44 protein-coding genes are annotated in these 42,887 nt (G+C 70.2%); 25 read left to right on the top strand and 19 right to left on the bottom strand.

From position 1 onward, the window contains the following. Positions 1–274 precede the first annotated feature (274 nt). Positions 275–925, top strand: a complete 651-nt coding sequence (locus DI005_RS06550; protein ID WP_113641546.1) for a hypothetical protein — start codon at positions 275–277, stop codon at positions 923–925. A gap of 206 nt (positions 926–1,131) precedes the next feature. On the opposite strand, the gene DI005_RS06545 is transcribed toward DI005_RS06550, so the two are convergent. The 3 genes from DI005_RS06545 to DI005_RS06535 are packed head-to-tail and all read right to left on the bottom strand — an operon-like array spanning position 1,132 to position 1,949. Beyond that, complete coding sequence (locus DI005_RS06545; RefSeq protein ID WP_147263827.1) at positions 1,132–1,368, bottom strand: hypothetical protein; 237 nt, start codon at positions 1,366–1,368, stop codon at positions 1,132–1,134. A gap of 12 nt (positions 1,369–1,380) precedes the next feature. Beyond that, positions 1,381–1,641, bottom strand: coding sequence for a type II toxin-antitoxin system RelE/ParE family toxin (locus DI005_RS06540; RefSeq protein WP_113641544.1), 261 nt, complete (start codon positions 1,639–1,641; stop codon positions 1,381–1,383). After that, a complete protein-coding gene (locus tag DI005_RS06535; protein ID WP_113641543.1) occupies positions 1,638–1,949 on the bottom strand; it encodes a type II toxin-antitoxin system Phd/YefM family antitoxin in 312 nt (103 codons plus the stop codon). The genes DI005_RS06540 and DI005_RS06535 overlap by 4 nt, the downstream gene beginning before the upstream one ends. Positions 1,950–2,160: 211 nt before the next feature. On the opposite strand from DI005_RS06535, the gene DI005_RS06530 reads away from it, so the two are divergent. The 3 genes from DI005_RS06530 (at position 2,161) to DI005_RS06520 (ending at position 4,708) form a co-directional block, all read left to right on the top strand. Continuing rightward, positions 2,161–3,309, top strand: coding sequence for a tyrosine-type recombinase/integrase (locus DI005_RS06530; RefSeq protein ID WP_113641542.1), 1,149 nt, complete (start codon positions 2,161–2,163; stop codon positions 3,307–3,309). Further along, positions 3,306–3,719 carry a hypothetical protein gene (locus DI005_RS06525; RefSeq protein WP_113641541.1) on the top strand — a complete coding sequence of 138 codons (414 nt, stop codon included), beginning with the start codon at positions 3,306–3,308 and terminating at the stop codon, positions 3,717–3,719. Before DI005_RS06530 ends, DI005_RS06525 begins: the two co-directional genes overlap by 4 nt. 335 nt (positions 3,720–4,054) lie before the next feature. Next, positions 4,055–4,708 carry a hypothetical protein gene (locus DI005_RS06520; RefSeq protein ID WP_113641540.1) on the top strand — a complete coding sequence of 218 codons (654 nt, stop codon included), beginning with the start codon at positions 4,055–4,057 and terminating at the stop codon, positions 4,706–4,708. 307 nt (positions 4,709–5,015) lie between these two features. Here the strand turns inward: DI005_RS06520 and DI005_RS06515 are convergent, their stop codons facing one another. After that, positions 5,016–5,291 carry a hypothetical protein gene (locus DI005_RS06515; RefSeq protein WP_113641539.1) on the bottom strand — a complete coding sequence of 92 codons (276 nt, stop codon included), beginning with the start codon at positions 5,289–5,291 and terminating at the stop codon, positions 5,016–5,018. 464 nt (positions 5,292–5,755) lie between these two features. Here DI005_RS06515 and DI005_RS06510 point away from each other — a divergent pair, with 464 nt between their 5' ends. Beyond that, entirely contained in the window at positions 5,756–8,842 is a 3,087-nt protein-coding gene (locus tag DI005_RS06510) for a Tn3 family transposase (protein ID WP_113641538.1), read from the top strand. Positions 8,843–8,860: 18 nt separating this feature from the next. Here the strand turns inward: DI005_RS06510 and DI005_RS06505 are convergent, their stop codons facing one another. Beyond that, positions 8,861–9,481, bottom strand: coding sequence for a class I SAM-dependent methyltransferase (locus DI005_RS06505; protein WP_233520016.1), 621 nt, complete (start codon positions 9,479–9,481; stop codon positions 8,861–8,863). 44 nt (positions 9,482–9,525) lie between these two features. On the opposite strand from DI005_RS06505, the gene DI005_RS06500 reads away from it, so the two are divergent. Then, a complete protein-coding gene (locus DI005_RS06500) occupies positions 9,526–9,924 on the top strand; it encodes a helix-turn-helix transcriptional regulator (RefSeq protein WP_028847156.1) in 399 nt (132 codons plus the stop codon). Continuing rightward, a complete protein-coding gene (locus DI005_RS06495) occupies positions 9,921–11,891 on the top strand; it encodes a cation-translocating P-type ATPase (RefSeq protein WP_015786295.1) in 1,971 nt (656 codons plus the stop codon). Before DI005_RS06500 ends, DI005_RS06495 begins: the two co-directional genes overlap by 4 nt. Positions 11,892–11,932: 41 nt before the next feature. Here DI005_RS06495 and DI005_RS38860 read toward each other — a convergent pair whose 3' ends face one another. After that, positions 11,933–12,907, bottom strand: a complete 975-nt coding sequence (locus DI005_RS38860; protein WP_015786296.1) for a site-specific integrase — start codon at positions 12,905–12,907, stop codon at positions 11,933–11,935. Positions 12,908–13,178: 271 nt separating this feature from the next. Here DI005_RS38860 and DI005_RS06485 point away from each other — a divergent pair, with 271 nt between their 5' ends. The 6 genes from DI005_RS06485 to DI005_RS06460 all read left to right on the top strand — a co-directional run bounded on the left by DI005_RS06485 (position 13,179) and on the right by DI005_RS06460 (position 15,704). Then, complete coding sequence (locus DI005_RS06485) at positions 13,179–13,760, top strand: RNA polymerase sigma factor (RefSeq protein ID WP_113641537.1); 582 nt, start codon at positions 13,179–13,181, stop codon at positions 13,758–13,760. A gap of 2 nt (positions 13,761–13,762) precedes the next feature. Then, complete coding sequence (locus DI005_RS06480) at positions 13,763–13,975, top strand: hypothetical protein (protein WP_147263826.1); 213 nt, start codon at positions 13,763–13,765, stop codon at positions 13,973–13,975. Between the two features lie 32 nt (positions 13,976–14,007). Continuing rightward, positions 14,008–14,382 (top strand): hypothetical protein, encoded by a 375-nt coding sequence (locus DI005_RS06475; protein ID WP_113641535.1) that lies wholly within the window; start codon positions 14,008–14,010, stop codon positions 14,380–14,382. A 96-nt stretch (positions 14,383–14,478) separates the two neighbouring features. Beyond that, on the top strand, positions 14,479–14,703 hold the full coding sequence (locus tag DI005_RS06470; protein ID WP_113641534.1) for a hypothetical protein: 225 nt from the start codon (positions 14,479–14,481) through the stop codon (positions 14,701–14,703). A 54-nt stretch (positions 14,704–14,757) separates the two neighbouring features. Then, positions 14,758–15,396 carry a hypothetical protein gene (locus DI005_RS06465; protein ID WP_113641533.1) on the top strand — a complete coding sequence of 213 codons (639 nt, stop codon included), beginning with the start codon at positions 14,758–14,760 and terminating at the stop codon, positions 15,394–15,396. A gap of 116 nt (positions 15,397–15,512) precedes the next feature. Next, positions 15,513–15,704, top strand: a complete 192-nt coding sequence (locus DI005_RS06460; protein WP_113641532.1) for a hypothetical protein — start codon at positions 15,513–15,515, stop codon at positions 15,702–15,704. A 40-nt stretch (positions 15,705–15,744) separates the two neighbouring features. On the opposite strand, the gene DI005_RS06455 is transcribed toward DI005_RS06460, so the two are convergent. The 6 genes from DI005_RS06455 to DI005_RS06435 form a co-directional block, all read right to left on the bottom strand. Beyond that, the gene (locus DI005_RS06455; RefSeq protein ID WP_113641531.1) at positions 15,745–16,332 is read right to left on the bottom strand and encodes a recombinase family protein; all 588 of its coding nucleotides are present in this window, start codon (positions 16,330–16,332) and stop codon (positions 15,745–15,747) included. Beyond that, on the bottom strand, positions 16,332–17,363 hold the full coding sequence (locus DI005_RS06450; RefSeq protein WP_233520015.1) for a DNA adenine methylase: 1,032 nt from the start codon (positions 17,361–17,363) through the stop codon (positions 16,332–16,334). Before DI005_RS06450 ends, DI005_RS06455 begins: the two co-directional genes overlap by 1 nt. Beyond that, positions 17,360–18,172 (bottom strand): hypothetical protein, encoded by an 813-nt coding sequence (locus tag DI005_RS38465; protein ID WP_199542556.1) that lies wholly within the window; start codon positions 18,170–18,172, stop codon positions 17,360–17,362. The genes DI005_RS06450 and DI005_RS38465 overlap by 4 nt, the downstream gene beginning before the upstream one ends. Continuing rightward, positions 18,169–18,408, bottom strand: a complete 240-nt coding sequence (locus DI005_RS06445; RefSeq protein ID WP_113641529.1) for a hypothetical protein — start codon at positions 18,406–18,408, stop codon at positions 18,169–18,171. Before DI005_RS06445 ends, DI005_RS38465 begins: the two co-directional genes overlap by 4 nt. After that, a complete protein-coding gene (locus DI005_RS06440) occupies positions 18,405–18,758 on the bottom strand; it encodes a hypothetical protein (RefSeq protein ID WP_113641528.1) in 354 nt (117 codons plus the stop codon). Before DI005_RS06440 ends, DI005_RS06445 begins: the two co-directional genes overlap by 4 nt. 167 nt (positions 18,759–18,925) lie before the next feature. Next, positions 18,926–21,949: a Tn3 family transposase gene (locus tag DI005_RS06435; RefSeq protein ID WP_113641527.1), complete on the bottom strand. Its 3,024-nt coding sequence runs from the start codon at positions 21,947–21,949 to the stop codon at positions 18,926–18,928. An 88-nt stretch (positions 21,950–22,037) separates the two neighbouring features. Between DI005_RS06435 and DI005_RS06430 the strand changes: the two genes are divergently transcribed. Beyond that, positions 22,038–22,364: a class I SAM-dependent methyltransferase gene (locus DI005_RS06430; protein ID WP_369973561.1), complete on the top strand. Its 327-nt coding sequence runs from the start codon at positions 22,038–22,040 to the stop codon at positions 22,362–22,364. 21 nt (positions 22,365–22,385) lie between these two features. Here DI005_RS06430 and DI005_RS06425 read toward each other — a convergent pair whose 3' ends face one another. Next, positions 22,386–25,472: a Tn3 family transposase gene (locus tag DI005_RS06425; RefSeq protein WP_113641526.1), complete on the bottom strand. Its 3,087-nt coding sequence runs from the start codon at positions 25,470–25,472 to the stop codon at positions 22,386–22,388. Between the two features lie 138 nt (positions 25,473–25,610). On the opposite strand from DI005_RS06425, the gene DI005_RS06420 reads away from it, so the two are divergent. The 10 genes from DI005_RS06420 to DI005_RS06375 all read left to right on the top strand — a co-directional run bounded on the left by DI005_RS06420 (position 25,611) and on the right by DI005_RS06375 (position 38,626). Then, positions 25,611–26,297: a hypothetical protein gene (locus tag DI005_RS06420; protein ID WP_113641525.1), complete on the top strand. Its 687-nt coding sequence runs from the start codon at positions 25,611–25,613 to the stop codon at positions 26,295–26,297. Continuing rightward, complete coding sequence (locus DI005_RS06415) at positions 26,294–26,944, top strand: response regulator transcription factor (RefSeq protein WP_113641524.1); 651 nt, start codon at positions 26,294–26,296, stop codon at positions 26,942–26,944. The genes DI005_RS06420 and DI005_RS06415 overlap by 4 nt, the downstream gene beginning before the upstream one ends. A gap of 109 nt (positions 26,945–27,053) precedes the next feature. Continuing rightward, positions 27,054–28,997 (top strand): aconitate hydratase, encoded by a 1,944-nt coding sequence (locus tag DI005_RS06410; protein ID WP_113641523.1) that lies wholly within the window; start codon positions 27,054–27,056, stop codon positions 28,995–28,997. Between the two features lie 119 nt (positions 28,998–29,116). Then, positions 29,117–30,616 carry a helix-turn-helix domain-containing protein gene (locus DI005_RS06405; protein WP_113641522.1) on the top strand — a complete coding sequence of 500 codons (1,500 nt, stop codon included), beginning with the start codon at positions 29,117–29,119 and terminating at the stop codon, positions 30,614–30,616. A gap of 112 nt (positions 30,617–30,728) precedes the next feature. Further along, positions 30,729–31,166: a hypothetical protein gene (locus tag DI005_RS06400; RefSeq protein ID WP_093354235.1), complete on the top strand. Its 438-nt coding sequence runs from the start codon at positions 30,729–30,731 to the stop codon at positions 31,164–31,166. Then, positions 31,163–32,728, top strand: a complete 1,566-nt coding sequence (locus DI005_RS06395) for a GMC family oxidoreductase (RefSeq protein ID WP_113641521.1) — start codon at positions 31,163–31,165, stop codon at positions 32,726–32,728. The genes DI005_RS06400 and DI005_RS06395 overlap by 4 nt, the downstream gene beginning before the upstream one ends. Positions 32,729–32,759: 31 nt before the next feature. After that, positions 32,760–33,314 (top strand): YbhB/YbcL family Raf kinase inhibitor-like protein, encoded by a 555-nt coding sequence (locus tag DI005_RS06390; RefSeq protein WP_093354225.1) that lies wholly within the window; start codon positions 32,760–32,762, stop codon positions 33,312–33,314. A 247-nt stretch (positions 33,315–33,561) separates the two neighbouring features. Continuing rightward, the gene (locus tag DI005_RS06385) at positions 33,562–36,519 is read left to right on the top strand and encodes a Tn3 family transposase (RefSeq protein ID WP_113641520.1); all 2,958 of its coding nucleotides are present in this window, start codon (positions 33,562–33,564) and stop codon (positions 36,517–36,519) included. A gap of 91 nt (positions 36,520–36,610) precedes the next feature. Further along, positions 36,611–37,525, top strand: coding sequence for a radical SAM protein (locus DI005_RS06380; RefSeq protein WP_199542554.1), 915 nt, complete (start codon positions 36,611–36,613; stop codon positions 37,523–37,525). 249 nt (positions 37,526–37,774) lie between these two features. Beyond that, positions 37,775–38,626 (top strand): aminoglycoside phosphotransferase, encoded by an 852-nt coding sequence (locus tag DI005_RS06375; protein WP_199542552.1) that lies wholly within the window; start codon positions 37,775–37,777, stop codon positions 38,624–38,626. Between the two features lie 25 nt (positions 38,627–38,651). On the opposite strand, the gene DI005_RS06370 is transcribed toward DI005_RS06375, so the two are convergent. Both DI005_RS06370 and DI005_RS06365 read right to left on the bottom strand, forming a co-directional pair. Further along, positions 38,652–39,431: an AAA family ATPase gene (locus DI005_RS06370; RefSeq protein WP_113641547.1), complete on the bottom strand. Its 780-nt coding sequence runs from the start codon at positions 39,429–39,431 to the stop codon at positions 38,652–38,654. Then, positions 39,428–40,438, bottom strand: a complete 1,011-nt coding sequence (locus DI005_RS06365; protein WP_113641519.1) for a recombinase family protein — start codon at positions 40,436–40,438, stop codon at positions 39,428–39,430. Before DI005_RS06365 ends, DI005_RS06370 begins: the two co-directional genes overlap by 4 nt. A 212-nt stretch (positions 40,439–40,650) precedes the next feature. Here DI005_RS06365 and DI005_RS37885 point away from each other — a divergent pair, with 212 nt between their 5' ends. Further along, entirely contained in the window at positions 40,651–40,848 is a 198-nt protein-coding gene (locus DI005_RS37885) for a hypothetical protein (RefSeq protein ID WP_147263825.1), read from the top strand. Between the two features lie 83 nt (positions 40,849–40,931). Here the strand turns inward: DI005_RS37885 and DI005_RS06360 are convergent, their stop codons facing one another. The 4 genes from DI005_RS06360 to DI005_RS06345 all read right to left on the bottom strand — a co-directional run. After that, positions 40,932–41,261 (bottom strand): hypothetical protein, encoded by a 330-nt coding sequence (locus DI005_RS06360; RefSeq protein WP_113641518.1) that lies wholly within the window; start codon positions 41,259–41,261, stop codon positions 40,932–40,934. Between the two features lie 14 nt (positions 41,262–41,275). Beyond that, on the bottom strand, positions 41,276–41,635 hold the full coding sequence (locus DI005_RS06355; RefSeq protein WP_113641517.1) for an Lsr2 family protein: 360 nt from the start codon (positions 41,633–41,635) through the stop codon (positions 41,276–41,278). A 112-nt stretch (positions 41,636–41,747) separates the two neighbouring features. Beyond that, complete coding sequence (locus DI005_RS06350; protein WP_147263824.1) at positions 41,748–42,008, bottom strand: DUF397 domain-containing protein; 261 nt, start codon at positions 42,006–42,008, stop codon at positions 41,748–41,750. Next, a partial coding sequence (locus DI005_RS06345; protein WP_147263823.1) for a helix-turn-helix transcriptional regulator occupies positions 42,005–42,887 on the bottom strand: 883 nt, incomplete at its 5' end. The genes DI005_RS06345 and DI005_RS06350, both read right to left, overlap by 4 nt.

The raw sequence follows: 42,887 nt of genomic DNA, 5'->3' as shown, positions 1-42,887 counted from the left end.
CCCTCCCACATCTAGTGCGAAGTTCGCAACAGGATACGGCTAGCGTAACGAGTTGCGGCTGGAGTGCTGATGGGGCTGAGCGAACCGGAGGTGTTGTTCCCCTGCGGACGCGCGAATGCGATGGGTCGGCGCGCAAATAGAAAGGCACCGCCCAGGGGGCGGTGCCTTTCGAGGTCGTAACCGCAGCGGTGTGGCCCACCCTCGAGGAGGGTCACCAGGGACCGTTCAGCGGTCTTCGCTGAATAGGATAGCCGACGTGTCTGGGGGCCATCAAATGAGCGCGGCGGTGCTGGGCGTGATGAGCCCTCCGCGCATGGCGAATTATCTCGCATGGTGTGGCGGAGACCGGTCGCGCGCACTGGAGCTGTACGGGTGGAACTCTCTGGCCAGCGCTGCGTATTGGGAGACTCTCGGGCACGCGGAGGTGGCCCTGCGCAACGCCCTCGCTGCCCGTCTCAAGGCTCGTCATCAAAGCCTGGGGCGCCGGGGCTCATGGCTCGACGACCCGCACCGCGAGCTCGCGCCACAAGCAGCCAAGGACATCGCGCAGGCTCGGCGGCGCGTCCAGCAGAAACGCAAACCCGCCAGCGATGGGCAAACGATCTCTGAGCTGTCCTTCGGGTTCTGGCGCTTCCTTCTGGCCAAGCAGTACAACACCACCCTTTGGCCCGACATCGCCTCCGGCTTCCCGAACGCGCCGAACCGTGCTCGAGTCACCGTCGAGCGGCCCGTCGTGCGCCTGCACGACTTCCGCAACCGGCTGGCGCACCACGAGCCCATCTGGAATAAGGAACTCGCGGCCCGGCAGCAGGACATCTACGACCTGCTGGCGTATCTCGACCCCCACCTGCACAGCTGGGTCACCAAGCGGTGCCGCATCTCGTCTGTGCTCGTGGCGTGTCCGGTTGCGCGACCGCACCCGTGACGACTCGTGGTGGGCCGTGTGGAAGCCGGGCGCCCCGGACCGGTGCGACCCCGTGCCGTGGCGCCTCGCGCGCGTGGTCAGGTCAGTCGGCAGACGCCGGCGAGGCCGGGGGCGGGCGTCGGTAAAGGCAGGATTCGCTGAGCACTAGGGGAAATGCTGCTCGATGACGTCGGTGATGTCCGGGCTGATTCCTTTCGGCTGTGGCGTCAGGAGTTGAGGCTGGCGTCGTAGGCGTCGAACACCGCCCAGGGGGCCAACCCCGCGAGCGGGCTGCACTCGTCGAGGTGGGCTTGATGCCACGCGAGGCTGATGCTCCCCAGCGTGTCGGCATCACGAAAGAACTTCCGCACCACCTGACGGTCGGCGTCAGACAGATCTCCCCAGTCGGGCACACGAGTGATGTGGCTGCGGGCAACATCGTTCGGGGGTCCGGTCTCGGGCATGGCCGGTAGCTCCTATCGGTAGATCTCGCGGCGGTGCCCGACGTCGATGACGGTCACGAGCAGCACCTGGTCGTGGATCTCGTAGACGATGCGGTAGTCCTTGGCGGCGCGGACGCGCCAGGCGTTGTCGGCGCCGGCGAGTTTCTTGCAGCCCGGTGGGCGGGGCTCGTCGGCGAGGGCTTCGATGGCGGCGAGGACGCGCCGCCGCACGGGCTTGTCGAGGCTGGTGACGACCTTGGCCGCGCGGCGGGCGATCTCCACCTTGTACGTCATGCGCGGCCCTCGGCTTCGGCGACGAGCCGGTCGAGGGAGATCACCTCGTCCTCTCCCTTCTCGATGCGCTCGTGGGCTTCGCGGGCGCGGGCGGACCAGTACTCGTCCTCGCGGCGTTCGGCGTCCTCGGCGACGTCGGCGGGTACGAGGGCGCCGACGCGCTTGCCGCCGCGCAGTAGGTAGATCGTTTCGCCGTCGTCGACGGCATCGAGCAGCTGGGACCACTTGTTACGGGCGTCCGAGACGTTGATCTCGTACGGCTGCTCGTGATTGCGCTGTCCGGGTAGTTCGTGTGCTTCTGCTGACATAAGAGCATCGTACAAGTCGTGCGACTATGCGCAAGAGGCCAACTCCGCTTGCCGCCACTCCCCTGGTCCCGATAAGTTCTCTTATAGGTACCGAATCGGCGGACGCGCGACGACGCCGATTCGCCAGGAATCCACACTGGGGGAACCGCAATTGGTTGACTCTTCACTGACCGTTCCGTACGAGTCAGCACCTACGAACAACACCGACCAGTTGCCCGCACCGGCTTGGTGGGACGAGCTGATCGACCTGACCGTCCGTTGGCTCGTCGGCGGCTACCGCTCCGACAACACCCGCACCACCTACGCCACGACCCTCGGCGTTCCGCGCGAACGCCAGATCTGGCGCACCGCCCAGCCGCGCCACCCGCGGCCGCCACTCGCGCACGCCTTCCTCGTCTGGGCGGCCCGCTACGACATCGACCCCATCGATGGCATGGACCTCGACATGATCCGCGCCTGGATCACCTACGCCCGCGCCCACGGCGACAGCCCCAAGACGCTCGGCACCCGCGTCGGCGCGGTGTGCTCCTGGTACCGCGAGCTCCGCAAGCGCGAGCGCACCAGCTTCAACCCTGGTGACCTGCTCGACCGGCAGGAGCGCTCGAACCTCGCCATCTCCAACCCCGCCCCGGCGTCGCCGACCGTGCCGCTCACGATGGCTCAGGTCCGCGCGTTGCGGGTCGCGGCTGAGCTGGACGCCGGCACCCTGCGGCTGCGAAACATCGCTGTCGTCGCGGTGCTCGCGGCGACCGGCATCCGCGCCGAGGAGCTGTGCGCGCTCACCCGCGCGGACGTGCACCGCAGCGGCCCGGACGGCAGACCCGCGCTCTGGATCGACGGCAAGGGAGCGAAGCGCAGGTGGGTCCGGCTACCGCGCGCCGAACTGGAGGCCATCGATGCCTACCTCGCGGCTCGTGACGCCGTCGACGTCGGCACCGAGCTCACCGTCGCCGGACAGGTCAGCAGCCGACAGCGCGGCAGTGAGCGGGTGTTCCTGTCCAGCGCGGGAGGCCCGCTCACGCCGCATGTGGTGACCCAGCTGCTTCAGTACCTGTGCCGGAGCCTGCGGCGCGACCGCTCGACCTCGTCCACGGTGCGCTCGGCGGCCGCGGAACTCCGGCCGCTGGTCGACACCATCCACCCCCACCAGTTCCGGCACTTCTACGCCGTCGAGGCCGTCCGGCACGGTGTTAGCGTCAAGCAGGTGCAGACCGACCTCGGCCACGCCACCCTGCACACCACCCAGCGCTACCTCGAATCGCTCGGCGCGCTGTCCAACTCCGGCGCGGTGGTCGTGTCGGACCTGATGCACGCCGGCGAGCACCTGACACTGCTCCCATCACCCAAGGAGGAGCCATGAGCCAGGGCTGGCGCGCCGAGCACAAGCGGCGCGAGGCGCTCGCCGACGCCGAGCACCGCAAGCTCGACGAGCGCTTCGCCGTCTCCCAGGCGGAAAACGTCGTCGCCGCGGCCCGCTCGGCCGAGCTGCTGGACCAGCAGAAGACGGCCCGCCGCCGCGTCTCCGCCGCGCGAGGCAGGCTGACCAAGGCGAAGAAGGACGGCGGCGCCGAGAAGATCCGGGCGGCGAGGCAGCAGCTGGAGCAGGCCGAACGCGACTTCGACCAGGCGTCCGACACGGCGATCCGCGAGACGCTGAAAATCAGCCAGGCACGAAACGCCGAGCTAGACGGCCACTTCCGGCAGATGAAGCGGGCGTGGAGCGCCAGTGACGCGGTGATCGAGAACCTGCGTGCCCCACGCGATGACTGACTGCCCGCTCCGGACCGGGATTCTGCCGTGTAACGCGTCGGAGCCAAGCTACGATTGAGAGTGCATGTTCCCCGCTTCTGCGGGGTTGACCCGCAGGCAACGCTCACGAACGGCGTTCGGTGGGTGTTTTCCCCGCTTCAGCGGGGCAGAAGACAGGCCCCGCTCCCAGCGACCCCCAATCTGGGAGCGGGGCCTGTTTCGTTAGGGCGTGCAGGTCAGCCGCGCCGTTCCCCTCCGACTCACCGTGCACGGATGCCCGCTGGTGGACGGCGAGCGCTCTACCGTGGTGGTTCTGTCCCTCTGTACCGCTAGAGGGCTAGCGTCGAGGAGCGCCCTTGATACCTGATCTTCCGGCCAATCCGCTGTCGGTCGAGCTGACGTTGCGCCATCGGCGGCTGTGGTGGCACACGGAGGACCAGGACGAGGACCCCGAGTGCTGGGATGTGTCCGCGGACGTCTGGCGGCTCGACGTCTGCCCGGACGACCAGCGGCACGTGGGTGACATCGCGTTCATGGCCGCCGACCTGTTCCGGGATAGGGATCTGCTGGAGGCCGCCGCGCTGGGGCAGTGGGTGCAGGACTTCCACGTCCAGGCGGTGTCACCGGAGGAGCAGCGCTTGCACCCGGAGCTGGCCGAGCGGATCGGGCCGGGGCCCGAGCGGTTCGTGATCGTCCAGCGGGTGGAGATCTCCGAGGACTGGCGGGGACACGGCATGGGTGCGGCGTTGCTGGCCGGCGCGCTGCGTTCGATGGCGCGTTCCGCCCGGCTGGCCGTGTGCCGTCCTGCGCCCTCGGACTTCGCCGACAAGGGCGGGGACGCGCTGGCCGCCGAGCTCGACACCGCGCGCGCGAACGCGGCGCTCGCCCGTATCGGTTTCTGGTGGTGGCGTGACGTGCAGGTTGTCGACCTCAGGGCCCGGGCTTTGCTCGACGCGCGCAAGGATCTGACGCGCTGGTGGCCCGAGGACGGCCCCGACGCGAGGGCGTGAGCATGGTTCGACCACAACGCCGGCGTGGCTTCAAAGGTCACATCGGGACATCAATGACGCGGACCCCGCAGCGCCGCTCGGGGAAGCGGGCGGAGTTCAACGACCAGGTGTGCCCACGCTGCTACTCGGTTCCGAAGCAACCGTGTCGTGCGGTCAAGTCGAAGCCAGGAGCCTCCGTGCTGAAGCTGGGCGGGATTCTGCCGGAGATGCACCCTGAACGCGTGCAGAGATCGGCGGCGTCGTAGTCGTAGTCGATGCCGAACAACGACATCGTCTGGTCGTTCTCGCGCAGCCCGCCAACCCCTTCTCAAGAAGCAGCGCGCTGCTTCCGGCCTAGCACCGACAGCGCGGCTGCGACGTCGCGATACGGGGCGCCGGAGCCGCCGGGACAGACGTGCATGCCGATCTCGTGCGCGACGCGGGGAAGATCACGCCCTCGGTCGCGGGTGATGGACACGGAGCCTTTCCCCGCCACGGTGTCGAGAAGGCCGATCACCTCGCCGGCGTTGACGCCGCACTCGACTGCGACCTGCATGATCCGCTCGGCGGCCTGCTGCGGGTCGGCGCTGCGCTCGACTGCCATCTCTGCCTGCTCTCCTCGCTCAGCCCTCCGATTCTGTCTCGGGACACCGACAAAACCCGGTGTCCAGCACGTTGACCTGCGGTGGTGTCCACCACTCAGCCCGGCGTGGGGCGTGCTCGCGCGTCAGACGTCGGGTCGCGCGTTGTCGGTCTCCGTGTTCACGCTGGCCTTCCTGCCTGCTCGAATGGCACATCGATTTCGTTTCGCGCCGAGCCCGCGTACATTCGGAAAGTGGCCCTGCTCCCGGTAACCCCCAGGCCGGTCGAGCGGGGCCGCTTTCGCGCCGCTGCGGACTGTTCCCGCTACGCGACCAGCCTGATGTCGGGGCGTGAGGAACATCGGAACGGAAACTGGCGCTAAGCCTCCAATGCCCCGATCCGCTCGTTGACGGCCTTGATCGTTTTGCTGAAGCTTCGCTGCGGTTCCGCCGCAGTGGGTGGATGTAGATCTGAAAGGCCAGTGAGTTGCCAGTTGAGTTCCTGTCCGATGAGCAGGCTGCGGCCTACGGCCGGTTGCCCGAGGTGTTGTCGCGGGCAGAGTTGGAGCGGTTCTTTTTCCTCGACGACGTCGACCGGGGCCTGGTGGAGGCCAAGCGGCGCGATTACAACAAGCTCGGGTTCGCGCTCCAGCTCGTGACGGTGCGCAACGTCGGGGCGTTCCTCGATGACCCGCTGGACGTGCCGGTCGAGCTGGTCGACTATCTCGCCGAGCAGCTCGGAATCGTGGACTCGTCGTGCGTGAAGTCCTACGGCGAGCGGGAGAAGACCCGCTTCGAGCACGTCTGGGAGCTGCGCCAGGCCGGTGGCTGGCACGAGTTTTCGGTGGTGGAGAACGAGCTCGGCGAGTGGATCGAGGCCCGCGCCTGGACCACCGGAGACGGGCCGAAGGCGCTGTTCGACGTCGCGGTCTCATGGCTGCGAGAGCGCAAGGTGCTGCTGCCAGGCGTGACCCGGCTGGTCCGGCTGGTCGCCGCCCGGCGAGAGGCGGCGAACCGGCGGTTGTGGGAGACGCTGTGTGATCTGCTTGACGACGAGCAGCGCGCCGCGCTGGATGGGTTGTTGGAGGTGCCGGAGGGGCACCGGAATTCGCGGTTGGACACGCTGCGGCGGCCGCCGGTGCGGGTGTCGGGTCCGGCGATGGTCGATGCCCTTCAGCGCGCGTCGGAGATCCTCGGGTTGGGGTTCGTCGAGGTGGACACTGAGGTGGTGCCGCCGCGCCGGTTGGCGGAGTTGTCGCGGTATGGGGTGCAGGGCAAGGCCAGTTTGCTGCGTCGTCACGGTGATTCCCGGCGGGCGGCGACGCTGTTGGCCACGGTGGTCTACCTGCAAACTCGGGCAGTCGATGACGCCCTGGATCTGCTGGATGTGCTGATCGCCTCGAAGCTGCTGGCGCGGGCGGAGCGGGAATCGGCCAAGGAGAAGCTGCGCACCCTGCCCAAGCTGGGCAAGGCGTCGGCGAAGCTTGCGGCCGCGCTGGGGGTGTTGCTGGAGGTGACCGGCGCGCACGATGGCCTGGCCGAGCAGGCCGCCGACGACGGCGACACCATCGAGCCGGTCAGTTTGGCGCAGGTGTGGGCCGAGATCGAGGCCGTGGTGCCCCGCGCCGAGCTGGCCGAGGCTCTGGTCGCGGTGGTGGAGCTCGCGGGGCCGCTGGACTCGGATGCGGATGAGGCGTGGCGGGCGGAGTTGGTGAAGCGGTTCGTCACGGTGCGGCCGTTCCTGCCGTTGTTGTGTGAGGTGATCCGCTTCGGCGCCGCGCCCGAAGGGCGTCAGGTGCTGGCGGCGTTGCGGGGTCTGCCTCGGTTGTGGGGCGGCGGCCGCAACAAGGTCGCCCGCTCCGAGATCGACGAGCAGCTGCTGATCGGCTCGTGGCGCAGGTTGGTGCTGCACGCCCCGGAGCTGGAGCCAGGGACGATCGATTGGCGGGCTTACACCTTCTGTGTGCTGGAGCAGTTCCACCGCTGTTTGCGGCGTCGGGACATCTTCGCGGTCAACTCCAGTAAGTGGGGCGACCCGCGCGCCAAGCTCCTCGCCGGCAGTGCGTGGACCACCGCGAAGCCGGTGGTGCTGTCCAGTCTCGGACTGCCACCCGACCCGAACGAGCACCTCGACGAGTGCGCCGAGCTGTTGGACGCCACCTTCCGCGAAGTCACAGCGGGACTGCCGGAGAACACCGCGGTGCGCTTCGACGAGGACGGCCGCCTGCACCTCTCAGCGCTGCCAGCGGAGGCGGAGCCGCCGAGCCTGGCCAACCTGCGGGCGCTGACCAACCGGATGCTGCCCCGCGTCGACCTTCCGGAGGTGTTGCTGGAGGTCTTCTCCTGGACCGGCGCCGACCAGGCGTTCACCTCGATCACCGGCGGCGAAGCCCGCCTGGCCGACCTGCACATCACCATCGCCGCGCTACTGGTGTCCGAGTCCTGCAACATCGGCTGGACTCCAGTGATCAAGCACAGCGTGCCGGCGTTGACGCGGGATCGTCTGGCGCACGTGGACGCGACCTACCTGCGGATGGACACCCTCAAAGCCGCCAACACCTTCCTGATCGAGCACCAGGCCCGCATCGGCCTTGCTCAGGTGTGGGGCGGCGGGCACGTGGCCAGTGTCGACGGGATGCGGTTCGTCGTGCCGGTGCAGACCATCAATGCCCGCCACAACCCGCACTACTGGGGCCAGAAACGGGGCGCGACCTGGCTGAACATGGTCAACGATCAGGCCGCCGGGCTCGCCGGGAAGGTCGTGGCGGGCACCCCACGCGACTCCCTGCACGTGCTGGACGTGCTGTATGACCGCGACGGCGGGCAGAAACCGCAGATGATCGTCACTGACACCGCCTCCTACTCCGACATCGTCTTCGGGCTGCTCACTCTCGCCGGGTACACCTACGCCCCGCAGTTGGCCGACCTGCCCGATCAGAAGCTGTGGCGCATCGACACCCGCGCCGACTACGGGCCCTTCACCACAGCGGCTCGCGGCCGCATTGATCTCGACCGGATCCGGCGGCACTGGGAGGACATCCTGCGCGTGGTCGCCTCGATCCACACCGGTGCCGTCCGCGCTCACGACGTGATCCGGATGCTGTCCCGCGACGGCCACCCCACCCCGTTGGGTGAGGCGATCGCGCACTACGGCCGGATCCACAAGACGCTGCACGTGCTGCGGATGGTCGACGACACCGGCTACCGCCGCGACATCAAAGCCCAGGCCAACCTCCAGGAAGGCCGCCACGCCTTGGCCCGGCGGATCTTCCACGGCCAGCGCGGCGAACTACGCCAGCGCTACTACGAAGGCATGGAAGACCAACTCGGCGCCCTGGGCCTCGTCCTCAACGCGATCGTGCTGTTCACCACCCGCTACCTGGATGCCGCCATCACCGAACTCCGTGCCGGCGGCTACGAAGTCCACGACGAAGACGCGGCCCGGCTCTCGCCGTTCGTACGCCACCACATCAACATGCTCGGCCGGTATTCGTTCCTGCTCCCCGCCGATCTGGCCCAGGGCCTGCGGCCGCTGCGTGATCCGTCCGAGCCCGACGAGGACAACGAACGGTGACACCCCGCTCGGGGTGGCTTAGGGCCGGTAGGTGGCCACCCCGAGCACGTACCGGCCGCGGCGGCGGGTCAGGTACTGCTGGTCGACGACGAGATGGTGGCGTGCCAGCTCGGAGAGGAATTCCTCGGCGGTGAAGCGGTTCTCGGCCGGGTGGTCGAACAGCAGCCGGTAGGTAGGGGTGGCCAGGGCCAGGGCGGTGACTTCGTCGAAGTAGAACCGCCCGCCCGGGGTGAGGACGCGGGCGATCTCGGCCAGGGCGTCGGGCCAATGGGGGATGTGGTGGATGATCGCGAAGTCGAACACCGCGTCGTAGCGGGAGAGGGGCTCGCCCAGCGTGGTGTGCAGGTCGGTGGCGCTGCCCTGGGCGAGGCGGACCCGCTGGCCGTAGCGGCGGGTCAGGCGCCGCCGGGCCCGGGTGATCATCGCGGGGTCCAGGTCGATCGCGTCGACGTGGCCGGCGCCGAAACGGTCCAGGATCAGCTGGGTGCCGTAGCCCGGCCCGCAGCCCAGCTCCAGCACCCGCGCCCCGGGTGGCAGCGGCCCGCCGAGCCGGCGCATCCACGGCACCTCGTAGTAGCGCTGCAACCACCGCCGGGGCGGGGAGTTGACCAGCGCGGTCTCGACCCGGTTCATCAACATCACAACACCTCGATTGCATCGTCCCATATTGCTATTATCGGGTTATGACGATGAATAGCATGGAGGGGTGCCTGGCGTCGAGCCCGCCGGGCGCGAACCTGGATCCGGCTGTGGCGTTGTTTCACAGCCTGTCGGACGCCACGCGGTTGGCGATCGTGCAGCGCCTGGCCGGCGGGGAGGCCCGGGTCGCCGATCTGATCGCCGAGCTGGGGCTGGCGCAGTCGACGGTGTCGGCGCACGTGGCGTGCCTGCGGGACTGCGGGCTGGTCGTGGGGCGCCCGCAGGGGCGGCAGGTGTTCTACAGCCTGGCCCGCCCGGAGCTGATGGACCTGCTGGCCTCGGCTGAGACGCTGCTGGCCGCGACCGGCAACGCGGTGGCGCTGTGCCCGACCTACGGCACCGACACCACCGGTGATACCGAGAACGGGGAGGTCGTGCGGTGAGCGACGCCTGCGGCTGCGGCAGCGACGAGCCCCGCACCGGCGAGGAAGAAGAGCGCGAGCCGGAACGGCTCTGGCAGGTCAGCGAACTGCGCTTCGCCGCGATCGCCGGGGTGCTGCTGCTGGCCGGATACGCGGTGGAGTGGGCCGGGGCGGGCTCCACACTGGCGCTGGCCCTGAAGGCGCTGGCCTTGGTCGCCGGGGCCTACACCTTCGTGCCCTCCACGCTGAAGCGACTGGCCCAGGGCAAGATCGGGGTCGGCACCCTGATGACCATCGCCGCGGTCGGCGCGGTGATCCTGGGTGAGGTCGGCGAGGCCGCGATGCTGGCCTTCCTCTACTCCATCAGCGAGGGCCTGGAGGAATACTCCCTGGCCCGCACCCGCCGCGGGCTGCGGGCGCTGCTGTCCCTGGTCCCCGAGGAAACCACGGTGCTGCGCAACGGCAGCGAGACCGTGGTGGCCCCGTCCGAGTTGCGGGTCGGGGACCGGATGCTGGTCAAGCCCGGGGAGCGCATCGCCACCGACGGCGTGATCCGCACCGGCCGCACCGCGCTGGACGTCTCCGCGATCACCGGCGAGTCCGTGCCGGTCGAAGCGGGCCCCGGCAGTGAGGTGTTCGCCGGGTCGATCAACGGCACCGGGGTGCTGGAGGTCGAGGTCACCACGACCTCCGAGGACAACTCACTAGCGCGGATCGTGCGGATCGTGGAGGCCGAGCAGTCCCGCAAGGGCGCCAGCCAGCGCCTGGCCGACCGCATCGCCAAACCCCTGGTGCCCGGCGTCATGATCGCCGCCGCGCTCATCGCCGGAATCGGCAGCCTCCTCGGCGACCCGACCACCTGGATCGAACGCGCCCTGGTCGTGCTCGTGGCCGCCTCACCCTGCGCGCTGGCGATCTCCATCCCCGTCACCGTCGTCGCCGCCATCGGTGCCGCGAGCAAGCACGGTGTGCTGGTCAAGGGCGGCGCCGCGCTGGAGGCCCTCGGCCGCGTGCGGGGGGTGGCGCTGGACAAGACCGGCACCCTGACCCGCAACCAGCCCGCCGTGGTCGACGTCGCCACCACCGACGGGACCCCGCGCGAGCGGGTGCTCGAGCTGGCCGCGGCGTTGGAGGCCCGCAGCGAACACCCCCTGGCCCGCGCGATCCTCGCCGCCGTCGACGGCGAGACGATCACCCCCGCGGCCGACGTGGAGGCGGTCACCGGCGCCGGGCTGACCGGCCAGCTCGACGGCCGCCCGGTGCGGCTGGGCCGCCCCGGCTGGCTGGAAGCCGGGCCGCTGGCCGCCGAGGTGCAGCGCATGCAGCAGGCCGGGTCCACCGCCGTGCTCGTCGAGGACGACGGCCGCGTGATCGGCGCGATCGCCGTGCGCGACGAACTGCGCCCCGAAGCCGCCGAGGTCATCACCCGGCTGTGCTCCGGCGGCTACCACGTCGCCATGCTCACCGGCGACAACCACGCCACCGCCACCGCCCTGGCCGCCGAAGCCGGTATCGACACCGTGCACGCCGAACTCCGCCCGGAGGACAAGGCCCGCATCATCAGCGAACTGGGCGACCGGCGATCGATGGCGATGGTCGGTGACGGTGTCAACGACGCCCCCGCCCTGGCCACCGCCGACCTGGGCATCGCCATGGGCGCCATGGGCACCGACGTCGCGATCGAAACCGCCGACGTCGCCCTCATGGGCGAAGACCTGCGGCACCTGCCCCACACCCTCGACCACGCCCGCCGCGCCCGACGGATCATGCTGCAAAACGTCGGACTCTCCCTCGGGTTGATCATCGCTTTGATGCCGCTGGCGCTGTTCGGCGTCCTCGGCCTGGCCGCGGTGGTGCTGGTGCACGAGGTGGCCGAGGTCGTGGTCATCGCCAACGGGGTGCGCGCCGGCCGCGCCAAGCCGCTGCCCACACTGCCCGGCGGCAAGCCTGTGGCGGAGCGGCCCGCGACAGTGGGGGCCTCGGCGTAACCCGCAGCGAAACCCCGACGGTAGGGGCGGCCCGGCGGCCCCTACCGTCGGCTGTCGCCGGGCGCCAACAGGCTGGTGATCTCGGCGAGCGCCTGGTCGGAGGGTTTGAAGTACCGGCGCAGGTTCTCCGGCTTCCTATGCCGGGACTTCGCCATCAGCAGCAACAGGCTCGCTCCGGCCTCGCCGAGGTGCGTCAACGCGGAGTGGCGGAGCTCGTGCAGGTCCCAGCCCGTTCCTGGTCCCTGGAGTGCGGTGTGGGCATCCAGCAGAGCACGGGCCTGCCCGTAGGACAGCCGGGCCAGCCCGCTGTCCGGACACACATCACGGGGGCTGAGGACCTTGCACGGGCCGGGGTGGCGGTGAGTGACAAACACCGGGCCCCGGCTGCGGCCCTTGAGCAGGCGCGGCAACAACCGGGCGGTGCCGGCATCCCAGTAGACGGTCTCTAACATGAAATCCGCGCGCCCCTGGCCCCGCCGACGGGCCCGGGCCGCACCCTTGGCCTTGACCGGGCAGCGGCGCCCGGCCAGGTCGAGATCCTCGATGTTGATGCCGAGGATCTCCTCGGCGCGCGCGGCGCTCTCGTAGAGCATCCGGTACAGCGTCTTCTCCCGCAGGCCCACCTCCCGGTGTGCGATCAGCCGGTCGATCGCCAGGCGAGACCGGACTGGGGTTTGCGAGTCCGGCACCGTCATCCGCTTGGTCCACCCCGGAACGCTCGGAGCATCGTGGCCACGTTCCCGGCACCAAGCCAACCACGACAACACCGCGGCGCGGCGGGCGTTCCACGTGTTGACCGCCGCGCCGCCCCACAGCAGTTCCAGCGCCTCACCGACCTCGTCATCGGCCACCGCCGCCAGCGGCCGGCGCTCGCCCAACCGGTCGGCGGTCTTGCCCACCCCGGCCCCGTAGGCACGGAACGTGTTCGGGTTGCCCAGCGAGTCGAGGAACAGCTCGGCCGCCCGACCGATGGTCAGCGCCGAGGGGTTCGTCGGCAGCGCGACGACGGTGGACACCCGCGTTCTCCCTTGCCGCAGATAACAGGGCCGCCTCACGCGCCGCCGCGGGGATGTTCCCGCAGGACATGATCAGCGATGCCGCAGATAATAGGCCGTTATCTGCGGCATGAGTTCACGAACCTGCCGAAGCCGGCGTCGCGTTGATCAGCGACCAGGGACGACGAGGGCTTAGCGCCAGTTTCCGTTCCGATGTTCCTCAAACCCCGGTCTGCCAGGCAGCGCAGCCCACGCCTTCACGTTCCACCCTCAGCACGACGAAGGGCACGTCATGACACCTGAACAGTGGCGGACGCTCGTCCTCGAAGCCCAGCACGGCGACCGTGCCGCGCTGGACAAGCTGGCCACCCAGCTCCAGCCGCAGATCGCGCGCTACTGCCAGCCACACGACCGGCTGCTGCGACGGGCCGCCGGCACCAGCGCCGAGGACCTGACCCAGGACGTGTGGGTGGGCGTGCTGGACGCACTCCCTCGCTACCGCCCCGTGCCGGGCCGGCCGTTCCTGGCCTGGGTCCATGCCATCGCGACCCGCCGGATCGCCGACGCCTTCCGCCAGAGCGCCCGGCGCCAGGCGCTGGTGTCCCTCGATGACCTGCCCGGTGAACCCGCGGCACTGTCCACTGGGGACCCCAGCCGGATCCTGGAGCATCGGGAACAGGTCAGCGTTGTGGCCACGGCGGTGCGAGCCCTGGCACCGCGCCGCCGGGACGCGCTGCTGCAGCACCTGCTCGGTGAACGCGACAGCCGCATCGCCGCCCGTTGGGGAGCGTCGGTGAGCGCGGTCCGGGTCGCCCGCCACAAGGCGATGACCCTGCTGCGCACGAGCGTCACCGACTGGGCCGGGGTGGGATGAAGATGCCCTGGCTGATCCCCATCGCGGCCGCCGGCTGGTTCCTCGCCGTGCTCGGCTTCGCACTGCTCCTGCACATCCAGGGCGCCGAGCGGCGCTCCCGTGTCCCGCGCAGCAGGGTGATTCCCCCACGGCAGCTAGCCCTGGAACAAGCCCAGTACCGAGGCGATCCGCTCGAAGAATGGCCCACCCAAGAGCTCCCCCCGATCACCGACTGAGCCGACAACCCCACTCTCAAGGAGGTCACCGCATGATGGCTCGCAAGCCAACCCGCCGGGGAATCCGCCGCCGCGCCACCCGCCACCGCCGCGGCGGCACCGTCTACCAGACCGACACCGTGCTCGACCGCGTCGCCGGCGACGTCCTGGATGACGTGCCCACCCGCGAGAGCGTGCCCAGCCAGCCGGATGCCCCAGAAGACGCCGTCCGGATGAGCAAGACCCCGAAGACCGACGCCGCCAAGGCCAAGTTCGAGCAGGCCGCCGACGACTTCAAAAAGCACGGCGGCACCGACCGCTTCAGCAAGGCATTCGAAGCCTCACGAGAGCTCGCCCGCGCCCAGCTCGCCGAAGGCACGACGCCCACCTTCCGTCGGCCGCCGACCTGGCCAACCGATCTGCGCTGACCAGCATCCGACCGACCCGTCGATGGGCGGGCCTCCCAGCACGGAGGCCCGCCCATCGCTGTGTGTGCCCCAGGACGCCCGACCGGAAGGAGTTCCTTGCTCGCCCACCTCGACCCCACCGCCCGCGTCGTCGTCATCCTCGCCGGCCTGCTGGCCCTCTACGTGCTGTCCGGGTTCATCTGGCCCTACACCGCCTGCCCGGCTTGCAACGGCGGCAAGCACCACTCGCCCACCGGCAAGAACTGGCGCAGCTGCGGGAAATGCGGCGGCTCCGGCAAGAAGGTCCGCCTGATCTCCCGCATCCTCGGCCGCGGCGACTGACCGTCCCGGCCCATCACCACCCCACCAACCAGCATCACGAGAACGGGTTTCTTCATGCGCACCAACGACTTCACCACCACCGGCAACATCGACGACGCGGCGGCCGCCACCCCGGCCCCGCCGACCGGGAAGCCGGGCTGGCCAGCCTGGGCGACGACGGCGCTGGACCAGTTGACCAAGACCCGCAAGCGGGTCTGGCGCTTCGTCACCACCGACCCGGACGGGGCCGCGACGCTGGTCGGCACCGCCCTCGGCGGCGTGCTGACCGCCGTACTCACGTTCAGCGCCCTAGCCAAGATCGTGCAGTGGCTGGTCCACGGGAACCCGGTCCACGACGTCGCCGAGCAGCTGCCCGCGCTGCGCATCGCCACCGACCCGATCGGGCACTGGCTGGCCACGCACACCGCCGGGCTGCCGCTGACCCTGCCGACCGCAGCCTGGATCTGGGGCCTGACCGGGTTCGTGCTGTTCTACGCCGCCTGCCACCGCCACCTCGGCGCACAGCTGCTGTGGCCGGCCTACGGCGCCGCCACCGCGGCGATGGCCTGGTTCGGCACCGACACCACCGCGCACCGGCCCGTGGCCGTCGGCCTGCTCGCCGCCGCCTGGAGCGTGCTGTCGCTGCTGGCCCTGCGCGGCCGCCGACGCGCCCGAGCCACCCAGCTCGCACAGCCGCTGATCAAGCGGCGCTGAGACGGATCCGGTCGTACTTCCAGCACCCGGCCCGCAGGCCAGGACGGTCCGGGTGCTGGCGGAGCCGACCGGCTCGAACCACCTGCATTCGCCACTTGCCTTGAAGGACAACACCCATGACCACACCCGCGACCGCGCACGCCGAGATCCGCTCGTTCGGCTACCTCCACAGCCCGCCCCCGCCGGCCACCATCACTGTCGACCTGCGCGAGTGTCTACGTGACCCGCACGTCGACCCCGCGCTGCGCGAATTCACTGGCCACGAAACGCCCGTGCGCTACGCCGTGCTCAACACGGGGTGCCGGTAAGGAAGCTGTCATCAGCCGCAAACGAGTAGATCGCCGCTGATCAGGGCGCTGCCTGCTGATCGTCGTGTTCGCCGAGGTTGCGGTAGAGGGTGGCGCGGGAGACGCCGAAGGCCGCTGCGACCTGGTCGACGGCCTGGCCGGCGTCGAGCGCGGCTCGGGCCGCGGCGAGCTGGTTGGTGTCGAGCTTGCGGGGTCGGCCGGGCAGCTTGCCCTTGGCCTGGGCGACCTCACGCGCGTGGGCAGCGCGTTCGCGCATGAACACCCGTTCCATGTGCGCGAACAGTGCCAGCAGCGCGACGGCGAGTTCGGCCATCGGCGAGTCGTCGGTGGTGTCGATCGGGATCGGGTCCTTCAGGGTCTTGATCCCGATGCCCTGCTCGCGCAGGTCGTGCACGACGTTGAGGCATTCGCGCAGGTTGCGGCCGAGCCGGTCCAGGTTCGTGGCGACGATCGTGTCCCCGGAGCGGGCGTAGCGCAGCAGCTCGGTGAAGCCGGCCCGGTCGAGGGTGGCGCCGGTCTTCTTGTCGGCGTAGATCCGCTCGTCGGGGATGCCGTGCTTGCCCAGCGCATCGAGCTGGCGTTCGAGGTCCTGATGTGTGGTCGAGACGCGGGCGTAGCCGAGTTCCATCACGCCACCGTCCCGGCCTGACCGGTGCCGCGGGCATGGCGGTGCGCTCGGACCCGGCACGCGGTGGAGCAGTAGGTGCGGCGCCGGCCGGTCGCGGGTTGGCGGATGACCCGGCCGCAGTCCGGTGCGGGACAACGGGTTTCGTTACATTCGGCGGCGCTTTTGGTGTCCTCGTTACGAAACTCGGTGAGGGTGAACAGGTCGGCCGTCGCGTCGGCTGTGTCGGCGGCCCGGAGTGGACGGTTGGACCACAGCACTTCGGTGCGGTGGTGCCAGGTTCCGCCCTGGCTGGTCGCCGCGGGAAGTTCGTGCCGGTACCAGTCGGCGTACAGGTCGCGGTCGTAGAGGTCGCTGGCGTAGCCGGACAGCACCACCGTGGCGGTGCAGGCGTGCAGGGCCTCGGCGAGCGCGCGGTGCTCGGTGTCGGTCTGCATCTCGTGGCGGTAGTTGTGCCCGTTGCGGGCCTCGGCGAGGTAGGGCGGGTCGACGTAGAGCAGGGTGCGGCGCCTGCTCCCGTAGGCGGCGATCACGTCCAGCGCGGGGCGGCATTCCAGCGACACTGAGGACAACCGGGTGGCCACGGCGTCCAGCCGCGCGACGTACCCGGCCAGCCGGCCGGGCATCGAGACGTTCGCGTGGTCGGCGGTGTCGAACCGCCAGCCGGTGTTGCGCAGCGTCCCGGTGCGCCCCTGGGTCAGGCACACCCACACCCGGCGAGCGCGTTCGACTTCGGGCAGATCGGCAGGGCGATGCCGGGCCAGGTCACGTTCAGCTCGCGAGTGCGGCGTGAACGTGCACGCCCGCGCCAACTCCTTCGGATGGTCGCGCAGTACGCGCCAGAACAGCATCAGGTCCCCGTCGAGATCGTTCACCGTCTCCAGCCGGGCCGGCTGCTTCGCGAGCAGCACCGCCAGGCTGCCGGCGAACGGCTCCACGTAGTGGCTGTGCTCGGGCAGCAGCGCCGCGATCCGCTCGGCCAACTTGCTCTTGCCGCCGTAGTAGACGAACGGCGGCCGCAGTCCAGCGGTCACCGCGTGCCGCCCTGGTTCTTCGCGCGGTTGGCGAGACGTTCGGCGGCGAGCCGGGCACCGGTCTCGGTCAGCGACCAGTTCTGTTCCGCGGCGGGACCAGGAGGTCCGTCCTTCTCGACCCATCCGGCTTCTTTCAGCCGCCACAGGGTGCGGGACGCTTTCCACCCGGTCCCGCTGTGCCGGGCGACCATCTCGCCGGTGATCTGCTCACCTGGCCGGTCCAACAGCACCGTCAAGACCGCGGCAACGTCGCGGGTGACGCGGAACGCCGACGGGCTGGGCTCCACATACAGTTCCCGGTCCGGCTGTTGCGGGTCGAACGTCGCGTTGTACGTGGTGCCGGACTCGGTGACCAGGGCCGTGATGCGTTCTCGTTCGGCCCGTAGCACCGGGTCGTTCCACGGCGCCCGGTCCAGGTCGGCCGCGTTGAGCCGCAGGTAGGTCGCGTCGACGCTGTTGAGCCGCCAGCGTGCCCATGCCAGCAGCGCGGCACGCCGGGCTTCCCATGCGGACTCGGCTGGTTCGAACTCGCCGTCGAACTCGGCGTCGGTGAGCCTGCGCACGACCTGCCGATCGTGTCCGTCCTCGCCGGGGCGGGTCTCGACCACCACCCACGGATGCCCGTAGTGCGGCAGCAGCATCGTCCATCCGTCCGGGACCGACGGCTTGATCCGGCGGCTGGTGCGCCGGACCGGGACCAGCCGGTGGATCCGGCAGAAGCCCTCCCACTCCGCCGTCGCCGCGTCCGCGCGGTCAGCCTCCGGCCATCGAGCGGCCGCCACGGTCCGCGGCTTCGTCCGGTACCTCACCGCGACCGCCTCTCCTCGGGCCAGCTCATTACCAGGTACCGGAGGTCGTCGTGGCGGTGGATCGCCGCGTCCGGGAACGTGCGCTCGAGGATGGCGGCGATGTCGGCCAGTGCCGTGCAGCGGTCGATCACGGTCTGCCGGTGGCTGTGCGTCACGCTGCTGGTGACGCGGGCGGTCAGCCCGGCCGAGCGCAGAGCCGACTTCACCGAGCTGGTGCAGGAGCGGGCGGTGATCACGAGCCCACCTCCTCGCCGCTCGGGCACGGCGTGCCGGCGGCGATGAACACGCGGGCCTCCGGCCAGATCCGGGCCGGGTGGTCGCACCGGATGCACCATGCCTGCTCGTCGGTCTCGTTCGCGACGAAGACGTGGCCGTCGGTGCGGGCCAGTTCGACCCGAAGGAACTCGTTGCCGGTGATCGTGGCGCTGAAGACGTCGTACATATCGAACGGTTCGCGGTTGACGGGCTTGGGGCAGTAGCCGTACTCCGCGGCGCGCATCTGGTCGTGCCAGCGGCTTGCCCGTTCCCGGTCGGCGTCCTGAGTGGCGGCGATTCGCGGATCGGTGACGGCGGCTTTGGTGATCATGCCTTCCTCGCTTCCCTCCGGGTTGTCTCATAAGTTTACCATGTGACCAGGTTTCGAGACGGAGTTTCGACGTTAGATTTTGAGACGGCGTGACCTGGGGTGATGTTGATGTCCGGAGTCGCCTGCACGGCGTCTCGTTACCTTGGTTTCGAGACCGGCCGCTGCCGCTACTCGTCGTCCGATTCGGGAGTGCCGGCCGGTTGCTCGGCCGGCCCGGCGCCGAGGGCCAGGCGGCGGCTGGTGTCGAGCTGGATGTCCCCGTACGGGTTCATGTTCGAGGTGAACAGCGGCGTCAGTCCGCGCCGGTCGGCGTCGCCGAGCATGTCGGCCCACTCCGGTTCGGCGAGAACGTCTTGGAGCATCAAGGTGTTCACGAAGCCGAGGCAGGACTGAAGGATGTGGAGGCAGAGCATCGACAGCTCTTGCTCCTCGCGGCGGTTGGACGCCAGCTCCCCGGACTTGCCGAAGTGGATGTAGTCGTTGACGCCGTTGTAGTTCTCCACCACGTTCAGCGCGGCGGTGGTCTCCCGCTGAAGGTCCCGGTCGCGCAGCCAGCGCGCCAGAAAGATGGTGCGTTGCGCGCGGCCCAGCTCCAGCATCGCCGCGTAGGCGGGGTGAGTGACGTCGCGGGTGAACCGGCGCAGGATCGCCTCGGTCGAGGCGGTGCCCAGCCGGATCGCCGTCGCATACTTGATCATCGGGTCGTACTGCTGGCCGATCAGGTCCCATCTAATCGGCCGGGTGAGGGCCGGGTCCAGCAGCGGGTAGGTCTCGGCTGTGCCCTTGTTCGGCAGGTACAGCTTCATCTGGTTGATCTGCTTGAACCGGGCGATCAGGTCGAAGCCGAGCAGCCGGGTGATGCCGAACCCGATGAACGAGGCTCCGTGCGAGTCCACGTGGTTGGCCTCGATGGTCATGTCGGTGCCGTGGCGCATCGCGCCCTCGACCATCGCGTGTACCTCCGACGCCGAGCAGGACAGCAGCTGGGAGTGCACCGCCATCGAGCCCTTCGCCTCGACCGTCCAGTAGATCAGCACCCCTCGCTTGCCGCGTCGGTAGCGCGAGTGCCACTCGGTGAAGATGTTCTGGTCGTACGCCTGGAAGTGCGTCGAATCCGACGCCACGGCGGTGGTGCCCTCGCCCCACAGCCACGCCTGGCGGGCGGCGAAGGTGGCGTTGGCGATCGCGCGGGCCACCTCCCGGCAGGCCGGGACGGTCATGTACCGGCGGCGTGTGTAGCGCAGGTCGTCCTCGGAATGGGCGTGGTCGCCGGCCGCGACCGCCCGCACTCCGGTATTGGTGCCGTAGGCATAGACGAGCAGGAGCAGTCTTTCGGCCAGCACCGCCGGGTCGATCTCGCCGCGAGTGCCCACCGGTGTGAACGCGGCCAGGCAGCCGGTGCGCAGCGCGGTCTCGGTGAGCATGTCCAGCAGCGGCACCACGCCCCACCGGGCACGCACCGCCTGCTTGAGCCGCCGCAGGTTGCGCGGCTCCGGCGCCGCGTCGTACGGAGACAGAACGATCGCGCCCTGCTTGCGATTCGCCTTGATATCCAACCAGTCCAGGCGCGGCAGCGCGTCGTGCAGCACTGCCAGCTCGGTGCGCATCTCCTCGCGGATCTCGTTGACGAAGGCGTCGGCATTGGTCGGTTTGCGCAGCGCCGCGTAGTTCTCGGCGCGTTTGGCCTCGAAGTCCGCCGGCAGGTCTTCGTCCGGGTTCCGCCACTTCTCGGCGCCGACCACCCAGATCTCCTTGCACCGCAACCGTTCCCGCAGCGTCTGGAACACACCGCACTCGTAGACGGTGCGCTGCGCCCGCTGCCGGCCGCGCTTGTCGGCCCGGTGCAGCAACTCGGCCAGGTCGGCGGGGATCACCCCGTCGACCGGCACGTGCTCACCGCGGGCGTAGTACTGGGTGGCGTGGGTGGTCTCCACCCGATACCGCTTGATCAGCTCCAGGGCGTCCAGCACCGGCCGGTGCATGGTGTTGTGCGAGCGGAACTCCAGCGCGTCGATCAGCTCGATCAGCCCGGCCCGGTAGTGGTTGGTGTAGGAGGCTTTGAACACCCGCTGCTTGTGCTGGCGAAACGCGTTGCCCTTGGTCCTGTACTCGGCCAGCAGATCCATCAGCGTGCCCACCCCACCGGCGGCCGGGAACACCACGTCCCGCACCACGCCGTCCGGGGCGCCCACGGCGGCCTCGGTGATCCGGAACAGGATGTTCTCCTTGCCCGACACCCGCTTGAGGTCGGCGACGAACTCATCCACCACCCGCCGCTCGGCGCGAGCATTGATCTTGTGCACGGTGGCGATCAGCAGGTCCACCAGGGTGTCAGTGATCTCGCGTTGTCGGCAGTGCAGCAGGGCCGCCAGCAAGGTCAGCTTGGTTTCCTCGGAATGGTCGTCCCGAAGATGACTCGGGGCCTCCACCGCCGCCCGGTCCCGCCACCCGGCCAGCACCTTCGGCGCGACGTCGGCGAACATGCTCGCCGACAAGCCGATCGCCCGGATCGCGGTCAGCTTGGCGATCTCCTCCCGCGTCGTATTCAGGCTGATGTTGCCGGGATCGGTCCTGATCTGCGCGAACAGCGCCCGCCCGTCCTCACCGGGTGTCTCCTCGCCGTCGTCCTCGTCGCGGGCCTCCGCCACCAGTGCGCTCATCCGCGCCGCCGCATCGGCGGGAATCCGGCCGGACACCCGCGCCACAAGAGTCTTCTCCGCCTGGCGCAGCCCGGAGCCGATGATCCGGCCGATCCTGCCCGCGGCGGGCGGCTCGATGCCCTCATCCCGGCAGTGCCTCAGCAGTTCCTCACGGACCCGCTCGACCCGCCGTTCCCGCTGGCAGACCTGCTCGGCCAGCCACACGGCCAGTTTCTCCGCGTCGTCCACCGTGCACTCGCGGAACCCGAGGAACTTGCGAACCTGAGCGCGGTGGTACTCCACCGTGCGCCCGTCCCACTCGTAGAACGCCAGCTCCGTCGCCGCAACGCCGACCTGCCGCGCGACGTAGTCCACCGCCTCATCGGGCAGCTCTCCCCGGCCACGGGGAAACCGGCCATGCCGGGTATAGAACTTCAGCAGCAGTGCGAAACCCAACCGCGTCGGCCCGCGTTTACCGGCGACCTGCCCTAACTCGTCGCCGATCAGCGTCCAGTGCTCGATCAGCTCGTCTTCATCGAACTTCCGCGCCACGCGCGGACGCTACTCCCACACCCCCGCCCTGACCAGGGACTCTCAGCTCGTTTGCGGCTGGTGACAGTTTCCTTACCGGCACCCCGACCTGCACGCCGGGCTGGGCGGCCCCGCCCACCGCTACGACGCGGTGTTCGACTTCGCGATCATCCACCACATCCCCAACTGGACCGACGCGCTCGCCGAGATCGCCCGCGTCCTCACCCCGGGCGGGCGGCTCTACTTCGACGAGGTCACGGCCCTGGCCCTGGCCACCCCCACCTACCGGCTGCTGTTCGACCACCCGGCCCAGAACCGCTTCACCGCCGAGGAATTCCTCGCCGAGCTGGCGCGCCACAACCTCGCCGTCGACCAGCAGTACCTGACCCGCCGCCAGGGCCGGTACGTGCTCGGGGTGGCCACCTACCGGCCCTAGCCAGCCACCCCGAGCACGGTGTCACCGTTCGTCGTCCTCGTCGGGCTCCCGCGGATCGCGCAACGGCCGCAGGCCCTGGGCCAGATCGGCTGGGAGCAGGAACGAATACCGGCCGAGCATGTTGATGTGGTGACGCACGAACGGTGACAGCCGGGCGGCGTCTTCGTCGCGGACCTCGTAGCCGCCAGCCCGGAGTTCGGTGATGGCGGCGTCGAGGTAGCGGGTGTTGAACAGCACGATCGCGTTGAGCACCAGGCCGAGGGCGCCGAGCTGGTCTTCCATGCCTTCGTAGTAGCGCTGCCGCAGTTCGCCGCGCTGGCCGTGGAAGATCCGCCGCGCCAGGGCGTGGCGGCCTTCCTGGAGGTTGGCCTGGGCTTTGATGTCGCGGCGGTAGCCGGTGTCGTCGACCATGCGCAGCACGTGCAGCGTCTTTTCGATTCGCCCGTAGTGGGCGATGGCTTCGCCGAGCGGGGTGGGGTGGCCGTCACGGGAGAGCATCCGGATCACGTCGTGCGCGCGGACTGCGCCGGTGTGGATGGAGGCGGTGACCCGCAGGATGTCTTCCCAGTTTCGCCGCACTTTGTCCAGGTCGATGCGGCCGCGGGCGGCGGTGGTGAACGGGCCGTAGTCGGCCTTGGTGTCGATGCGCCACAGCTTCTGATCCGGCAGGTCGGCCAGCTGCGGGGCGTAGGTGAACCCGGCGAGCGTGAGGAGACCAAAGACGATGTCGCTGTACGAGGCGGTATCAGTCACGATCATCTGCGGTTTCGTTCCGCCGTCGCGGTCGTAGAGCACATCCAGAACGTGCAGGGAATCGCGCGGGGTACCCGCTACGACCTTGCCGCCGAGCCCCGCGGCCTGATCGTTGATCATGTTCAGCCAGGTCGCGCCTCGGCGTTGGCCCCAGTAGTGCGGGTTGTGGCGGGCGTTGATCGTCTGCACCGGCACGACGAACCGCATCCCGTCCACACTGGCCACATGCCCGCCGCCCCAGATTCGGGCCAGGCCGATACGGGCCTGTTCCTCGATCAGGGCGGCGTTGGCGGCCTTGAGGGTGTCCATCCGCAGGTAGATGGCATCGACGTGCGCGAGCCGATCCCGGGTCAACGCCGCCATGCCATGTTTGATGACCGGGGTCCAGCCGATGTTGCACGCCTCGCTCACGAGCAGGGCCGCGATGGTGATGTGCAGGTCGGCCAGGCGGGCTTCGCCGCCGGTGATCGAGGTGAACGCATCCGCCGCGCCGGTCCAGGAAAACACCTCCAGCAGCACCTCGGGCAGATCCACCCGCGGCAGCATCCGGTTGGTCAGCACCCGCAGGTTCTCCAGGCTCGGCGGCTCCGCCTCCGCCGGGAGCGCCGCCAGGTGCAGCCGGCCGCCGTCGTCGAAGCGGACCGCGGTGTTGTCGGGCAACCCAGCGGTGACCTCACGAAACGTCGCGTCGAGCAGGTCGGCGCGCTCGTCCAGGCGGTCATCGGGATCCGGCGGCAGGCCGAGGCTGGCCAGCACCACCGGCTTGGCCGTGGCCCACGCCTTCCCCGCCAGCAGCTTGGCGCGCGGGTCGCCCCACTTGCTGGAGTTGACCGCGAAGATGTCCCGGCGACGCAGGCAGCGGTGGAACTGCTCCAACACGCAGAAGGTGTAGGCCCGCCAGTCCACCGTGCCCGGCTCCAGCTCCGGGGCGTGCAGCACCAGCCGTCGCCAGGAGCCGATCAACAGCTGATCGTCGATCTCGGAGCGGGCCACCTTGTTGCGGCCGCCGCCCCACAACTTCGGCAGACCCCGCAACGCGGCCAGCACCCGCTGGCCGTCCGGGGCGGCGTCGAAGAGGATCACCTCGCACAGCAGCGGCAGGAATGGCCGCACCGTGGCGAACCGCTTCACCAGCTCCGCCCGCCACGCCTCATCGGCGTCCGAGTCCGGCGGGCCGGCCAGCTCCACCACCGCAACCAGGGCCTCCGCCAGCTCCGAGCGAGGCACCACGGCCTCGATCTCGGCCCACACCTGCGCCAAACTCACCGACTCGGCCGTGTCCCCGTCGCTAGCGGCCTGCTCGACGAGATCGTCGTGAGCGCCTGTGATCTCCAGCAGCACCCCGAACGCCGCGGCGAGCTTCGCCGACGCCTTGCCGAGTTTGGGCAGGGTACGCAGCTTTTCCTTAGCCGACTCCCGCTCCGCCCGCGCCAGCAGTTTGGAGGAGATCAGCACATCCAGCAGGTCCAGAGCGTCGTCGACCGCCCGGGTTTGCAGGTAGACCACGGTGGCCAGCAGCGTCGCCAGTCGTCGGGAATCGCCGTGCCTGCGCAGCAGACTGGCCTTGCCCTGCACGCCATAGCGCGACAACTCCGCCAGCCGGCGCGGCGGCACCACCTCGGTATCGACCTCGGCGAACCCCAGCCCCAGAATCTCCGAGGCCCGCTGAAGCGCGTCAACCATCGCTGGACCCGACACCCGCGTCGGCGGTCGCCGCAGCTTGTCCAGCTGCGAATTCCGGTGCCCCTCCGGGACTTCCAGCAGCTCATCGAGTGCGGCGCGCTGCTCGTCGTCGAGCAGATCATGCAGCGTCTCCCACAACCGCTGACTCGCCGCCTCCCGGCACGAACCGACCAGCCGCGCCAGCCTGGTCACGCCCGGCAGCAGCACCTTCCGCTCACGCAGCCACCCCACCGCAGCATCGAACAGCGCCTTCGGCCCGTCACCGGTGGTCCACGCTCGGGCGTCCAGCCACTCACTTAACTCGCTGATGACCTCGGAGAAATCTCGCCAGCCTTCGGTGTTCTGGATTTCCCCGGCGTGGGTACGCGCGGTGCCGTCGCGCTCGCCATAGTCCTTCAGACACGACGGGTCGGAGATCTCCAACTGCTCGGCCAGATACTCGGCCACCTCCACCGGAACCTGACGCGGATCCGGCATGAACCGTCTGAGATAGCGGACGCTGGTCAGCTGGATCGCGAACCCGAGCCGGTTGTGCGCCCGGCGCTTGCCCCGCACCAGCTCCCGATCCGCGTCGTCCAGAAAGAAATACCGCTCCAACTCGCCCCGAGGCAGCGACTCGGGAAACGCTGCATATCCAGCAGCCTGCTCATCCGACAGGAACTCGACTGCCACAACAGTCCCTTCCAAGATCGACAACAAACGACCTCGGAAGACTCCAGCACTGCGTCACCGCAGGTCAACGCGGCGACTTGCAGGGAGAACGCTTAGCGCACGATCCGACACGGATGTTCCTCAAGCCCCGATCCCGCCGTGGCCGCGCTGGCCGTGCGGGTCGTTCGCGAAGGCCTGACGAACGCCGTCAAACACGCCGCCGCTGCGCCCGTCGAGGTGTCGACGGCGCCGCGGGAGGGCGGGCTCGACGTCGTCGTGCGGACCCGGGACGTACCCGGGCGGTCGTCCGCACCCGGTGGGGGACACGGCCTGAAGGCCTTGGCGGCCGACGTCGCCGACCTCGGCGGCACGCTCGAGCACGGCCGGGTCGCCGACGACCACCTGCTCGCCGTCCGGCTGCCGGCCTGCCCCGCGGACGCCGCCGGCCCGCCCACGGTCGAGTCGGCCCGCCGCACTGCGGTGGGCGCCGTGCGGCGCTCGCGCAGCACCGCCGTGCGCGGGATCGCGGCCGCGTTCGCGATCTCGGTGCTGCTCGTCGCCGGGTACCGGGTGGCCGACGCCGCCACGTCCGTGCTGCCCACCGCGACCGTCGACGCGCTGACCTCCGGTACCGCCCGCACCGCCGTCGAGCGGGATCTGCCGTTGCGCACTCGGACGGACGGCACCGGCATCTCTGGCCCACCCGGGGCGTGGTGTGAGTACTACTCCGTCTCCGCCGACCCGCTCTCCACCGACCTGCACCAGTTGTGCTGGTCCGGGGGCCGGCTGGTCGGCAAGGACCTGGTCGTCCGCTCCGGTACCGATCCGTGGACGATCGGCACATGACCCGCGTAGTGCTCGCCGACGACGAGGCCGTGGTCCGGGTCGGCGTGCGGGCGGTGCTCGCCAGCGATCCCGGCATCGAGGTCGTCGCGGAGGCCGCGGACGGTGCGGAGGCCGTCGACCTCGCCACCGCGCACCGGCCGGACGTGGCGGTCCTCGACGTCCGGATGCCCGGTACCGACGGTCTCGCGGCCGCCGCCGAGATCACCCGCCGCGGAATCGGCTGCGGGATCCTGGTGCTCACCACGTTCGCCGACGACGACTACCTCGTCCGCGCGCTGGCCGAAGGTGCCGGCGGCTTCGTGCTCAAGACCGGTGATCCGCGCGAGATCATCGACGGTGTGCGGGCCGTCGCCGCGGGCGGGGCCTATCTCTCCCCACGGATGGCACGGCGCGTGCTCGACCTCTACACGCGCCGGCACCGGCGTCCGACGGTCGACCGCGGTGCGGTCGCGACCCTGACCGAACGCGAGCGCACCGTGCTCGGACTCGTCGGTGCCGGGTTGTCCAACACCGAGATCGGTCGAGAGCTGCACCTGGTCGAGGGCACGGTGAAGGCCCACGTCAGCGCGGTGCTGGACCGGCTCGGCGTCCGGAACCGGGTGCAGGCGGCGATCGTCGCCTACGAACACGGCCTCCTCCCGGAGTAGTCCGGCGGTCGCCGTGCAACCACCGTGGAGCGAACTGCGCGACCGGCGTGCGTGACCCCGCCGGAAACGGGAACCCCGGTACCGAGAGCCGCCGTAGCAGGGAGGACCGATGCCCCGGACGCTGACCCGCCAGCTCATCGACGAGCACCTCGTCTCCGGCGACCCGGTGCCGGGCCGGGAGATCGGGCTGCGGATCGACCAGACCCTGACCCAGGACGCCACCGGCACGCTGGTGATGCAGGAGCTCGAGGCCCTCGGGCTGGACCGGGCCCGCACCGAGGTCAGCGTCCAGTACGTCGACCACAACCTGCTGCAGGCCGACGAGCGCAACGCCGAGGACCACGAGTTCCTCCGGACCGCGGCCCGCCGCTTCGGGCTCTGGTTCTCCAAGCCGGGCAACGGGGTCTCGCACCCCACGCACATGCAGCGCTTCGGCAGGCCCGGCACCACGATGGTCGGCTCCGACTCGCACACCTGCGCGGCGGGGTCGCTCGGCATGCTCGCGATCGGGGTCGGCGGCCTCGAGGTCGCCTTCGCGATCGCCGGCGAGCCGCTGCGGATCCGGATGCCGCAGGTCTGGGGCGTGCGGCTGACCGGTGAGCTGCCGCCGTGGGTGTCGGCCAAGGACGTGATCCTGGAGATGCTGCGCCGGCACGGCGTCTCCGGCGGACTCAACCGCGTGATCGAGTACCACGGGCCGGGCCTGGCCGGGCTGAGCGCGATGGACCGGCACGTGATCGCGAACATGGGCGCCGAGCTGGGTGCCACCACCAGCGTCTTCCCCGCCGACGAGCGCGTCGAGGAGTTCCTGCGCGCGGAGGGCCGCGCCGGGGACCACCGCCCGCTGGCTGCGGAGGAGGGCGCGGAGTACGACGTCACCGACGAGATCGACCTGTCCACGCTGGAGCCGTTGATCGCGAAGCCGTCGTCGCCGGACAACGTGGTGCCGGTCCGCGAGGTCGCCGGCGAGCCGGTCGGGCAGGTCGTCATCGGCTCCTCGGCCAACCCCGGCCTGCGCGACTTCGCGGTGGCCGCGCAGATGGTGCGCGGCCGGCAGACGAACGACGCGGTCAGCTTCGACGTCAACCCGTCGTCGCGGGAGATCTTCTCGGACCTGACGAGGATGGGCGCCACGTTCGACCTGATCGCCGCGGGCGCCCGCATCCACCAGGCGGGCTGCATGGGCTGCATCGGGATGGGGCAGGCACCGGCGAGCGGGCACAACTCGCTGCGGACGTTCCCGCGCAACTTCCCGGGCCGCTCCGGCACCCCGGAGGACGCGGTGTGGCTGTGCTCGCCGGAAACGGCCGCGGCCGCCGCCCTCACCGGCGTCGTCACCGACCCCCGCGACCTCGCCGAGAAGCTCGGTCTCGCCGACGCGGCCCCGGATCTGCCCGCCGAGGCGTCGGTCAACACCGACATGCTGGTCGCGCCCCCGCCGGTCGAGCAGGCCCGGCAGCAGGAGCTCGTGCGCGGGCCGAACATCTCCGGGCTGCCGGACTTCCCGCCGCTGCCCGACACCCTCGACCTTCCGGTGCTGCTGCGGATGGGCGACAACGTGTCCACCGACGAGATCTCCCCGGCCGGGGCGAAGGCGTTGCCGTTCCGCTCGAACGTCCCCCAGCTGGCGGAGTTCACGTTCACCCGGATCGACGCGGACTACCCCGAGCGCGCCCGCGGCACCGGCCCGCACGCCGTCGTGGCGGGGGACAACTACGGGCAGGGGTCCTCGCGCGAGCACGCCGCCATCACGCCGCGCCACCTCGGCCTCGCCGTCGTCGTCGCCCGCTCGTACGCCCGCATCCACTGGCAGAACCTGGCCAACTTCGGGATCCTCGCCCTCGAGTTCACCGATCCGGCCGACCTCGACCGGATCACCGACGGCACCGTCCTGCACCTGCGTGACCTGCGCGGACTCCCCGACACCGAGGAGATCACGGCGACCGACGACGACGGCGCCGAGTTCCGGTTGCGGCACAGCCTGTCGCCCGGTCAGGTCGAGGCCGTCCTCGCCGGCGGGCGCATCCCGCTGCTCGCCCGTTCGGGAGGCTGAGCGACCCCGAGTCGATCTTGTCTCAGGCTGAGACGCCGATCCTGGGCACGAGGCGGATCGTGTGTGTCACAGTCGGCGGAGCTGATGAGCGCGACGACGCCTCGGAGGTTCGACAGGCAATGGACAGCTCGGCCGGGCTCTCGGAACGGGAGCAGATCGCACGGACGACCGGGGTCGGCACGGGGCTCGCGGTGCCGGACCGGATCGCCGCGTCGTGGCAGCGCAGCGCTGCGTTCGGCGCGTCGCTGGACGAGGTCGCGCCGTCGTTCTGCGGGGCCGTCGACGACGAGTCGTTGTTCTACCGGTGCGGAGTGGAGGTCCTCGGTGGGTTGCTGGAGACGCTCGCGAACGAGCCGATCAGCCTCATGCTCACCGACCCGGACGGCGTCGTACTCAACCGGCTCTGCCACGAGCGGTCGCTCCTCGCGGCGCTCGACTCGGTCTACCTCGCACCCGGTTTCGACTACGGCGAGCGGGAGGCCGGCACGACCGGGCTGGGCCTGGCGCTGGCCGACCGGGCCCCATCGCTGGTCCGCGCCGACCAGCACTTCTGCACCGGCCTGTGGGGCTACACCTGCGCCGCCGCGCCCGTCACGGACCCGGTCACCGGGGAACTGGCGGGCACCGTGAACCTGACGACCTGGTCGCAGCAGTCGGACAAACTGCTGCTGGCGCTGGCCCAGAGCGCCGCGGGCAGCACGTCGGCGCTGATGCTCGCCCGGCACAACGGGCGGGCTCCGCGACCGGCCGCGCAGGGGCAGGTCTTCCGGGTCCATCTGCGCCCGCCCGCGGCGGCGGTGGCCCCGCGGTCGCCGCAGTGGCGGGCCGCGGCGGCCGAGGTCGAGACGGCGCTGGAGGCCGGACGGGTGGTCGCGGTCGTCGGCGAGGACGGGGCCGGCCGCACCACGCTGCTGACCGACGCCCTGTCCCGGACCCGCCCGCACGACCGGGTCCTGGTGGCGCGGCCGCCGACCGTCCAGGACACCCCCGCGTGGCTCGACCTGTGGACCCCGGAACTGGACAAGGAGGCCACCGGGGTGGTGGTCAGCCGCGCCGACGAGCTCACCTCGTGGGTCGCGACCGAGCTGCGCAGCGTCCTCGAGCAGCCGGCGACCGGGCCGGCCGGCCGGCGCCCCGGGTTCGCCCTCACCGCGCGCAACGCGGCCGGGGTCCCGGCGCCGCTGCGGCCGCTGGTCGACACCTACGTCGAGCTGCCGCCGCTGCGGCACCGCTGCGAGGACGTCATGCCGATGGCCACCGCGTTCGCCGCGAAACGGCGGCACCGCGAGGTCCGCTTCACCGCGGCGGCGCGGCGGTGCTTGACCGCGTACCACTGGCCGGGCAACGTCGAGCAGCTGCGCACGGTCGTGGACGCCGCCGCGTCGCGCAGCGACGTGATCGACGTCCGGCACCTGCCGTCCGAGCTGTCCTGCGGGGCACCGCGCCGGGTCCTGTCGCGCATCGAGATGGTCGAGCGCGACGAGATCGTGCGTTGTCTCGCCGAACCGGGGACGACGATGAGCCAGGCCGCGGCCCGGCTCGGGATCAGTCGGGCCACGCTCTACCGCCGGATCGAGGTGTACGGGATCCGAGGTCACACGGAGGAACCCGCCCGCTGATCCGACACAACCGAAACCGAGGAACGGATTGGACCGGCGCGTGCCGGATTCGTTCCGCGGTGAATTCTGCCCTGAAAGTCTTCTCTGAAAAACCCGCGAAAGGAATTCAACGGTGAGTACCCTTCTGTCCGACTCCCAGCGCAGGACGCTGGTCGACCTGTTGCGGGCGGCGTTCCCGCACGACACGTTCCCCTCCGGGCCGTACGAGCGGACCGCGCAGGCGGTGATCGACGCGGCAGCGGCGAGCCCCCGGCTGCAGGCACTGCTGGTGCAGGGGTTGCGCGATCTGGACCAGCAGCGCGAGGTCCCGTTCTCCGAGCTGGACCGGGAGACGGCGGCGGTCGTGCTGCGCGGCATCGCCGACACCCCGTTCTTCGCCGGGATCCTCGACGTCGCCGTCGTCGCGCTCTACGACGACCACGAGGTCTGGGACGTCCTCGGCTACGAGGGCGCGTCCTACGACCAGGGCGGCTACCTCAACCGCGGGTTCGACGACCTGGACTGGCTGCCCGACCCCCGCATCGAGAGCTACGAGGAGGCCTCGGCATGACCCGCTTCGACTACGACGACTCCGACGTGGTGGTCGTCGTCGGCTCCGGTGCCGGCGGCGGAACCCTGGCCCACGAGCTGTGCAAGCGCGGCTTCAAGACCGTCGTGCTGGAGGCCGGCCCGCACCTGACGGGGGAGGACTACCACAACGACGAGTGGAAGGCCTTCGGCCAGATGGCCTGGACCGACCCCCGGACGACGTCGGGGAGCTGGGCGATCGCCAAGGACTTCCCGAACCTGCCGGCGTGGATCGTGAAGGCCGTCGGCGGCACGACGACCCACTGGGCCGGTGCCTGCCCGCGGTTCAAGGCGCACGAGCTCGCCGCGCGCACCGCCTACGGCGACGTCGACGGCGCCAGCCTGCTGGACTGGCCGATCACGCTGTCCGAGCTCGAGCCGTACTACGACCAGGCCGAGATCAAGATGGGGGTCAGCCACCGGCACGGCCGCCCGCCGCTGCCGGCGAACAACAACTACAAGGTCTTCGCCAACGGTGCGGAGAAGGTGGGCTACCGGGACTACGCCACCGGCCCGTACGCCACCAACGCCGAGCCCTACGACGGCCGCCCCGCGACCGTCCAGGACGGCTTCAACTTCCAGGGTGACAAGCACGGCTCGAAGTGGTCGACGCTCGTGGCCGAGCTGCCCAAGGCCGAGGCCACCGGCAACCTGGACCTGCGCGCGGACAGCCACGTCGCGCAGATCCTGCACGACACCGACGGGCGGGCGACCGGCGTGCTCTACGTCGACCGCAACGGCACCCTGCGCCGCCAGCGCGCCGCCGTGGTCTGCGTGGCGGGCAACTCGATCGAGACGGCCCGGCTGCTGCTGCTCTCGGCGTCGACCCAGTTCCCCGACGGGCTGGCGAACTCGTCCGGGCAGGTCGGGCGCAACTACATGCGCCACACCACCGGCACCGTGTGGGGCCAGTTCGACAAGCCGGTGCGGATGTACCGGGGCGAGACGATGGCCGGTGTGATCGGCGACGAGGCGCGTCTGGACACCGACCGGGGCTTCGCCGGCGGCTACTACATGCAGACGATCGCGCTGGGCCCGGCGTTCTTCGGCAAGTTCGTCGCCCCCGGGAGCTGGGGGCCTGCGCTGACCGACGTCGTCGACAAGTACCTCAACACCGCCGGCATGTGGATCGTCGGTGAGGACATGCCGCAGGAGTCCAACCGCGTCACACTGTCCGAGACGGTCGACGAGTACGGGCTCCCCGCCGCGAACGTGCACTTCGACGACCACCCGAACGACGTGCTGATGCGCCGGCACGGGCACCAGCAGGGCGCGGCCGTCTACAAGGCGGTCGGGGCCACGAACACCATCGAGACCCCGCCGTACCCGTCGACGCACAACCTGGGCACCTGCCGGATGAGCCAGCGCCCGGGCGACGGCGTGGTCGACCGGTTCGGCCGCGCACACGACGTGCCGAACCTGTTCGTGTCCGACGGCAGCGTGTTCACCACCGGTGGCGCGGCCAACCCGACGCTCACGATCGTGGCCCTCGCCATCCGCCAGGCGGAGTACATCGCCGGCCAGTACCGCACGGCCCGCTCCTGAGCACCGACCTTCCGAGATCCCTGGAGAACACATGGCCACCAGCACCGCGCCCGCCTCGGCGCCACCCGACCCGTACCTGTTCCTGCCCGAGGTCCCGACGTTCACGCTGACCAGCACCGACATCTCCGACGGTGTCCCGCTGTCGGCGCCGCAGGTCAGCGGGATCATGGGCGCCGGGGGACAGGACCGGTCCCCGCAGCTGAGCTGGCGCGACTTCCCGTCCGCGACCCGCAGCTTCGCCGTCACCTGCTTCGACCCCGACGCCCCGACCGGCAGCGGGTTCTGGCACTGGGCGGTCGCCGACCTCCCGGTCGGCGTCACGGAGCTCCCCGCGGGGGCCGGGGACCCCGGCTCCACCACGCTCCCGGAGGGTGCGCTCGCGCTCGCCAACGACGCGGGGATCCACCAGTACCTCGGCGCGGCACCGCCCGAGGGGCACGGCGTGCACCACTACTACTTCGTCGTGCACGCCGTCGACGTGCCCACGCTGGGCATCCCCAAGGGCGCCTCGCCGGCGTTCCTCGGGTTCAACCTGTTCTCGCACACCCTGGCGCGGGCCACGATCACCGCCACCTACGAGCGCTGACCGGGTCCGGATCCGACGGCCGGGGGCGGGGGAAAACCCTCCCGCCCCCGGCCGTCATCGTGTCCGCTCCGGACGGACACACTGGATGATTCCCCGGGACTCTCCGCCCGGCGCCCCTGGTGCCGTGGCCGCGTCTCGCGTTCGATGATGGCCCGGAACTCCCGAAGCTGACCCGAAGTGCAAGGTAACCGGCGAGTAGGCGACGCGGTGTGACCTGGGTTACACCCGTCTTCTAGGGTCCGAGGTCATGCGGATGGAGTGGTCGGACGACGAGCTGGTGGGGTCGTGGACGCTGGTCGGCGAGGACTGGTCGCTGGTGGGCAACAAGACCGGCGCCACCCGGCTGGGGTTCGCGGTGTTGCTGAAGTTCTTCGAGATCGAGGCGCGGTTCCCGCGTTCGGCCGGGGAGGTGCCATCGGCGGCGGTGGCGTATCTGGCCGAGCAGCTGAAGCTGGACCCGGAGGTGTTCACCGGCTACGACTGGTCGGGGCGGGCGATCAAGTACCACCGCGAGCAGGTGCGTGCGGCTTTCGGGTTCCGCGAGTTCACCCGCGGCGATGAGGACAAACTCGCCGGGTGGCTGGCCGAGGAGGTCTGCCCGGTCGAGCTGCGGGACGAGCAGCTGCGTGAGGCGCTGCTGGTGCGCTGCCGCACCGAGAAGGTCGAGCCGCCGGGCCGGATCGACCGGATCGTCGGCTCGGCGCGGACGGCGTTCGAGAAACGCTTCTGCACGCTGACGGCCTCTCGGCTGGACGCCGAGTGCGCCGGGCGGCTGGAGGCGCTGCTCGGCGACGAGGGCACGCCGGGTCGGGGTGGGCTGCTGGCTGAGTTGAAGGCCGACCCCGGCCAGGTCGGGTTGGAGACGCTGCTGCGGGAGATCGACAAGCTCACCGCGGTCCGCGAACTCGGCTTGCCGGCGGAGCTGTTCGCGGACGCCTCGGAGAAGCTGGTGGAGGCGTGGCGTGCTCGCGCGGCCCGCTCCTATCCCTCGGATCTGCGGGCGGCGCCCCGGCCGGTGCGGTTGACCCTGCTGGCGGCGTTGTGCTGGGTGCGGGCCGCGGAGATCACCGACGCGCTGGTCGATTTGCTGATCGGGCTGATCCACAAGATCAACACGCGGGCGGATCGGCGGGTGGAGCGGGAGCTGACCGAGGATTTGCGGCGGGTGCGGGGCAAGGAGGGCATCCTGTTCCGGCTGGCCGAGGCCGCCGTCGAGCACCCGGACGAACTGGTCCGGGAGGCGTTGTTTCCGGTGGTGGGTGAGAAGACGCTGCGCGAGCTGGTGCGCGAGGCAAAGGCCAACGAGCAGGTGTTCCAGGCGCGGGTGCGCACCGTGCTGCGTTCGTCGTACTCGAATCACTACCGGCGGATGCTGCCGCCATTGCTGGCGGCGCTGGAGTTCCGCTGCAACAACACCGCCTACCGGCCGGTGATGCAGGCGCTGGACCTGCTGGCCCGGTACGCGAGTACGGATGGCAAGACCCGCTTCTACGCCGATGGTGCGACGGTGCCGATCGGCGGGGTGGTACCCAAGGCGTGGCAGGAGGCGGTGGTCGACGACAAGGGCCGCGTCGAGCGCATCCCGTACGAGTTGTGCGTGCTGGTGGTGTTGCGGGATGCGTTGCGGCGCCGGGAAATCTACGTCGTCGGGGGAAACCGGTGGCGCAACCCGGAGGAGGACCTGCCCGGTGATTTCGAGGCCAGCCGCGAGGTGCACTACGCCGCGCTGCGCCAACCGACCGACCCGACCGCGTTCATCACCGGCCTGCAACACCGGATGAGCGCCGCGCTGGGCCGGTTGGACCGGGCGCTGCTGGACGGATCGGCGGGCGGAGTGCGCATCACCAGCCGGCGCGGGGAACCGTGGATCACCGTGCCCAAGCTCGACCCGCTGCCCGAACCGCAGCGCCTCCAGGCGATCAAGGACGAAGTATCCCGGCGGTGGGGCACCCTCGACCTGCTCGACGTGTTGAAGGACTCGGACTTCCTGGCCGAGTTCACCACCGAATTCACCTCGGTGGCCTCCCGCGAGGTGATCGACCGGGACACCCTGCGGCGCAGACTGCTCCTGTGCCTGTTCGCGCTGGGCACGAACATGGGCGTCAAGGCCATCGTGGCCACCGGCGAGCACGGCGAGACCGAGGCCGCGCTGCGGCACGTGCGCCGGCACTTCATCACCCGCGACAACCTACGCCGCGCGATCGCCAAGCTCGTGAACGCGACGTTCGAGGCGCGTGACCCGCACTGGTGGGGCTCGGGTACCGCCTGCGCCTCGGACAGCAAGAAGTTCGGGTCGTGGGAATCGAACCTGATGACCGAGTGGCACCAGCGCTACGGCGGACCGGGCGTGATGATCTACTGGCACGTCGAACGCCGGTCCACCTGCATCTACAGCCAGCTCAAGAACTGCTCCTCCTCGGAGGTCGCCGCGATGATCGAAGGGTTGTTGCGGCACTGCACCGACGCCGAGATCGACACCAACTATGTCGACACCCACGGTGCCTCGGTGGTGGGGTTCGCGTTCACCGAACTGCTCGGGTTCCGGCTGCTGCCGAGGTTGAAGAACATCGGCTCCATCCGGCTCTACCGCCCGGACGACGCCGAGGCGTACGGGCAGCTCGGGCCGGTGCTCACGCGCCCGATCCGATGGGAGCTGATCGCCCAGCAGTACGACCAGATGGTCAAGTACGCCACCGCACTGCGGCTGGGCACCGCGGAGTCGGAGTCGATCCTGCGCCGGTTCACCCGCGGCGGCCCGAAACACCCCACCTACCAGGCGCTGGAGGAGCTGGGCCGGGCGGTGCGCACGATCTTCGCCTGCGACTACCTCGCCGCACCGGAACTGCGCCGCGAGGTGCACGGCGGGTTGCAGGTCGTGGAGAACTGGAACTCCGGCAACACCGTGATCTTCTACGGCAAGGACGGCGACCTCACCGGCCCGGACCGCGAGCACGCCGAGGTGTCGATGCTCGCGCTGCACCTGCTCCAGTCCGCGCTGGTGCACATCAACACCCTGCTGCTGCAAGCCGTGCTGGAAGTGCCGGAGTTCCACGACAGCATCGGCGAGAACGAACGCCGTGCCCTCACACCGCTGTTCTGGTCCCATGTGAACCCCTACGGCCGGTTCCGCCTGGACATGGACACCCGCCTCGATCTCAGCGCCCCGGCGACGATCCGGCCCGGCGCGGTCGAGTCGGTGCTGTAAACCCGCCATCCAGCGATACGTGTTCTTGTCGGTGCGCTCCGTCACACTGGTCATCAGGTACAGGCGTGGGTCGATCCTTCGGAGGTGCGCGGTGGCGGGTACGGCGAGCGGGACGTCGTTTCTGTGGTTGGAGATCACCGGGCGGTGTCAGCTGGAATGCCGGCACTGCTACGCCGAATCCGGCCCGTCCGGCACGCATGGCGCGATGACCACCACGGATTGGCTGCGGGTGCTCGACCAAGCCGCCGCGCTCGGGGTGGAGATGGTGCAGTTCATCGGCGGGGAACCGACCCTGCATCCGGACCTGCCGCAGCTGGTCGAGCACGCCCTGTACCGCGGCCTGGTGGTCGAGGTGTTCACCAACCTGGTGCACGTCACCGACGAGCTGTGGGAGCTGTTCTCCCGATCGGGCGTGTCGCTGGCCACCAGCTACTACTCCGACGACCCGGCCCAACACGCCGGCATCACCGGCCGGCCCAGCCACCCCCGGACGAGGGCGAACATCGCCGAGGCCATCCGGCGCGGTATCCCGCTGCGCGCCGGCGTGATCGACCTCGGCGGCGGCCAGCGCGCCGACCAGGCCCAAGCCGAGCTTGCCGCGCTGGGCGTGACCGAGATCGGCTACGACCAGCTGCGACAGGTCGGGCGCGGCATCCGTGACCAGCACGCCAGCACCGAGCAGTTGTGCGGGCGCTGCGGCGACGGGGTGGCCGCGATCTCCCCGGACGGCGCGGTCTGGCCGTGCGTGTTCTCCCGCTGGCTGCCCGCCGGCAGCGTCCTGGACGCCGAACTCGCCGCGATCCTCACCAGCCCCGAAGCGACCCGGATCCGCGACGAGCTGGCCACCGCCTTCGCCGCCCGCAGCGACCGGCCGACCGGGGCGCGGCCGTGTTACCCGGACTGCAACCCCGCCTGCCAACCCAACTGCGCCCCACGATGCAGCCCGACCTGCAACCCCACCTCCTGCAAGCCGAACTCGTGCTGGCCGCAATACCGCGGCCGGTAGCCGCGTGACCCACCGTGTTCCGCAGCGCATCGGTGGGATACTGCCGTTATGCCCACCCATCAGCCGGACTCCTACTGGGAGGCGAAGCGGCGTGGTGAGGAGGCCGACGAGGCGCGGCGTCGGGAACTGCGGCGAGGGCGTGACGCCGAGCGTCGGGCAATGACTCGGGCCCGCAAGATCCTCGCCGCAAAGCCGCCCACTGCGGACTCGCCGCCTTACGAGTCCGCAACTGACTAGGGTCTGACCTGTATGTCTTCGCAGCTGGACTTCCACCCCGAGACCGGTCACCAGGCGTGGCTGGCCGCCACGCTGGCCAAGGCCGCGGCCGAGGCTGGCGCCACCGCGACCGGCGAGCCGGTGTTCGGTTGGCGGGAACGCACCATCAGCGCCCCGGTCACCACCGCTGAGGGCGCCCGATGGCTGCGGGTGGTCTCCGAACAGCAGCGGTACGCGGGTGGGGACTTCTGGACCGGCAACACCGACGCCACGACGGCGATCACCGGGGTGGCCAAGCCCGAGGTGGTGCGCCACTGGGAATGGGCGGACGGGGAGTATCGGCTGCGGGCAGAGCTGATGACCCTGCTGCCTGGTCGGCACTGCTCGGCCACCCCCGAGCTGCGCGAATCGCTCCCGCTGCCCGAGGAGTGGTGGTGCGGACTCCGCTCGTCGCTGGCCCGGCTCGCCGACACGCACACGCAGCGGGTGCACCTGACCCAGGCCGACCTCGCGCACCGCATCCGGGTGTTCTTCGGCGATCGGGTCCCCGACCCGACCGTGACCGCGTGGGCCGCGGCGCACACCGACCTGCACTGGGCCAACCTGATGGCCCCCGAGTGCGCCCTGGTCGACTGGGAGGGCTGGGGGCTGGCGCCGGCCGGGTTCGACGCCGCCACCCTCTACCTGCACACCCTGGCCGTGCCCGACATGGCCGAGCGGGTACGCCGCGAGTTCGCCGGGCAGCTCGACGCACGCGACGGGCTGCTGGCCCAGCTGTACGTGACCGGGCGGATGCTGCTGCGCATCAACTCCGGCGACTACCCCGACCTCGCGATTCCCTTGCACCACAACGCCGAGCGCGTCCTGGCCGCCCTCCACCACTGACCGCCCGGCCGCGAAACCAACGTGGTCAGGGCTCGTCGTCGGCGAGCAGGTGACGCAGGAACCGATCCGGCGCGGCCAGGAACTCGCGGGTCAGGCGCACCGGCAGCGCCTGGTCATAGTCCACCGGTTCGATCGCGCCGTCCTCGCCGATCTCGTAGATCGTGGCGCCGGGCAGCGCCAGCAGGATAGGTGAGTGCGTGGCTACCACGATTTGGCAGCCCTGCCCGGCCAGCTCGGCCAGCCGCGCCAGCACGGCCATACAGCCGCGCACCGACAACGCCGCCTCCGGCTCGTCCAACAGGAACAGCCCGTCCGGCCCGAACCGGTGCGTCACCAGGTCCACAAAGGACTCACCGTGGGAACGTTCATGCGGCGAGGTTCCGCCGTAGGCCGGCAGCAGCGGCGAACCCGGTTCGGCGTCGAGGCGTTCGATCTCGGAGGCGACGTTGTAGTAGGACTCCGCGCGCAGGAAGAACCCGGTGCGCGGCTTGCGGGTTCCCCAGGTCAGTACCAGCTGGTCGCCGAGCGAGGACTCGCTGGCACGGGTGGCGAACCGGAAATTCTGAGATCCGCCTTCCGGGTTGAACCCGGCGGCCACGGCGAGGGCTTCGATCAGGGTGGACTTGCCCGTCCCGTTCTCCCCGACCAGGAACGTCACCCCGCCCGGCAACTCCAGCCCCTCCTGACTGCGGGCCAGCCACGCCACCGCCGGCAACGTGAACGGGTACCGCCCGGTGCCCGCCTCGGCGGGCAACCACACCCGGCGAACGAACCGCGCCGCTGCCGCGGTGGTGTGGGCGGTCACCGCGGGCTCCCCGCCGGCACCCGCACCGGGTGAGCCCCGCACACCAAACCCCGCTCGTCCTCGTGCCAGCCGTGCTCGGTCAACCACGCCCGCACCGGCTCGGCCGGCGGGTCGGCCTGCTGTGCCAGCTCGCCGGCGAGCATCGGGCCATCCCTGCACCGCGGGCACTCCAGCACCGTGACCTGCTTGTGGGGCTGGCAGGCCGCGCAGTGGCGCCGTTCGACCACCGCGCCCGGCCGCTGCGGGTCGGGGTAGAGCCAGGTGATCGCCAAGTCCTGCCGCTGCTGCCAACGGTCGCGTGCACCGCGGCCGGCCTCGGCGCCGCAGCTCGGGCACCGCCCCGTTGCCCCGTCCGCCGATCCGCGATCGCCGCGGGCCGGCGGCGTGCTCGGCGTCCGCTCGGCCGCGGTCGCGGCAGAGCGTCGCGCGGCTTTCGGGCGCGTACCGATGGTGGTCTTGTCCAGGTGCCCGTAGACGGTGGAGCGGGGCACGCCGAACATCGCCGCGATCTCGGCGACGGTGTGCTCGCCCTCGTCGTAGAGCCGTTGGGCCTGCCGCACCTGCGCCGGGGTGAGCCTGGGCCGCCGTCCACCCTGGCGACCGCGGGCACGGGCGGCCGCCAGGCCGTCGCGGGTGTTGGCCACGATCAGCTCCCGCTGAAACTCCGCCAGCACTGACAGCATCCCGAACATCGCCCGTCCCTCGGCCGTGGCGGTGTCGATGCCCTGCTCTATCACCTGCAACCCGACCTCTCGCTCGCGCAGCTGCGCACCGAGGTTGATCAAGTGCTGGACCGAGCGGCCCAGCCGATCCAGACGAGTCACCACCAGCGTGTCCCCGGCCCGCAGCAGCGACAGCACCAGGTCCAGCTTCGGCCGCGACGCCTTAGCCCCACTGGCCGTGTCGATGTAGATGCGCTCGCGCTGTACTCCGGCCCGTCTCAGCGCGTCGATCTGGTGCACCGGATTCTGCTCGGCGGTCGACACCCGCCCGTAGCCGATCAACATGTGTCGACAATACCGCCCTACGAGGTTTGCCGACATAGATAGCCGACACGAGTTCTCGACAGTGGTGACCTGCGGTTTCCGCTGATCACCGCGAACCGTCGACAAACGAGCGTTTCCCGACATACCCCAGCGGCAAAACCCATCGGCCAGAACGCCCGAACGAGCGCAGCCTCACGCCCCGAAATGTCGGCCACCGATGTCACAGTGGCGCAATGACCCTGTATGCCTGCCCGTTCTGCGGTGAAAACACCGGCTTGCACACCAACGACTGCGAGCGGCCAATCGACGCGATGCACGATGACCCGCTCAGCCTGACCGGTTCCCGGTTCTGCGAAGACCCGAACTGCGGCTGCCGCCAACCTGACGGCATACGACGCACGCCGGAACAGCCAGCGACGACAACCGACTGAGCCCCCGCCCTGAACCGGCACGCAGCTCCGAAAGCTACTCGCCGGTTACTTTGCACTTCGGGTCAGCTTCGGGAGTTCCGGGCCTAGAGGATCTGCTGGTCGGCTGTGGCCCAGACGATGTTGAGCCCCGAACCCGCGTGGCGGGCTGGTAGATCGCACGCCCCGGCGATGTCCTGTGTTTCCCAGGCGACCATGATCTCGTCGGCGCGGGCGGCCGCGGCGAAGTCGGACATCTTCGCGATGCCGAGGTGCGCGTCCTCACCGCGGTAGACGGGTCGCAGCTGGATGTAGCCGACCAGGTTGCCGTCGACGAACGCGTTCAGCGTTGGTCTCATGACCATACCCAGGCGCAGGGCCTCGACGTGTCCTTCCATGATCGCGGTGACCATGGCACGCCACACGCGTTCGTCCATCGCAGTCTCCACCGCTAGTGGGAGGCGCTCGCTCGGTAGGCCGCGACGATGGCGGCGGAGATGCGCCCGCGGTCGGCGATTTCGTAGCCCTGCCCGCGCGCCCATGCCCGGATGCTCGCGCTCTCTTCGCGCGGGGACAGCGCGGAGGGCGCGGATCCGTTGCGGCGTGGGCTCCGCGGGGACGTGGCCCTGCGGCGACCGCCTGTGCGCCGGCCGTGTTCGACGTAGAGGGCGAGCGCGTCACGCAGTTCGGACGCGTTGTCCTCGGAGAGGTCGATCTCGTATCGAGCCCCGTCGAGGCCGAACTCGACAGTCTCGACGGCTTCGGTGCCGTCGAGGTCGTCGACGAGCTCCACTACAACCTGCTGAGCCATCTCTGGCTGCACCCCTTTTGTCCATGCCCCCAGTGCGTTGTTCCGGACCGTAGCAGCCCGCAATCGCAGGTCGAGGTGAGGACAACACCCGGGCGCTTGATGTGACTAGTGGTCAGATCAGGTGGTCGTAGCGGCCGGCCTTGGCGTCGGCAATGAAGGCCGCGAGCTCGGTGGGCGTGTAGATCTGCGTGCGGGCGCGGCGTTCCTCGGCGGGCAGCTTGTCGTCCTGGATGGAGATGTGGCCGCCTACGGCTGCGATCGTGATGCAGCTGCCGCCGTTACCGCTGGCCACTGGCTTGGCGTGCTCGGCGTGCGCGAGCTGGTGGTAGAGCTCGTCGGACAGCTGCGGGTACGGGTTGTATTCGCTCATCATTCGTCCAATTTCTTGTGTGCCGCGTGCAGCCTGTCCAGCGATTCCCGTCCGGAGAGGGCCTGGGCCAGGGCTGCGCTGAAGGTGTAGGTCAGCGACTTGATCGACTCTTTGTCCTCGTAGATCCCCGCGCCGAGGTCGCCGTCGACCTGCACCACCTCCGTGTCCTCCTCGCCGGGGAAACCGTAGATCACGAATCCGCCGAATCCGGGCCATGGTGCGGCGGCGAACTCCAGCACGTGCACGGCCGCGGTGCCGTCCTCGGCGACCTGGCACAGCTTCTGCAGCTGTGCGGCCATGACCGCACGCCCACCGACCTGCTGTTCCAGCGTGGCCTCGGTCAGGACGGCGGTCAGGCCCTCGAACCCTGTCTCGTGAAGTCGCTGCTGGCGGCGCATGCGCAGCTCGACCAGGTCGTCGACAGCCGTGGGACGGACCCAGGCCCGCGCCGACTCGACGACCGCGCGGGCGTAGTCCTCGGTCTGCAGTAGGCCCTGCACGAAGATCGAGTCGTAGGTGCGCAGGGTGGTGGCGTCATCGCCGAGTTCCACCATCAGTTCGAGGGTCTCGTGCAGGAACGGGGCGTACTCCTTCCACCACCCTGGCTCCTCGGCGCGGGCGCGGAGTTCTTCCAGTTTCTGTGCGGTCTCGGTGTCGGTGGTGAGCTCGCGGAGTATCCGCGCGAGCTGCTCGGCGTCGAGCCGTCGTGTTCCGGCTTCGATCTTGGAGAGCTGGCCCTGGCTGATGGTCGCGTTCTTCGGTTGCTCGGTGTTGAGCCGCTCGCACAGCTGGTCCTGGCTCAACTTCGCCATCTCACGCAGCTTGCGCAGCTGCTGGCCCAGCCGCCGGGCCCGGATGGTCTTGCGCGCCACCTCGTTCTCC

The sequence above is a fragment of the Prauserella sp. PE36 genome, from assembly GCF_003311655.1.
In the GTDB taxonomy this organism is placed as follows: Bacteria; Actinomycetota; Actinomycetes; order Mycobacteriales; family Pseudonocardiaceae; genus Prauserella_A; species Prauserella_A endophytica.
This window is presented reverse-complemented; position numbering and strand designations above follow the sequence as displayed.

Bases quoted from the DNA above. Each gene is read 5' to 3' on its own strand.
- DI005_RS06505 (WP_233520016.1), bottom strand. From the start codon at position 9,481: ATGTTGATGAACCGGGTCGAGACCGCGCTGGTCAACTCCCCGCCCCGG.
- DI005_RS06480 (WP_147263826.1), top strand. From the start codon at position 13,763: ATGCCCTGGCTGATCCCCATCGCGGCCGCCGGCTGGTTCCTCGCCGTG.
- DI005_RS06515 (WP_113641539.1), bottom strand. From the start codon at position 5,291: ATGGCAGTCGAGCGCAGCGCCGACCCGCAGCAGGCCGCCGAGCGGATC.
- DI005_RS06355 (WP_113641517.1), bottom strand. From the start codon at position 41,635: ATGGCTCAGCAGGTTGTAGTGGAGCTCGTCGACGACCTCGACGGCACC.
- DI005_RS06475 (WP_113641535.1), top strand. From the start codon at position 14,008: ATGATGGCTCGCAAGCCAACCCGCCGGGGAATCCGCCGCCGCGCCACC.
- DI005_RS06385 (WP_113641520.1), top strand. From the start codon at position 33,562: ATGCGGATGGAGTGGTCGGACGACGAGCTGGTGGGGTCGTGGACGCTG.
- DI005_RS06410 (WP_113641523.1), top strand. From the start codon at position 27,054: ATGCCCCGGACGCTGACCCGCCAGCTCATCGACGAGCACCTCGTCTCC.
- DI005_RS06455 (WP_113641531.1), bottom strand. From the start codon at position 16,332: ATGGAACTCGGCTACGCCCGCGTCTCGACCACACATCAGGACCTCGAA.
- DI005_RS06460 (WP_113641532.1), top strand. From the start codon at position 15,513: ATGACCACACCCGCGACCGCGCACGCCGAGATCCGCTCGTTCGGCTAC.
- DI005_RS06485 (WP_113641537.1), top strand. From the start codon at position 13,179: ATGACACCTGAACAGTGGCGGACGCTCGTCCTCGAAGCCCAGCACGGC.
- DI005_RS06405 (WP_113641522.1), top strand. From the start codon at position 29,117: ATGGACAGCTCGGCCGGGCTCTCGGAACGGGAGCAGATCGCACGGACG.
- DI005_RS06360 (WP_113641518.1), bottom strand. From the start codon at position 41,261: ATGGACGAACGCGTGTGGCGTGCCATGGTCACCGCGATCATGGAAGGA.
- DI005_RS06465 (WP_113641533.1), top strand. From the start codon at position 14,758: ATGCGCACCAACGACTTCACCACCACCGGCAACATCGACGACGCGGCG.
- DI005_RS06540 (WP_113641544.1), bottom strand. From the start codon at position 1,641: ATGACGTACAAGGTGGAGATCGCCCGCCGCGCGGCCAAGGTCGTCACC.
- DI005_RS06415 (WP_113641524.1), top strand. From the start codon at position 26,294: ATGACCCGCGTAGTGCTCGCCGACGACGAGGCCGTGGTCCGGGTCGGC.
- DI005_RS06500 (WP_028847156.1), top strand. From the start codon at position 9,526: ATGACGATGAATAGCATGGAGGGGTGCCTGGCGTCGAGCCCGCCGGGC.
- DI005_RS06535 (WP_113641543.1), bottom strand. From the start codon at position 1,949: ATGTCAGCAGAAGCACACGAACTACCCGGACAGCGCAATCACGAGCAG.
- DI005_RS06350 (WP_147263824.1), bottom strand. From the start codon at position 42,008: ATGATGAGCGAATACAACCCGTACCCGCAGCTGTCCGACGAGCTCTAC.
- DI005_RS06545 (WP_147263827.1), bottom strand. From the start codon at position 1,368: ATGCCCGAGACCGGACCCCCGAACGATGTTGCCCGCAGCCACATCACT.
- DI005_RS37885 (WP_147263825.1), top strand. From the start codon at position 40,651: ATGACCCTGTATGCCTGCCCGTTCTGCGGTGAAAACACCGGCTTGCAC.
- DI005_RS06395 (WP_113641521.1), top strand. From the start codon at position 31,163: ATGACCCGCTTCGACTACGACGACTCCGACGTGGTGGTCGTCGTCGGC.
- DI005_RS06375 (WP_199542552.1), top strand. From the start codon at position 37,775: ATGTCTTCGCAGCTGGACTTCCACCCCGAGACCGGTCACCAGGCGTGG.
- DI005_RS06550 (WP_113641546.1), top strand. From the start codon at position 275: ATGAGCGCGGCGGTGCTGGGCGTGATGAGCCCTCCGCGCATGGCGAAT.
- DI005_RS06390 (WP_093354225.1), top strand. From the start codon at position 32,760: ATGGCCACCAGCACCGCGCCCGCCTCGGCGCCACCCGACCCGTACCTG.
- DI005_RS06365 (WP_113641519.1), bottom strand. From the start codon at position 40,438: ATGTTGATCGGCTACGGGCGGGTGTCGACCGCCGAGCAGAATCCGGTG.
- DI005_RS06525 (WP_113641541.1), top strand. From the start codon at position 3,306: ATGAGCCAGGGCTGGCGCGCCGAGCACAAGCGGCGCGAGGCGCTCGCC.
- DI005_RS06440 (WP_113641528.1), bottom strand. From the start codon at position 18,758: ATGATCACCAAAGCCGCCGTCACCGATCCGCGAATCGCCGCCACTCAG.